Source organism: Neisseria sicca VK64 (assembly GCF_000260655.1).
Classification (GTDB): domain Bacteria; phylum Pseudomonadota; class Gammaproteobacteria; order Burkholderiales; family Neisseriaceae; genus Neisseria; species Neisseria sicca_B.
On sequence record NZ_AJMT01000186.1, the window covers coordinates 1 to 53,810 of the forward strand.

Sequence of the window (53,810 nt, forward strand, 5' to 3'; positions counted from 1 at the left end):
AAGCAACGCAGGTAAATCCAGCGCGATCAATACCCTGACCAACCATGTCCGGCTCGCTTACGTTTCCAAAACGCCGGGACGAACACAACACATCAATTTTTTCGAATTGAGCAACGGCAGCTTTATGGTCGATTTGCCGGGTTACGGCTATGCACAAGTTCCCGAAGCCATCCGCACGCATTGGGTCAAACTCTTGGGCGACTACCTCCAACAACGGCGTCAGCTCATCGGCTTGGTGTTGATTATGGATGCACGCCACCCATTGAAAGAGCTGGATTTGCGGATGCTGGACTTTTTCCACATCACCGGCCGTCCTGTGCATATTTTGTTGTCGAAAGCCGACAAGCTGTCGAAAAACGAGCAAATCAAAACTTTAGGCGCAGTCAAAAAATCGCTCAAGCCCTATATGACCCGTCAACGCATCAGCGTACAACTGTTTTCCAGCCTTAAAAAGCAAGGCATAGAAGAAGTTAACCAAGTCGTCGGAGAATGGTTTGCTACGCATCAAGAAGAAATGGACAACTTGAATATCGGAAATCCGGAAAATTCCGAGTCATTGTAATCGGTCGTAGTATTATCTGCATTGACGGGACGCAAATCCGTTTATTGTCTTGCAGGGTAAGGGAACAAAATCATCTTGCTGCTGTGTATGTTGTTTTGAAATAGATAAATCCGAAAAGGTCGTCTGAAAATGTTGGATCATGTTTCAGACGACCTTGTTGTTTTTATAGTGGATTAAATTCAAATCAGGACAAGGCGACGAAGCCGCAGACAGTACGGATAGTACGGAACCGATTCACTTGGTGCTTCAGCACCTTAGAGAATCGTTCTCTTTGAGCCAAGGCGAGGCAACGCCGTACTGGTTTAAAGTTAATCCACTATATGTTTTGAGTTTTGAGGATATCTTCCCTGTAAAGGTTAGTAAGGGGGATTGGGCAAGGCGTAGCCATTAGGCACATCAGCATCTCCTCGAGAATGCCAAATTGTAAAAAACGCTTCTGTCTCTTAAAACAGAAGCGTTTTCGCATTTCAGACGACCTGTAATCCGTTTGTCGGAATCGGGCTGCGGCTTGGTTTGGGTTTTATTAGGATGTGGATCAGCCGGGCAGGTACTGCATGGGGTCGACGGCTTTGCCGTTCATGCGGACTTCGAAATGCAGTTTGACGCCGTCTGTGTCGCTATTGCCCATGGTGGCAATCGGCTGGCCTGCTGCGACTTTTTGGTCTTTTTGAACCAGAATGGTGTCGTTGTGTGCGTAGGCGGTGATGGAGAAGTCGCTGTGGCTGATGAGAATCAGTTTGCCGTAGCCGCGCACTTCTTCGCCGACGTAGAGGACGGTTCCGGCTGCTGCGGATTTGACGCTTTGTCCAAGTGTGCCGCCGATGTCGATGCCTTTGTTGGTCGCGTTGTCGTAGCTGCGGATGATGGAATTTTTGCCGTTGTCGACCGGCCATTGCAGGGTTAGGCGGTTGACGGGGGCGACGGTTCTGGCGCTGCTGATGTCGGTACTGCCGGAACGGGGGCGGTTGGCGGCGTTTTTACGGACGCGCAAGACTTGTCCGACTTCGATTTGTGAGGCGTTGTTCAGATTGTTCCATGATGCCAAGGTGTTGACGTTTTGTCCGTAGCGTTTGGCGATTTGGCTGAGGGTGTCGCCCGGTTTGACGCGGTAGTAGCCGTCGGGTACGGGGCCGGTGGATGGGCCGCCGGCACACGCGGCAAGCGTGAATGCCAAGCCTAATGCGGACAAACGGAGAATTGCGGTTTTGAAAGATAGGGTATGGTTTGTTTTCATAGAGAACCAAAAGAATAAATCAGTAGGATTATGGGCAGGCGTGAAGGTTCAACCTGTTTGGGGATTTTTTCGGGATGTTCGGCTGCCTGACGGGATATCTTTTTGATTCGTCGGGCAGTTTGAAAAGCAATACGACGGATGCTGACGGTAGCCCGGGGTCGTCTGAAACGGTCGGGCTGCAACGGCTGTTTCGGTTTTCGGTATAATCCTGCATTTTACACTCGGCGCGATGCCTGTTGAACTTTATCCGTGAATACTTCTTCTCATAAATCTTCTTTGCCTTATCTGGCTGCTTGCGGCAGCTTGATTTTTTTGATTGTCCTTTCTTTATCGTGGGAGCTGTGGATTGCGCCTTTGCGCAGCGGCGGTTCGTGGCTGGCGCTGAAGGCTTTGCCTTTGTGCCTGCCGTTGTCGGGTATTTTGAAGGGTAAAGTTTATACTTACCAGTATAGTTCTATGTTGATTTTGATTTATTTTGCCGAGGCGGTGATGCGTTTGTTTAATGCGGGTGCTGCCGAGGTGGTGTGTGCCGCTTTATCGTTGACGGCGTGTTTGGTGTTTTTTGTTGCATGCCTGGCTTTTGTGAAGCAGCAGAGAAAGGCGGGAAAATAATGTTTATGCGTTTTTCAGACGACCTTAAGAGTGAATGGGACAGACGTTTGTTGCCTTTGTGGTGCTGTTTCTTGTGGATATGCGCCGCGCCGTTTTTGTCCTTCTACCGCGTGGGTCCGTTGTCAAGTTTTTATCTGGAAGCGGCTTCGCTGCTGGGTGCGTTGATGCTGGTGTTGGTGACGGCGTATAAGGGTTTGTTGAGCGTGCGCCTGCCTAAGGCGGCCGTCGGTTTGCTGGTTTTGGCGGTATTTTGGTGGCTTCAGGCGCGGATGATGGATTTGATTTACGTCGGCATGAACGATATGGTGATGTGGACGTTTATCATTCTGGCGTTGGCGGTATGGGCTTGCCGTGGTTGGGTGGCGGCTTACGGGCAGGAACGCATTGTGACGGTGTTTGCGTGGTCGCTGCTGTTTGGTACGTTGCTGCAGGCTGCGATTGCGTTTATACAGTTTAAGGGCTGGTACGATCTTGGTTTCCTGCGCAGCATGATTGTGTATAGCGGAAAAGAGGTCAGCGGTCAGCTTGGGCAGCGCAACCACCTCGGGCATTATTTGATGTGGGGTGTTTTGGCGGCGGCTTATTTGTGGTCAACCCGCAAAATGCCGGGCTGGCTGGGATTTTTGTTGGTTTTCCTGATGACGGCTGTCTTGGGCTTGGTCAACTCGCGCACGATTCTGGGCTATGTGGCCGGCGTGGCGTTGATTTTGCCCGTGTGGCGTTGGCGTGCGGGACGGGATTCTGCGAGGCTGGTGCGGATATTTTTCCTGACGGTCGCGCTGGTGGCGGTATTTCAATTTGCGATGGGTTCGATTTTGGAGCTGCTGGGCAACGGTCAATATGAAACGGCGGTTGAACGCGCCGGAAACAGCGGTTTTGAAGGCTCGATGCGTCAGATTGAATGGCGTAAGGCCTGGACTGCCTTTTTGTCCGCACCTTGGTTCGGACACGGTTGGAACAGCTTTGCCCAACAGACTTTCTGGATTAATGCGGAGCAGCAGTATTTCCCGAATAATATCTTAGGCGTGTTGTTTACCCATTCGCACAATATTGTTTTACAACTGCTCTCCGAAGTCGGGCTGGTCGGTACGGTATTGGTTGCCCTGACGATGCTTGCGGGGCTGTGGCGGATGCTGGTGCGTCCTTACCATCCGGCTTCGCTGCTGCTGCTGTCTATGGTTGCCGTCAGTATGTGCCACAGTATGTTGGAGTACCCATTGTGGTATATCTATTTCCTGACGCCGTTTGTGTTGATGTTCGCACTCGCGCCGGCACGTTATGAAGACGTTTCAGACGACCTCGCTTGGATGCGCGGTCGCAATTGGGCGGGCGGGCTTGCTACGTTGCTGATTATCGGCGGGCTGCTGCATATGGGCTGGACGTATACCGATTTGGTCGATTACAGCCGGATTCCGAAAAATGAAAGTACGGAGATGGCGGGGCGGAAGATTAACGGTTTGCGCCATATTTCCGAAACCAGCCCGATGCTGGCTTATTATGCCGACCTCAGCCTGACCCGCCGTGCCGAGCCGACCGATATGCAGGTCAAACCTTGGGCGGAGAAGGCGGCGATTGATTCCTTGTCTTACCGCCCGTATTCCAACGCTTATCAGGTGGCGCTGTACCTCTACCGGCAAGGCAAGAAGGAAGAGGGTGCGAAATGGATGCAGGCGATGCAGTATTATTATCCGTACATGATGTCGTTTTACGCGGGCAAGCTGCGCAGCCATCCCGTGTTCCAACCGCTTTTGCCCAAGCTGCTGGCGGACTGCAAAGATTTCGTCAACGCGCCTAAGCACGAAAAAGCGAAGTCTTGCGATGTCGTGCCATAAGCAATAGGCTGATGTAAAAAGGTCGTCTGAAACCCGATTTCAAGGTTTCAGACGACCTTTTGTTATTTATTATAGTGGATTAAATTTAAATCAGGACAAGGCGACGAAGCCGCAGACAGTACAGATAGTACGGCAAGGCGAGGCAACGCCGTACTGGTTTAAAGTTAATCCACTATATTCACACATATTCGCTTTTATCGTTTTCTTTCCAAGCCTGATGCGAGCAGAGCCAAAGCAACACAATCCCGCACGCCGTCGAAGCCAGCATCATGCCCGCCATCACCAACGCAGAACCATTGTGCAGCCGCGTCGCCAACAGCCCCACGCTTGCGCCGATGATGGATTGGAACGCGCCCAATACCCCATTTGCGCTGGCGCTTTCCTGCTTGAAATAAGCCATAAAGCAAGCTTGTGTGTTTGCGCCGACCAAGCCTTGCGTGCCTACCGAAAACATTACGCATGGCACCAAAGCCCACATCGGTGGCAGCCCCATCGATACGACCAACAGCACCATCGTCAGGTTTGCCACAAACTGCACGATAATGCCCCATTTCAAAATACTTTGCGGGTGCGCCCCCGTTTTCAGCCGCCATGCCGTGATGCGGTTGAACGAAGCCATCGTAAGGACGTTCAGCGCAAAGGCCCAAGAATATTGGTGCGGCGTCACATGGTACAGTTTTTGGTAAACAAAAGACGATTCCGTCAAAAATGCAAACATCGACGCAAAGCTGAATGCCTGAAAAAACAGATAGCCCATCGCCGCCCGCGTTTTCAGCACTCTGGCAAACCTGCCCGCCACCAGTCCGAAAATGTCCATCCTGATTTTACCCGTCTGCTTCGGACGCGGCAGGAAAGTAAACACCAAGATGAACAAAACAAACGAATACGCTGCTAAAAAGCCGAAAATAAAACGCCAGCCGCCCAAATCCTGCAACATCGAGCCGAACATAGGCGCAATCAGCGGTACGACCATCAGGATAATGCCGATTAAGGCAAACATCTGCGCCGCCTGCCTGCCCGAATAATAATCGCGCACCATCGCTCCGACGATGACCACCGTCATCCCCGCCCCGAACGCCTGTACGGCGCGCAGGTTCAACAGCCCGTCCACCGACTGCACCATCGTCAGCGCGACAACGGCCGCAAAATAAATGCTCAAACCGAACAAAGCCACAGGTCTGCGTCCCTTGATGTCCGAAACCGCACCACCGGCAATCTGACCGAACGCCACGCCGAACATAAACAAAACCAAACTCTGCTCAATGCGGTGGATATCCGTACTCAACGACTGCGCCATTTCTGGAATGGCGGGCAGGTAGGCATCAACCGAAAACGGCATCAGGGCAACCAACATCGCCATCAAAACCGCCATTTGCTTTTCGCCCAGTGGGGCGGGTGTGGATTGGGACATAAGGGACTTTCTGTGTGTTTGAATTTCTGCGGCGGCTTGGTTCGGAAAGACTTGGCTATCGGATAACGAGGGTAGGGCCAAGCCTCCCAATACTGCCTTCGGAACGGAATCCGACATATAGTGGATTAACTAAATCAGGACAAGGCGACGAAGCCGCAGACAGTACAGATAGTACGGAACCGATTCACTTGGTGCTTCAGCACCTTAGAGAATCGTTCTCTTTGAGCTAAGGCGAGGCAACGCCGTACTGGTTTAAATTTAATCCACTATAAAAGGTCGTCTGAAACCCGCGATACAGGCTTTCAGACGACCTTTCTTATTGCTTAAGAACGTTGAAACAGATTATTTGGCTGCTTCAGGTTGGCTGGCTGCTTGGCTGGCGGCTGCCGCTTTATCGCCTTCTTTGGCGAAGTATTTGGCGTGGATTTTGTCGTATTCGCCACTGTCGCGTACTTTTTTCAGCGCTTCGTTCAGCATTTTGACGGTCGCTTCGTCGCCTTTGCGTGCGGCTATGCCGTAGTTTTCAATCGTGAAATCAGGCAGGGTGATGAAGTCCATGCTTTTGGTCGGGTTGTTTTTCACATAGTTGGCGATGACCGCACTGTCACTGACCACGGCATCCACGCCGCCGTTTTCCAGCTCTTTGATGACCAAGGGAACGCTCTCGAAGCGGGCGATTTTAGGATTGTCGTTGCCCAAGAGTTTGGAAACGGAGAAGTCGCCGGTTTGTCCGGTAACGACGCCGACTTTCGCCATGTTTTTGAGGTCGTCTGAAGAGGCGACTTTTTTACCTTTGGGAACGAGGACGACTTGGGTAATTTCAAAATAAGGGTCGGTGAAATCCATGGACTGCTTGCGCTCGTCGGTAATGGTTACGCCGGAGATGACGATATCCGTATCACCGTTTTTGAGTGCGGGGAAGAGGCTGTCCCAAGGCTGGTGTTTGAATTCGACTTTGAATCCGCCGGCTTTTGCCATCGCGTTCATCAAATCGACGTCGAAACCTTCAACGTTGCCGGCGGAATCCAATGATTCGAAAGGGGCGAATTCGGCGTTGGCGGCGACGCGGTACACTTTGTCGGCTTTAGGGGCTGACGAGGAAGCGTCTTTGCTTTGGCCGCCGCAGGCGGAGAGTGCCAGCGCGGAGCAGGCGAGGGCGGCTGCAATCCATTTTTTCATGTTCATGGGGAGGTTCCTTCTTTACGGATATTAATAAATAAACGGATAGTTTAACACGGTTTGGGGAAGTCGCTACGCGTTAGTGGTCTTTTTCGCGGAAAAAAGCGTAGGTTACGTCATGGAAGAGGTCGGTATGCGGGCTGTCTTCGTAGTTCAATTCGGCGAGCGCGTCTTCAAAGGCAAGCTGGATGGACTCGACGGCTTCGTTTGCCATGTCGGACGGCAGCGAACGGATCAGGCCTTTGAGGGCGGTGGCGAGGACGTGGTTCTGCATACGCAAAACATCGTTGGCTTCTTCCAAATATTCGAGGCGTTGTTCGATGCTGCTCATGATGTGTTCCTGGGAATCTGTTAAAATACCGCATTATAGCAAATCACGGCATTCGCTATGCGCGTGAAATGAAATGACACAACGGAAGAACGAAAGCTAAAAATGGATACGAATCGTCCCGATACGCCACAACAAACGGATGAAAGCCTGGATTGGGAAAGCCGCTTGGAAAAGCTGCGGCAAACCCGCCAATTGAATGCACCTTACACACACGCGCCTTTGGTGCGCGAATCTCAAGAGCCCGCCTTCGAGCAGAGGCCCAAAGCCAAGTCGGTCAAGCTCGACGATGCCAACCGCGATGCCGTGTTGACGGAATATCTACGCAAATGGCAGGAGGAACACAACGCCATGCTGGAGGAAGAAGCCGCTGAAACGGCGGAGACCGATGCGATGGTGATTTTGCAGGAAAACTGGCTGAACGCGCAGTCTTCGCTGCAAATGAGCGCGTCCGACAGGCAAATCGAGTCCACGCGCACGGTTTGGCTGAATCCGAAACGTAAAACAGTCGAATTTGACGCGCCTGCAAAAGCAGAGGCAACGTCGTCTGAAAACGAAAATCCGCAGGCGCAAGAGCAGGTTTCAGACGACCCCAAAGAAGAAACGCCGCCGATTACCGTCCATATCAACGTATTAAACCCGCAGGTCATCAACCGCAGGGAAGTGTTCTGCATTTCCGAGCAAGACCTGAGCGAGCGTTTAATCAAACGCCTGCGCCCGCACGTCGCCGATGCCGTCAACGGCATGATACGCACCGCCGTGCAGAAACAAATGGCGCTGTTTACCTACCAGCTCCAACAAACCCTCAGCGAACAGGCGCCCGATTTGGTGGAACAGCTTTTGGATTACAACGTGAAAAAAATCCTGAACGACATCAAATACGAAATGAAATACAGTCAGGGGAACAAAAAAGCGTGATAACGCAGCCGCCGCTTCAGGTATCGGACTGAAAATGCTGATTTTTCCGCCGGTTTTGTATATAATGGCGGCTCACGTTATCGTGATTTAACTCCTTTCAAATAATTTATGCCCGATGAACCGTCGGGCATTTTTTTGGGCGTGGATTTTATGAACAAAAACAAATGGATTTGGATATTGATTGTTGCCGCCGTGGTAGTCGGTTATCAAAAAATGCAGCAGGGGCGGCAAGGTCAGGCGGCGGATGCCGTACCAACCCAAACGCAGCCCCAAACCCAGGCGGAAAAACGCCAATCCGAACAGTCTGAATCCAAAAAGTCGCAACCCAAGCAGCCGAAATCCGACCGCCAAGCAGGGCAGGGCAGCGCGGAACAAATATTGCAGCAAGCCTTTGAAAACCAAAAAAGTGATATTCAGGTGAAAGGCGCAGGCACGGTTCTCAAAACGCTGCCCGATGACAACCAAGGCACGCGCCATCAGCGTTTTATCTTGAAACTGTCCAGCGGGCAAACGCTTTTAGTGGCGCACAACATCGATCTCGCCGACAAAATCAAAGGCTTGAAAAAAGGCGATAAAGTCGGCTTCTACGGCGAATACGAATGGTCGGAACAGGGCGGCGTCCTCCATTGGACGCACCACGACCCCGCAGGCCGCCATGCCGACGGCTGGCTGGAACACGACGGGCGGGTCTATCAATAAAGCTTGGAACGATTGCAAAAGGTCGTCTGAAAAACGTTTTCAGACGACCTTTTGCCATTCGCCGCCAAACTTGAAAGACGGCGCAAATAAGCGCAAAATGTTAACAAGTTAACCTATGGCTTCTCTTATTTATAGTGGATTAACTAAATCAGGACAAGGCGACGAAGCCGCAGACAGTACAGATAGTACGGAACCGATTCACTTGGTGCTTCAGCACCTTAGAGAATCGTTCTCTTTGAGCTAAGGCGAGGTAACGCCGTCCTGGTTTAAAGTTAATCCACTATAAGACATCAAACAAACCTGCTGAACAAGATTGGAAAACAAATGAGTAAAAAACTCCACCCACAGACGCTCGCCATACGCGGCGGCAAAGAGCAAACCGAATACCGCGAACACAATCAGGCATTGTTCCTCACCAGCAGCTTCATGTGGGACAACGCCCAACACGCCGCCGATTTGTTTTCCAAAAAAATCAAAGGGTTCACTTATACCCGTACTGCCAATCCGACCACAGCCGCCTTTGAAAAACGCATCGCCGCCTTAGAAGGCGCAGAACGCGCGGTCGCCACTTCGACCGGTATGTCCGCGATTCAGGCGGCGTTTTTCACCTTCCTGCAGGCGGGCGATCATGTGATTTCCAGCCGCAGCCTGTTCGGCACGACCGTCGGCTTTATCAACAACATCGTCACCAAATTCGGCATCGAAGTGAGCCATGTGTCGCCGACCGATGTGGACGAATGGAAAGCCGCCGTCAAAGCCAACACCAAACTGCTGTTTTTGGAAACCCCGTCCAACCCCTTGGGCGAAGTGGCCGACTTGGAAGCCTTGGCAGAATTGGCGCACAGCATCGGCGCGCTTTTGGTGGTGGACAACAGTCTGCTGTCGCCCGTCGGCTCGCAGCCTTTGAAACACGGCGCCGATATTTCCGTTTCCTCCGCAACCAAAGCCATCGACGGACACGGACGCGTGATGGGCGGCGTGTTGGCGGGTTCGGAAGAATTGATGACGCAGGTCGCCGTTTACTGCAACTCTTGCGGGCTGGCAATGTCGCCGTTTAATGCATGGCAATTGTTGAGCGGCGTGGAAACACTGTCGCTGCGTATGGAAAAACAGTTCGACAACGCCCTGAAAATCGCCCAATGGCTGCAAGCGCAGCCGCAGGTTCAAGCCGTTTACTACACCGGATTGCCCGATCATCCGCAGGCGGAGCTTATCCGCAAACAGCAAAACGGCGGCGGCATCGTCATCGGCTTTGAAGTCGCCGACACTGACGCCGCGTGGAAAATCGTCGACAGCGTCGAACTCTTCTCCCGTACCGCCAACCTCGGCGACGTGCGCTCGACCATTACCCACCCGTGGACAACCACACACGGCAGGATGCAGCCCGAAGAAAAACTCGCCGCCAATATCCGCCCCGGACTGGTGCGCCTGTCCGTCGGTTTGGAATACGTCGATGATTTGATTGACGATTTGAAACAGGCGTTGGCGCGTTAAGCCAAACGCCCGACAGACGGCATTTGCTGAACCATTACATTTCAGACGACCTCTTGGCGTTTCAAAGGTCGTCTGAAAACATTAAAATACACACAACATCAAATAAGGAAATCAATTATGAGTGAAGCGGAATTTTCCGATTGGGCGATGAAAATCTGTCTGACCGGACTGGTTATTTTCTTGGGCTTTATCGTCTGGAACTTGGGCAAAGAATCCAAGGCGGGCAAATTCGGCATCGCGATTTTGTTCCTGGTATTGGGCTTGGGCGTATTCGGCTTTATTTTCAAAGAAGTGCTGATTAAATTCATTGCCCTGCCTTGAGGCGGCAAACAAAGAAGAATAAGGGAAAGGTCGTCTGAAAACCCCGGATACGGGCTTTTTCAGACGACCTTTGCATTTTGACAGCAAAGTTTAAGATAGGAACTTGGTACATGATTGAAGTATTACTGCCCGGAATTTGGTATGGCAAAGTCAATCAGATGAGTTTGGATGAACTAAAGAGCAGCTTGCTTTCGGTTCAGGAAGAACGCGAACGTATATTGCTCATTGTCGAAATCATGAAAAAAGGAGACTTTTCCGTCAAAAACCTTTTAGTCGACCTGATGAACCAAACAAAAGATAAAACGGTATTAAATTTGTGTATTAGGCTGTTTTGTTCGGTGTGTACACACGATGATTTGCAAAACATTGGGAATTTGCGTTTTTTGGATTCCGCATCGTCATTTGGTGCCTTTACCTTCGTTGTCGGCGCAACGGCAACAATGTCATACCAAGTCATTCCATATCTTTTAGCGTTGTGGGGGCAATGGGATGGCTTTGACAGTAATTTAGAAATAGCGATAAAAGATGCGTTGGATATTTTCCTCAACTATCATTCAACATTATCGGAAAACGCAACCTTGGATGATGTAGGAAATTTATATCTGGATAAGATAAAAACCATAGATTCAGATTGTTATTACTATAAGGCCTCTCCCGCCTTCCCCGGTTTATTGACGCAAGAAATTATGACTGCTCTATATGTTGCCGCACAAAAGAGGGAAAAATATAATCTCTATGTCCAATCTTCTCTTTTATCTATCTTTACGGGCGAAAAAATTCCGGTTGATACTGATGCGGTCATCTCGAGAAATGAGCTTGATTTGATGATTGGCTATATTGATCGGTTAGCCGAAAAAAACTGGATAGAGGGTATGAAGTATTTTTATGGACACCCCGTTGAAAATTTATAAAACGGAAGGAATGTTACTATCCATAAATGCATGGCAGCTTCAATGGCAAACCGCCATGCTGCCGTTATTCCTTATTTGAATTCCTGCTATATTTATCAACTCTGTCAGACAAAAAGGTCGTCTGAAAACCTTGAATCTGGGTTTTCAGACGACCTTTTGTCCTGATGGGGCTGTCTTTATTTGTTGGCGTTCAGATAAAGATTGATCAGGCGGGTGGTGGAGCTGTCGTGTTTTTGTACGCCGGTTTCGCCGGTCAGCTCGGCGAGGATGGTTTTGGCGAGCTGTTTGCCGAGTTCGACACCCCATTGGTCGAAGCTGTTGATGCCCCAGATGATGCCTTGGACGAAGGTTTTGTGTTCGTACATGGCAATCAGGCTGCCCATGTTGCGGGGGTTGATTTTGTCCATGAGGATGAGGTTGGTCGGGCGGTTGCCGGAGAAGGTTTTGTGCGGAACCAGCTCTTCGATGCGCTCTGCTTCCATGCCTTGGGCTTTGAGTTCGGCGCGGACTTCGTCGGGGGTTTTGCCGCGCATGAAGGCTTCGGCTTGGGCGAAGACGTTGGCGAGCAGGATTTCGTGGTGGCCGCGCAGGTTGCTGCGTTTTTCAAGCGAGGCGATGAGGTCGATCGGGGTGATGTGGGTGCCTTGGTGCAGCAGTTGGAAGAAGGCGTGCTGACCGTTGATGCCGGTTTCACCCCAAATAATCGGGGAGGTTTCGTAGCCGACTGCTTTGCCGTCGAGGGTAACTTGTTTGCCGTTGCTCTCCATGTCGAGCTGCTGGATGAATTTGGGCAGGCGGTGGAGGTGTTGGTCGTAGGGGGCGATGACGTGGCTGCCGCCGCCGTAGTAGTTGATGTACCAGATGCCGATGAGGGCAAGGATGACGGGCATGTTGCGCTCGAGCGGGGTGTTGATGAAGTGTTGGTCCATCAGGTGCGCGCCGTTGAGCATTTCGATGAAGTTTTCTTCGCCCAAATAGAGCATGATGGGCAGGCCGATGGCTGACCATAGGCTGTATCGTCCGCCGACCCAGTCCCAAAATTCGAACATGTTGGCGGTGTCGATGCCGAACTCGGCAACGGCTTTTTGGTTGGTGGAGACGGCGACGAAGTGTTTGGCGACGGCGGCTTCGTCGCCTGCATGGTCAAGGAACCATTTGCGCGCGGTCAGGGCGTTGGTGAGGGTTTCTTGGGTGGTGAAGGTTTTGGAGGCGATGATGAAGAGGGTGGTCTCGGGGTGGACTTTGGACAATACGTCGCGCAGTTGGGAGCCGTCCACGTTGGAGACGAAGTGCATGTTGAGGCGGGGGTGTCCGAAGGGTTTGAGCGCGGTACACATCATCAGCGGGCCGAGGTCGGAGCCGCCGATGCCGATGTTGACGATGTCGGTGATGACTTGGTTGGTATAGCCTAACCAGCTGCCGCTGCGGACTTCGTGTGCAAATTCGCCCATGCGTTGGAGGACGTGGTTGACTTTGGGCATGACGTCTTCGCCGTCAACGACGATGGGGGAGTTGGTGCGGTTGCGCAGGGCGACGTGGAGGACGGCGCGGTTTTCGGTGGTGTTGATTTTTTCGCCACGGAACATCTGCTGCATGCGTTCGGGTACGCCGGCTTCACGGGCAAGCTCGAACAACAGTGCCATGGTTTCGTCGTTGATGCGGTTTTTGGAGTAATCCAGCGTCAGTCCGCCGACTTGCAGCCAGTAGCGTTCGGCACGCTGCGGGTCTTGATCGAACATTTCGCGCATGTGTTGTTCTTTGGTTTCGTCAAAATGTATCCATAATTTTGACCAAGCCGGTAAGTCGTGAAGGTGTTTCATCGGATGCTCCTGAGGTTGGACGGTTTTGTGGGAAAACGGCCGCGAGGTCGTCTGAAACGGGAACGGGTGGGTTTCCGTTTTTAGGGTTGGGTGTGAATGCGGGGTCTGCCGTTATTTGGGTTAGGTGTCAACATTGAGGGAAAACGGCGGCACTGATTTTTTGGCCGGTATTTTCAGACGACCTTGGGATATGTCGGGTCGTCTGAAAATGTATAGTGGCTTAATTTTAAACCAGTACGGCGTTGCCTCGCCTTGTCGTACTATCTGTACTGTCTGCGGCTTCGTCGCCTTGTCCTGATTTAAATTTAATCCACTATATTGTTTAGTCTTTATCGTAATCGACGTGTTTGTTGTGTATGCTTTTTTTGCTTTTTTGCAATTGCAGGCTGGCGGCATCGCCCAGGCGCAGGGCGAGTCCGATGGCGAGGATGTCGATGACGGCGAGTTGCAGCAGGCGGGAAACCATGGGGGTGTAGAGTTCGGCGTTTTCCTGTGTGGCGATGCTCAAAACGCAGTCGGCAAGTTGCGCCAGCGGGGAGTCGTTGCGGGTCAGGGCGATGACGGATGCGCCGTTTTCTTTGGCGATGCTGACGGCGTCTAAAAGCTCGATGGACGAGCCGGTGTTGGAAATGGCGACGACGACGTCTTGGTCGGACAGGACGGAGGCTGCCATCAGTTGGGTGTGGGTATCGACGTAGGCGACGGTGGAAATGCCGAAGCGGAAGAATTTGTGTTGCGCATCTTGGGCGACGATGCCGGAGTTGCCGACGCCGTAGAATTCGACACGGCGCGCGTGCATCAGGGTGGCGATGGCGTTTTCCAGTTCGGACTCTTTCAGGAAGCGGCGTTCGCCCAAAATGGAGGCGGCGGCGTTGCCCAATACTTTTTCGACAACGATGCTCATGTCGTCGTCGGCGTTGAGCTCTTCATGGACGTAGGGCATACCTTCGTGGCCTATGCTGGCGGACAGGGCGAGTTTGAACTCGGGCAGTCCTTTGTAGCCCAGGCTGCGGCAAAAACGGATGACGGTCGGCTGGCTGACGGATGCGCGCTCGGCGATTTCGGCGACGGCGGCATGGACAAACCATTTGGGTTCCGCCAAGGCGCATTCGGCGACTTTGCGTTCTGCGCCCGACAGGTTTGACAGTGATTCGCTGATTTTGCTTAACATAAATATGCCCTTCGGTGTGTGCCGCCCCTTGTCGGGGCGGCTTGTGTGATTAAACGTTTTTCAAGTGGTTGTCGAGTGCCGCCGCTGCGCCGGTGATGCCCGGAAATTCGCTTAAGACGACATAGACGGGAATCGCGGCGAGATAGGCTTCGAAACGGCCTTTGTTTTCAAAGCGGCTGCGGAAAGGTGAGGTTTTAAAATATTCCAAAACGCGGGGGATGATGCCGCCGCACAAATACACGCCGCCGCGCGCGCCCAGCGTCAGGGCGAGGTTGGAGGCAACCGTGCCGAGCATGGCACAGAAGATGTCCAAAGTCTGACGGCAGAGCGGGGATGTGCCGCTTAAGGCTTTTTCGGTGATTTCGGACGGTTTGAGGCGGTAGTTTTTCAGTTTGTCGCGTTTGGCGAGTGCTTCGTAAATCAGGCTCAAACCTGCGCCGCTGAGGAAGCGTTCGGCGGAAACATGGCCGTATTTGTTTTTCGCATACTGCCAAATCAAAACTTCCATGTCGTCAAACGGCGGAAAGCTGGAATGGCCGCCTTCGCCGGCAAGCGCGACCCAGCCTGCGGGGCTGTGCACCAGTCCGCTCACGCCCAAACCGGTTCCCGGCCCGATGACGGCTTTGGGGGCGAATTCGATGGGTTTATGCCCGCCTACCTGCATCAGGTCTTTGCTTGAAGTCTGCGTTACCGCCAATGCCTGCGCGGTAAAGTCGTTCAAGAGGATGAGGGTGTCCAGCTCCAATGCCTGACGGGTGGTTTCGATGGAAAACGCCCAATGGTGGTTGGTCATTTGCACCCAGTCGCCCAAAATCGGGTTGGCGATGGCGAAGGCGGCGTGCCGGACTTCGGCTCCGCCTGCCTGTTCCAAATAGGCTTTGGCGGCATCGACGATGGTGTCGTAGTCTTTGCACGGCAAGACTTGGGCTTTTTCAATCTGCTGCGGGGCGGTTTCGAGCGCGAAGCGGGCGTTGGTGCCGCCGATATCGGCAACCAGGCGCGGATAGTTTTTGCCGACGGGTTGTTGAATATCAGTTTGAGTAGAAGACATGGCAGTTCACTCCTTGATGGTTCAATACCAGGCTGGTCGGATATTCCAAATCGGCGCGCGCGGCGGCTTTGTCGAACACGGCTTTTTTCTCCACGCCCTGAATCGCCAAAAAGACGTTTTCCGTTTTGGCGATGGCGCCCAAGGTCATGCTGACGCGCTCGTGCGGCGCGGTAACGGGCGTGGTGTGGATGAGGGTCGGGTCGTCTGATTCGTTGATGGCTGCCTTCAGTTGCGGCGCTTGCGGGAAGAGGGAGGCGGTATGTCCGTCGCTGCCCATGCCCAAAATCAGTACGTCAGGTTGTTTGTAATGTTTCAGCGCGTAGGCAACGACGCTGTCGGGTTGTAATTCAGTTTCAGTTTTGCCCGCTTCGACAACGGGAATCCAGGTTGCTGCGGCGGCTTTGTTTTGCAGCAGGTATTCGTGCGCCAAGGCGGTATTGCTGTCGGCGTGGGTCGTCGGCACGATGCGCTCGTCAACCAAAGTGATGCCGACTTTTTGCCAGTCCAAATCTTTTTGCGACAGGGCTTGGAAGAAGGGAATCGGCGAGCGGCCGCCGGAAACCGCCAACACTGCGCTGCCTTTGTTATCCAGCGCGTTTTGCAGCGCGGCGGCGACTGCGTCTGCTAAAGCCTCTGAAGCGGCTGCTGCGTTTTCGTATTCATGCCAAACGAACATAAAAGTGTCCTTTCTCTATTTTCAGACGACCTTTTGTTAAGAAGGGGGCAGGAGGTCGTCTGAAAGGCAGTGTTTGTGAGCGGGAAAGTAAGTGAGAGCCTGTATTGTCGATGGCAGCGCGAATGTCGGCGGAAACGCCTAATCCGCCGCCTTATGGTTTCAGACGACCTTTTTGAACCGTGAACGCTTCAAACAAAGGTCGTCTGAAAAGGCTTTACTGGTCTTCGTGCCACTTGTGTCCGTCGCGCGCCAACAGTTCGCGGGCGGCTTCCGGACCCCATGAATGCGCGTCGTAGCCATGCGGCGGGGTGGTGTTGCTTGCCCAGTTTTCCAAAATCGGCATCACATATTCCCAAGCGGCTTCGAGTTCGTCGCGGCGGTTGAAGAGGGCGAGCTTGCCGTTGATGACGTCCAGCAGCAGGCGTTCGTAAGCTTCAGCGCGGCGGCCTTCGAGGACTTTTTCCAAGTCGGCTGCCAGCGGCACGATTTCGACTTTGTTGCCTGCACCCGGTGCTTTCATCTGCGTATAGAGGCGTACGGATTCGGTCGGCTGCAATTCGATAACCAAACGGTTTGGCGCGGCTTGGCTGTTTTCAAAAATATGGTTTTGCAGCGGACGGAAGTTCAATACGATTTCCGCCACTTTGCCCGCCATGCGTTTGCCAGTACGCAGGTAGAAAGGAACGCCTTTCCAACGGTCGTTTTCGATTTCGGCTTTGATGGCGACGTAGGTTTCGGTGAAGCTGTCTTGCGGAACGTTGATTTCTTGAAGATAGCCGTTCATGCCTTTGGCGGCGGTGTATTGTCCGCGCACGACGTTTTCGTTGACGGATTCGATGGTCAGCGGTTTCAATGATTTGATGACTTTGACTTTTTCATCGCGCACTGCGTCGGCATCCAAGCTGGCGGGTGCTTCCATCGCAGTCATGCACAGCATTTGCATCAGGTGGTTTTGCACCATGTCGCGCAGCGCGCCGGTAATGTCGTAGAACTCGCCGCGCTCTTCCACACCGAGCTGTTCGGCGATGGTCAGTTGTACGCTTTCGATGTATTTGTTGTTCCACAACGGCTCGAACATCACGTTGGCAAAACGCAGCGCCAGCAGGTTTTGCAGGCTTTCTTTGCCTAAGTAGTGGTCGATGCGGTAGATTTGGCTTTCTTTGAAGTAGCGGGCGACATCGGTATTGATTTGTTGGGAAGAGGCGAGGTCGGTACCCAGCGGTTTTTCCAAAACGACGCGCGCGTTGTCGGCGTTCAGTCCGACTTTGGCAAGGTTTTCACAGGCTTGCGCGAAGAATTTCGGCGCGGTGGAAAGATAGATGATGACGTTGTCGGTCTCTTTGCGGGCTTTGACTTTTTCGCCCAAAGCGGCAAAATCGGCTTCTTGGGTAACGTCGACTTTCAAATATTCGATGCGTTTGACGAACGATGCCCAGGCGTCGTCTGAAAAGTTTTGTTTGACATGGATTTTGGAGTTGGTTTCCACTTTTGCCAAAAAGCCCGCCGTATCCAAATCGCTGCGGCTGACACCTAAAATACGACCCTGAGGATTGAGCAACCCTGCAACGTGCGCCTGATACAGACAAGGCAGCAGCTTACGCATTGCCAAATCGCCGGTCGCGCCGAACAACACCAAATCAAAATTTGTTTGTGTACTCATCGTTTTATCTCTCGTTGAGGAAGGCCTTGTGCCGGCGCCGCCGGATGCCGTGAAAGACGGGCGGTTTCGGCAGAAAAGCAATGGAAACCAATCGCCTGCATCAAAATTTCAAAACAGGCGGGCTAATGAGTAGTAATACTACACATGGCTACACATTTTGTCTATTCTCATTTTTACAAATTATTTGACTTAGTTTAAAAGTTTGATGAGTTTGGTCTGGTAGATTTTCACAAATGACGCATATCACGATTTAAATCAAATTTCTTACATTTAGCAGATTATTTTGTAACTAAATTACAGGTTTTGTATTATAATAGCCTGCATAGATAGAGTGAGGCTTTCAGACGACCCCTTGCATGGTTTGAAAGGTCGTCTGAAACGCTGAACGCCCCACACCCAATACAAAAAATCAGAAACGCGCAAACAAAAATCCCATACCACCCCTTCCGACAGGAGACCGAACATGAATCCCACTCCTATCCACCCCAAGCTCGCCGAAATCACCGAGCGAATCATCGAGCGCAGCCGTCCGACCCGCGAAAAATATCTGGCGAAAATCCGCAGCGCCAAACAAATGGGACGGCTGGAGCGCAACCAGCTCGGTTGCAGCAACCTGGCGCACGGCTACGCCTCCATGCCCAAAAGCATCAAAATCGAAATGCTTCAGGACACCGTTCCCAACTTAGGCATCATCACCGCCTACAACGACATGGTTTCCGCACACCAGCCGTTTAAAGACTTCCCCGACCAAATTAAAGACGAAGCACAGAAAAACGGCGCGACCGCCCAAGTCGCCGGCGGTACTCCCGCCATGTGCGACGGCATCACGCAGGGCTACGCCGGTATGGAATTGTCGCTGTTCTCCCGCGACGTCATCGCCATGAGTACCGCCATCGGCCTGTCGCACCAAATGTTCGACGGCAGCCTGTTTATGGGGGTGTGCGACAAAATTGTGCCGGGTTTGATGATTGGCGCGCTTTCGTTCGGTCATATTCCGGGCATCTTCGTCCCCGCAGGCCCTATGTCCAGCGGTATTGGCAATAAAGAAAAAGCCCGCACTCGCCAGCTTTTCGCCGAAGGCAAAGTTGGGCGTGATGCCTTGCTCGAAAGCGAAATGGGCTCCTACCACAGCCCCGGCACCTGCACCTTCTACGGCACGGCAAACTCCAACCAAATGATGATGGAAATGATGGGCGTACACCTGCCCGCCGCCGCTTTCGTTCATCCCTATACCGATTTGCGCGAAGCCCTGACCCGCTACGCCGCCGGACACCTCGCACGCGGCATCAAAAACGGCACCATCAAACCCTTGGGCGAAATGTTGACCGAAAAATCCTTCATCAACGCCCTGATCGGTTTGATGGCGACCGGCGGCTCGACCAACCACACCATGCACCTCGTTGCCATGGCACGTGCCGCCGGCGTGATTTTGAACTGGGACGACTTTGACGAAATTTCCTCCATCATCCCGCTGCTCATCCGCGTGTACCCCAACGGCAAAGCCGACGTGAACCACTTTACCGCAGCAGGCGGCCTGCCTTTCGTCATCCGCGAATTGCTGGACGCAGGTTTGTTGCACGACGATGTCGATACCGTCGTCGGACACGGTATGCGCCACTACACCAAAGAACCTTTCCTCATCGACGGCAAACTCGAATGGCGCGAAGCCCCCGAAACCAGCGGCAACGACGACATCCTGCGCAAAGCCGACAACCCGTTCTCCCCGGACGGCGGTCTGCGCCTAATGAAAGGCAATATCGGACGCGGCGTGATTAAAGTGTCCGCCGTGCGCGAAGGCTGCCGCATCATCGAAGCGCCCGCCATCGTGTTCAACGACCAACGCGAAGTGTTGGCGGCGTTTGAGCGCGGCGAGTTGGAACGCGATTTCGTCTGCGTCGTCCGCTACCAAGGCCCGCGCGCCAACGGTATGCCCGAGTTGCACAAACTGACCCCGCCTTTGGGCATCCTGCAAGACCGCGGCTTCAAAGTGGCGCTGCTGACCGACGGCCGTATGTCCGGCGCGTCCGGCAAAGTGCCCGCGTCCATCCACATGACGCCCGAAGCCCTGATGGGCGGCAACATTGCCAAAATCCGTACTGGCGACCTGATCCGCTTCGACTCCGTTACCGGCGAACTCAACGTCCTGATTAACGAAGCCGAATGGAACGCCCGCGAAGTCGAACACATCGACTTGAGCGCCAACCAACAAGGCTGTGGCCGCGAACTCTTCGCCAACTTCCGCAGCATGACCAGCAGCGCAGAAACCGGTGCCATGAGCTTCGGCGGTGAATTTGCCTGATGTACGTTTCAGACGACCTTTTCAAACGGAAGGTCGTCTGAAAAATTATTGAAGCCGTTTAAAACAGACGTAGGTCGGATTCTCGAATCCGACGTTATCAGGGGCATTTGTCGGATACGGGTATCCGACCTACAGCCCCAAAGGTCGTCTGAAAACTCAAACCCCCATCCCGTTTGACCTCAACAAAAACGACAACCCCATTCCACCTGGAGAATCGAAATGTCCAAACTGACCCCACGCGAAATCCTGACCGCCGGCGCAGTCGTGCCTGTGATGGCGATTGACGACTTAAGCACCGCCGTCGATTTGTCCCACGCCCTTGTCGAAGGCGGCATCCCCACCCTCGAAATCACCCTGCGCACCCCCGTCGGCCTCGACGCCATCCGCCTGATTGCCAAAGAAGTGCCCAACGCCATCGTCGGCGCGGGTACGGTTACCAACCCCGAGCAGCTTAAAGCCGTCGAAGACGCAGGCGCGGTTTTCGCCATCAGCCCGGGCCTGCACGAATCCCTTGCCAAAGCCAGCCACAACAGCGGCATCCCCCTGATTCCGGGCGTTGCCACTCCGGGCGAAGTCCAACTGGCTTTGGAACACGGCATCGATACCCTCAAACTCTTCCCCGCTGAAGTCGTCGGCGGCAAAGCCATGCTCAAAGCACTCTACGGCCCTTATGCCGACGTGCGTTTCTGCCCGACCGGCGGCATCAGCCTCGCCACCGCGCCCGATTACTTGGCACTGCCCAACGTCTTGTGCGTCGGCGGCTCATGGCTGACCCCGAAAGAAGCCGTTAAAAACAAAGACTGGGACACCATCACCCGCCTTGCCAAAGAAGCGGCGGCATTGAAACCCAAAGCCTGATTTTCTAAAAGGTAAGCCATACCTTAGCGGTCATGATGTCCGCCTGCTAAGGTGGTTCAAGTAAGGCAAAGGTCGTCTGAAAATCCGATTTTGGATTTTCAGACGACCTTTTGTCATGTATCCAAATGAAAAATGCCATACCGCGATTTTGTTATGTAATCCGCCGTGATTTCCCACCGCATTGGATGAGGGCAAAGCAACGCCGTATGACTTAAAACCGATCTGCCACATTCCCTACCTTAATCTGCCATACTAAAGAGGTCGTCTGAAAATCCTTGTTTCGGTTTTTCAGACGACCTCTTAGGTTCAAGATGATCCTGTTTCAAATTTCAAAACTGTCCGCTTGGTCAGCCTTGCGTATCATGCCTGCTGCGACGGTGTGGTTGGTGGCTTCGTCTATCAGGATGAACGCGCCGAGGGCATGGTTTTCTTCGTAGGGCGCGGCGGCGATCGGCTGCTGGGTTTTGAGGCTGACGCTACCGATGTCGTTGAGTTTGAGCGTGTCGGCGGATTCGACGCGGCTGAGGGTGTTCACGTCCCAAACGTAGGAAATCGCGCTGATTTTGACGGGGGTGGTTTGGGTGGTGTGTTTCAGCAGGTATTTGCGGCGCAGGTTGAGTGGGATGTCGTCGAACCAGCACAGCGCGGCTTGGAACTGCTGTTCGGGCGCGACGGGGCTGTCGGCGGCGGCGATGCTGTTGCCGCGCGAGATGTCGAGGTCGGTGTCGAGCGCGACGGTCAGCACTTCGCCCGCTTCGGCGGATTCGGTTTTGCCGTTTGGATTGTAAATTTCGGCGATTTTGGCGGTATGTCCGCTAGGCAGGACTTTGATTTCGTCGCCGGTTTTCAGACGACCTGCCTCCAGCCTGCCTTGATAGCCGCGGAAGTCGTCGCTGCTGCTGCCGTCTTGCCGTGCGACGCGCTGCACGGGGAAATGGGCGGCTTGGTCGGCGGCGTTTTGGCGGTTGACGGGCAGGCTTTCGAGCAGGGGTAACAGCGGCAAACCTTGATACCACGGGGTTTGGCTGCTGGCGTTGACGATGTTGTCGCCTTTTAACGCGCTGATGGGCAGGAAGTGGATTTGGGCTTGGAGGCCGATTTGTTCCGCCAGCTTGCGGTAGGCTGCGGTGATGGCTTGATATTTGGTTTCGTCGAAGTCGAGCAGGTCGAGTTTGTTGACGGCGACGATGATGTTGGGGCAGCCCAAGAGTTTCAGAATCGCGCTGTGGCGTTTGGTCTGCGGCAGAAGGACGGGTTCGCTGCCGGAAAAATCGACGCGCGTTGCGTCTATTAGGACGATGGCGGCGTCGGCGGTCGATGCACCCGTCACCATGTTGCGGGTGTATTGTTCGTGTCCGGGCGTGTCGGCGATGATGAATTTGCGCTTGGGCGTGGCGAAATAGCGGTAGGCAACATCGATGGTGATGCCTTGTTCGCGTTCGGCGGCAAGGCCGTCGGTGAGGCTGGCGAAGTCGGGCGTTTCGCCGTTTTCGGCGGCGCGGTTGAGTTTGTCGAGCTGGTCGGTCAGCAGGGTTTTGCTGTCGTAGAGCAGGCGGCCGATGAGGGTGGATTTGCCGTCGTCGACGCTGCCGGCGGTGATGAAGCGCAAAAGCGGGGCGGTGGTTGCGGTCATGGTTCTTTCCTTAATTCTCGGATTGCACGTTACTTTAATGAGGTCGTCTGAAAATGGGAAAGAATGCTTGGTTTTAAAAAAAGATGATTTCGTTATATTCGGGCAGTTTCTTTCGGACGGGGTCGGCTTCCCGCGTTTGCCAGAAAACCCGCTTAAAGGTAAAATCCCGTATTCCAACATGGGTACTGCATCATGACTAAATTTATTTTCGTAACCGGCGGCGTCGTATCTTCACTCGGAAAAGGTATCGCCGCCGCTTCTATTGCCACCATCCTCGAATCGCGCGGTTTGAACGTGACCATGCTCAAGCTCGACCCTTATATCAACGTCGATCCCGGCACGATGAGCCCGTTCCAGCACGGCGAAGTGTTCGTCACCGACGACGGCGCGGAAACCGACCTCGACTTGGGACACTACGAACGTTTCATCAACGCCACCATGACCCGCCGCAACAGCTTCAGCACGGGGCAGGTGTACGAAAACGTCATCGCCAAAGAACGCCGCGGCGACTACCTCGGCGGCACGGTTCAAGTCATCCCGCACATTACCGACGAAATCAAACGCCGCATCCACGAAGGCGCGGCAGGTTACGATGTGGCCATCGTCGAAATCGGCGGTACGGTCGGCGACATTGAATCGCTGCCGTTTTTGGAAGCCATCCGTCAGATGCGCAGCCAGTTGGGACGCAACAACACCTTGTTCGCCCACCTGAGCTACGTTCCCTACATTGCTGCCGCCGGCGAAATCAAAACCAAGCCGACCCAGCATACCGTTAAAGAAATGTTGAGCATCGGTTTGCAGCCCGACATCCTGATTTGCCGCATGGACAGGAAAATGCCCGCGGACGAACGCCGCAAAATCGCCTTGTTCTGCAACGTGGAAGAGCGCGCAATTGTTGGCAGCTACGACGTGGACAGCATCTACGAATGCCCCGAAATGCTGCACGACCAAGGCATCGACAACATCATTACCGAGCAATTGCAGCTTAACGTACAACAGGCGGATTTGACCGCGTGGAAAAAAATCGTCCATGCCATCAAAAACCCGAAACACACCGTCAAAATCGCCATGGTCGGCAAATACGTCGATTTGACCGAATCCTACAAATCGCTGATCGAAGCCTTGAAACACGCGGGCATCCACACCGAAACCGATGTGCAGATTACCTTCGTTGACAGCGAAAACATCGAGAAAAACAACGGCGACGTTTCCATGCTCAAAGACATGGACGCCATCCTCGTTCCCGGTGGCTTCGGTTCGCGCGGCGTGGAAGGTAAAATTGCCGCCGTGCGCTACGCCCGTGAAAACAACGTGCCATACTTGGGCATCTGCCTTGGTATGCAGATTGCGCTGATTGAATACGCCCGCGACGTCGCAGGCTTGAAAGGCGCGAATTCCACCGAGTTCGACCTCAAATGCGCCGCGCCCGTCGTCGCCCTGATTGACGAATGGCAAACCGCCGACGGCAGCGTCGAAACACGCGACGAATCCGCCGATTTGGGCGGCACCATGCGTTTGGGTGCGCAAGAGGTTGAATTGAAAGCAGGCAGCCTCGCCGCCAAAATCTACGGCAGCGAACACATCCGCGAGCGCCACCGTCACCGCTACGAAGTCAACAACAACTACGTTCCTACGCTGGAACAAGCAGGCTTGGTCATCGGCGGCGTATCCGCCGGACGTGAACGCTTGGTCGAAACCATTGAACTGCCGAACCATCCTTGGTTCTTCGCCTGCCAGTTCCACCCCGAGTTCACGTCCAACCCGCGCAGAGGCCATCCTTTGTTTACCGCGTTTGTCAAAGCCGCATTGAACAATAAAAAAGGCTGATGCCCGGCAAAAGGTCGTCTGAAAATAGAAAAAGCACCTCGATTGAGGTGCTTTTTTGTGTTGGTATGGCGATGTTTTGAGAAACTGGGCATCAGCCGCCTTTTCAGACGACCCGCAAGGAATGTTCAATCCTGTACGTCCTCAGGTTTCCAACCGGGTTCCGGTTTCCAGTCGGGCGAGAGCGGTGCGCCTGCGGGCTGTTTGTAGCGGTTGTACATAAACAGATATTGGGTCGGGAAGCGGCGTATCCAGTATTCGGTGTTTTCATTGATAATCTGCGCGTCGTGCTGTTTGTCGCCGTTCAGTTCGCCGCGCATAGGCTCGATGTGCAGCACAAATCCTTTGCCCTTCGGCAAACGCTCGCCGCAGAAAAACAGCGCCTTCACGCCCTTGACTTGCGCCAGTTTGCCCACCAGCGTCATGGTGTAGGCGTATTTCCCGAAAAACGGCACCCAGACGCCGTCGCCGCCTTCTTCGGGAGAGGGGGCGTGGTCGGGCAAGACAATCGTGGCTTCACCGGAACGCAAAGCCTTAATGACTTGTTTGACCCCTTGAATATTGGTGGGGGCGGTTTTCCCTTTGCCGCGAACGCGCCCCGCCTGCATGACGGAATCCAAGGCTTTGATTTTGGGTGGTTTGTACATGGCAGTCAGCGGGAACGGAAGCTGTTGGCTGATATAGCGTCCGGCGAGGTCGTAGCTGCCGATGTGCGGGGTAATAAACAACAGTCCTTCTCCGGTGTCCAAAGCCGATTGGACATGTTCCCAACCATGCACTTCTTTAAACAGCGTTTCAATGCTTTCAGGTCGTCTGAAAAAGGCTACGGGCAATTCCAGCCCGCCTTTCGCCGTTTCACGGAAAACGGCTTTGACCGACGAAGGCTCGGGATTCAATCCGGCAAGCCGCATATTGTCGAACACACGCTGCCGGTCGCTTTTGAGCAGATAATAGCCCAAGCCGCCCGCCGCATTCCCCAGCGCGTGTAGAAGCGGCAAAGGCAGCGCCGCAAAGCATTTAAACAAAAAAGTGAGCAGGATTTGCATAATAGATTGATGAGATGGAACGGGGGGATTGTAAATGAAAACGGCAGGTCTGGATATTGAGTTTCATCTGGATGTAACGGATTGCCACAATGTTTAAAATATCGGATGCGTTCATTCGGTTCGCCAAACGGCATAACGTAAAAAGGTCGTCTGAAAACGGTTTCCATTTTTTGAAACGGTATTTTCAGACGACCTTTGCGTTTGGCTAAACGGATAGCGTGTTACGCCAGACCGTTTTGTTGCGCGTCTTGCAGGCGGGCTTCGAAGTTGCTTAGATTGACGCCTGCTTGTTGTGCCGCAGCGACGACTTCGGCGACGCTTGCACCGTTTTGCACCTGATGATAGCCCCAGAGCAGGGAGCAGCGGGTGCCGGTGCGGCAGTAGGCGAGAACGGGTTGGGAAACGCTTTTGAGCAGGTTTTGGAAGGCGGCGACATCGGCGGCGTTGATGGCGGGCGCGACGACGGGCTGATGATGGTGCTCGCGGATGCCCGCGGCTTCAAGCCAGCTTTCGATTTGTTTGAACGTAACTTGGTTTTCTTCTTCGCCGTCGGGACGGTTGCAGATGACGGTTTGGATGCCGAGTTTGGCGGCTTCTTGTACGTCTGCTTCGGTCAGTTGCGGGGCGATGTAGAGGTTGTCGGCAAGTTTTTGGATAGACATGGGTTTTCCTTTTCTACGTTTGATGATGGATTGATTTTAGTCTTCTTGAGGGGCCAACAGGGCTTGTTCCAATCGTTTTTTATTGGCTTCAGGCTGTTTTTGTATGTATTGGCGGACAATGCTGTCAATCGCTGTATCTTGTTCCATATTGGATCGGGTTGACCAAATGGCAGAGGCAAGTGTGAGGTCTACATGGTTGGGGCGTTGGGCGGCAGCCGTTTGGGCTTTGATGATGTAGTCGACGATACGCTCGACTGCTTTCGGGTTGCCGGTGGCAAAATAAGTTACCCAATGAAAATCCAGTGATGCAGGGGAAATGATGGGTTCTTGAAGCGGATGGAAGCTTTTGTTTTTTTTGAGGTTGTTTTTAAGCTCGGTATCTAATGTCAGGCTGTTAAGGCAGGTTTTGGCTTGATTCGTTCCGGTCAGGGTAAGGGTGTAGGCGGCAAAGGTTAGGGCGTCGCCTTGGTAGGTTCGGATGTTGTCACACCAAATGGTGCTGCCTTGGGGGTATTTTTGTAGCGCTTGCGTCCCCCATGCAAGGGTGGTTTCGCGCATGAGATCGGCTTTGACAAGCTGGTCCATCAAAGAAGCAGCGCGTTCGGCAGAGGGATTTTTGTAGAAGACGGCGATATCCTTTCCTAGTTTATCTGCCGAATCTGATTTGGGGGCGGCTGCGGCGTGCAAACTGAGTAACAGGGCGGTCATGCTGACAAGAATTTTTTTCATGGTTGTTTCTTTCAGAGTTGATGTTTCAGACGACCTCGATCCGGCACTTGAGGTCGTCTGAAAATCAGGTTCGGTCATTATAAAGCCAGTTTTCAAATAATTCGCGGTCGGTAATGTAGAGGACGGCGGTGTCGGCTTCGGTGGCTTGGACGGTGATGTCGGCGACGTACAGGATGCCGGTGCGGAAGTAGTGGAGGCGGGCGGTGGCGCCGATGGGGAGTTGCGCCCACTGTGCGGCAAGGTCGGTACAGGCGTAGCCGTCGACGGCGATGATTTTGTCCTGCGGGCAGAGGGCGGCGTTTTCTGCGCTGCCGCCGTTGAAGACGTGGGTCAGGGTGGCGTGGTCGCTGTTTTGTTTGAACCTTGCGCCGAAGTCGGACGCGGGAGCGGGCGTTTCGGTTGGCGGTTCGGACAGGAATGCGCCGCCGTGGCTGCGCGGCTGTGCCTGCCATTGCAGTCCGATGCCTATGGTGGCGAGGAGTTCGGCAAGGGGCAGGTCGGCGGTGGAGTAGAGGGTCGTCTGAAAAAAGTCTTCGAGGTCTAGGCCGGTAAACGCTTGGCAACGGGCTTGCCACTGTTTTTCGGGGATGCCTTGCTGGGTGTCCAGCCAATCGCGGTAGTGTTGCTGCATGACGCTGTCGAGGGTGTGTCGTCCGCTGCTTTTGCTGCGGATGGCGAGGTCGAGGCAGAGGGCGGCGAGTGCGCCTTTTTGGTAGTAGCTGACGATGGCGTTGGGGCTGTTTTCGTCTTGTTTGTAGAATTTGTTCCAAGCGGTGAAGCTGGATTCGGCAAGGCTTTGTTTCAGACGACCTTTGGTTTGCTGCACGCGGGTGATGCTTTGGGCGAGCAGGCGCAGGTAGGCTTCGGGGGCGATGGTGCGGCTTCGGGCGAGGAAGAGGTCATCGTAGTATGAGGTGATGCCTTCAAATGCCCAGAGCTGCTCGGTGTAGTTTTCACGGTCGAGGTCGTAGGGGGCGAAGGCGGCGGGTTTGATGGATTTGACGTTCCAGGCGTGGAAGTATTCGTGTGAGAACAGTCCGAGCAGTTGGGTGTAGGCGTCGTTGGCGTCGGTCATGCCGTGCGGCGGCAGGCTGTGGCGGTCGGCGAGCAGGGCGGTGCTGCTGATGTGTTCAAGCCCGCCGTAGATGTTGTCGCCGACGTGGAGCAGGAAGAGGTAATGCGTGAACGGGGCAGGGGAGGGGAACATGGCCAGTTCGGTTTCGCAGATTGTGCGGATGTCTGACACGAGGCGGTCGCGGTCGAAATCGGGGTAGTGGCCGCTCAAGGCGATACGGTGAGGGATGCCGCCGGCTTCGAAATCGAGAAATTCAATGTTGCCCAGTTCGACAGGGTGGTCGATTAAGTCGTGGTAGGAGGTCGTCTGAAAGCTGTGGATGCTGGTTTGGGGCAGGGTGGTGGCAATCCGCCATGTTTTCGGCAGGATGGGGAATTCGATTTGGTGCGCGCTGTTTTCTTGCCCGTTTACCTGTAAAAACAGACACGCGCCGTCAAAGAACCCGCGTTCGGCAGTCAGAAACGAGCCGCGGACGGACAGGTCGTAGGCGTAAACGGTGTAGTAAATTTCCCACTCGCCGGACTGCGGGGCAGTGCGCCACCGGTTTTTTTTGACTTGGGTCAGATGGGCATATTCTCCGTTGCAAAAAGCGCGGATGGTGGTGATGTGGCGGGAAAAATCGCGTATCAGATAGCTGCCGGGAACCCAGTTCGGCAGGTTGATTTCTGTTTCCAAATCATGTTCTTGTCGGAAGGTTAGGCGGATGTGCCACTCGTGGGCGAGCGGGTTGGGGGTGATTTTGTAATTAATCATGACTATTAATGCATTTGTTAAATTTTATGAATAAAAAGGTCGAATTATGCGGTTTGATTTATATCGATAAAGTCCCCTTCAAAAGGGAGGCTTGAAAAAATAAAGTGGCGTTGTAGGGGAGGTTGTTAAATAATAATATGATTATAAAGTAAAAAATATAAAAAATCGATAAAGCCGCTAGATGGAGTGAAATGTAATTCCGCTTGGCTAGGCTTGTCTTATATGTTAAATTTAGAAAAATTTAAACCTAGCCCTTATTGCGTTTGTTCAAAACGCATACGGCAAAGTGAGATAAAAAATTTTTATTCCCATAATTCATGGAGACTCTCATGGACACACAAACTTATAACTACAAAGTGGTGCGCCAGTTCGCCATCATGACCGTAGTTTGGGGTATTGTGGGCATGTTGGTCGGTGTCATCGTTGCCGCCCAATTGTTCGCCCCGGCCCTTGATTTATCAGATGTCGGCCCTTGGTTCCACTTCGGCCGCCTGCGTCCGTTGCACACCAATGCGGTGATTTTTGCATTCGGCGGTTGCGGTCTGATGGGTACATCATACTACGTTGTTCAACGTACCTGTAATGCACGCCTGTTCGGCGGTTGGCTGCCGGCATTTACCTTCTGGGGTTGGCAGGCAGTTATCGTTGCGGCAATCGTCAGCCTGCCTTTGGGTTATACCCAAGCTAAAGAGTATGCCGAATTGGAATGGCCTATCGACATCCTGATCGCTTTGGTTTGGATTGCTTACGCCATCGTATTCTTCGGTACGATTGCCAAACGTAAAATCAAACATATCTACGTTGCCAACTGGTTCTACGGCGGTTTCATTTTGGCCGTTGCTCTGTTGCACATCGTCAATAACCTGAGCATTCCTGCGGGCTTCATGAAATCCTATCCGGTTTATGCGGGTGCAATCGATGCTATGGTTCAATGGTGGTATGGCCACAATGCCGTAGGTTTCTTCCTGACCGCAGGTTTCTTGGGCATGATGTACTACTTCGTGCCGAAACAGGCAGGTCGTCCTGTTTACTCTTACCGCCTGTCCGTCGTCCACTTCTGGGCTTTGATTTTCACCTACATGTGGGCAGGTTCCCACCACTTGCACTATACCGCGCTGCCTGACTGGACTCAGTCCTTGGGTATGGTGTTGTCCCTGATTCTGTTCGCACCTTCTTGGGGCGGTATGATTAACGGTATCATGACCTTGTCCGGCGCATGGGACAAACTGCGTACCGACCCTATCTTGAAATTCTTGATCGTTTCTCTGTCCTTCTACGGTATGTCCACCTTCGAAGGTCCGATGATGTCCATCAAATCCGTCAACGCTTTGAGCCACTACACTGACTGGACCGTTGCACACGTTCATGCCGGCGCATTGGGCTGGGTGGGCTTCGTGACCATTGGTTCCGTGTACTACATGATTCCCCGCCTGTTCGGTAAAAATGAAATGTACAGCACCAAATTGGTGGAAGCGCATTTCTGGATTGCGACCATCGGCGTGGTTCTGTATATCGCCTCCATGTGGATTGCAGGGGTATTGCAAGGTATGATGTGGGGTTCTCTGAATGCGGACGGTACTTTGACCTACTCGTTTGTAGAGTCAGTTAAACGCACCATGCCTTTCTACATGATTCGTTTCACCGGCGGCCTGCTGTACCTGAGCGGTATGTGTATCATGGCATACAACGTTTACCGTACGGCCATCAGTGGCAAAGCGGTTGATGCCGAGATTCCCGCGGTGTCTCAAACCCAGCACCACTAAAAACATAAGAAAAGGCTACCAAAATGAAATTACAACAATTAGCTGAAGAAAAAGTCGGCGTCCTGATTGTATTTACCCTGCTTGTAGTCAGCGTAGGCCTGTTGATTGAAGCCGTGCCGCTGTTCTTTACTAAAGCTGTTACCAAGCCTATTGAAGGTGTGAAACCTTATAACGCTTTGCAAGTGGCTGGTCGCGATATCTATATCCGAGAGGGTTGTTACAACTGTCACTCTCAAATGATCCGTCCGTTCCGTGCGGAAACCGAACGTTACGGCCACTACTCCGTTGCCGGCGAGTCTGTTTATGACCATCCGTTCCAATGGGGTTCCAAACGTACCGGTCCGGACTTGGCACGTGTCGGCGGCCGCTATTCCGACGAATGGCACCGCATCCACCTGCTGAATCCGCGCGACGTTGTGCCAGAGTCCAATATGCCCGCTTTCCCATGGCTTGCCCGCAACAAAGTCGATGCCGAAGCAACCGTGGCGCATATGAAAGCCCTGCGTAAAGTCGGTACGCCTTACAGCGACGAAGAAATTGCCAAAGCGCCTGAAGCCTTGGAAAACAAATCGGAGCTGGATGCGGTGATTGCATACCTGCAAGGCTTAGGCTTGGCATTGAAAAACGTAAGGTAACATCATGGACGTAAACTGGGCCCGCTCGCTCTTTACTGTTTGGGTTTTTATCAGCTTTATCTTAGTGCTTTATATCGTTTTCAACCGACGCAATAAAAAGAACTACGATGATGCCGCCAACAGTATTTTCGAAAATGATGAGGATAAAGAGTCGTCTGAAAAAGACGGGCGATAACAGTTTAGTCCGTGATCACGGAGCAAAATAATGAACACAGCACCCCAATTTACCAGCAATTTCTGGAATATATACATTGCAGTCATCGTCGTGCTCAGCTTTATCGGCTTGGCATGGCTGCTGCTTTCCCAAAACGTTGTGAAGCGTCCTAAAAAGGGCGAAGAAGTCAAAACGACAGGTCATCAATGGGACGGTATCGAAGAATACAACAACCCGTTGCCACGCTGGTGGTTTTGGCTGTATGTCTTTGTCTGGCTGTTCGGTATCGGTTATCTGGTCATGTACCCGGGTTTGGGCGATTATGAAGGCCAGTGGAAATGGAGCAGCCACGGACAATATGATCAGGAAATGGCTAAAGCAGATCAGAAGTACGGCAAAGTTTATGCCAAGTTTGCCAATATGCCGATTGAGCAAGTGGCAAAAAATCCTGAAGCACGCGCCATCGGTCAAAACCTCTTCAATACCTACTGTATCCAATGTCACGGTTCTGATGCCAAAGGTTCCAAAGGCTTCCCGAATTTGACCGACAACGATTGGTTGTGGGGCGGCGAACCTGAGAAAATCCATGAGACCATTGAAAAAGGCCGTACGGCGACGATGGCAGCATGGGGTCCTGCGTTGGGTGAAGAGCGGGTAAAAGATGTGGCAAACTATGTCATGTCCTTATCCAAATCCAAAGACCAATACGATGAAGAACGTGCCGCACGCGGTAAAGTATTGTTCAGCGGTCCACCGGCAAACTGCTTTACCTGTCACGGCGACAAAGGTCAAGGTATCCAAGGACTGGGTCCGAACCTGACCGACAACGTATGGTTGTGGGGCGGTACTCAAAAATCGATTATCGAAACCATCACCAACGGCCGACACAGTCAAATGCCGGCTTGGGGTCGTTTCTTGGATAAAGACAAACTCCACATCATGACTGCGTATGTATGGGGTCTGTCCAATAAAGACGGCAAAGCACCCGTGAAAAAAGCCGAACCTGCTCCCGCACCGGCACCTGCTTCTGCTGCCGCATCATCCGCTGACGCTTCATCTGCGTCCGCACCTGTACAAGCTGAAAAAGCAGCTTCAGCAGCTGATGCAAAAGCGACCGCTCCTGCCGAAGCCAAGCCGGCAGAAAAAGCAGATGCTTCTTCTGCCAAAGTGGACGGTAAAGCCGTTTTTGAAGCCAACTGTAAAATGTGTCACGGTGGTACCATCCCCGGTGCTCCAGGCATAGGTAAGAAAGACGAGTGGGCTCCGCGTATCAAACAAGGTAAAGATACCCTGCACAAACACGCGCTCGAAGGCTTTAACTCCATGCCTGCCAAAGGTGGTAACACAAGCCTGAGTGATGACGAAGTCAAAGCAGCGGTTGACTATATGGCCAACCAATCCGGCGCTAAATTCTAAACCGTAGAAATTAAAACGCACCTTTTCATAAGGTGCGTTTTTTTATGGGGTCGTCTGAAGTTGCTTTCAGACGACCTGAAGTTCATCCCGTACTTTCATTAGCGCGAAACCAAGTAGGTTCAAACCGCGCCATTGCAATGGATTTTGGGCGCGTGGATCATCTTGGGCAAGTCCGATTCCCCAGATTGCGTCAACCGGGCTGGCTTCTACTAAGATACGGTTGCCGGTGCCAAGCAAAAAGCGTTTCAAATCGGGGTGTTGGATGAATTTGGCACGGTTGCCTTCGCAAACGATATTGAAGCGGCGGGCATTCCAAATATCGTTTTTAAAACCGATGACTTGTCTTCCCAAATCCTTAGCCTGTTTGGGGTGGGCAGAAGCGATGATTTGGCGGCGGATATCGTCTGCGCCGAACAGCCTCGCCTTTTCTGCCATCATATAGTGTTCGGCAGTCGCATAGCGGATGCCGTCGATTTCAAAGGGCGCAGGATACCATTGGCTGAAGACGGCTTTATCTATCTCATTTTTATAGTGGATTAACTTTAAACCAGTACGGCGTTGCCTCGCCTTGCCGTACTATTTGTACTGTCTGCAGCTTCGTCGCCTTGTCCTGATTTAAATTTAATCCACTATATGTTTTGGCGTGTGTCCCCAGAAGTATAGATATTTCAGTTTTTCTTTGCGCTGGTAGGCGGTCTTCAGGTCGGCAAGAGTGTAGGGGGCAGTCATGGTGTTTCTTTCTTATTGTGTATTGGATTCAAACGGATAGGGTGTTACCGGATTTAAGATTTATGATGCGCGCAGGTGTGGCAGATTGACTGTGAATCAGGGCAAGACGAAGCCTCAGACGGTATGAATGGGAAATACCGTGCCGATCTGTAGTTAATCCACTGTATCTCGGAAGATATATAGTGGATTAAATTTAGATCAGGACAAGGCGACGAAGCTGCAGACAGTACAGATAGTATGGCAAGGCGAGGCAACGCCGTACTGGTTTAAAGTTAATCCACTATAGATGGGAATATATTCGCTATCATACTGTTGACGGTAGAAAAAAGGTCGTCTGAAATAAGTTTTCAGACGACCTCTGTTATTTAAGGCTTATTTCCAAACCAAGAGCGCGTGGTTGCGTTTGCCGCGTCGTACGATGGTGTATTTGCCGAAGCGTTTGTGCGCGTCGGTCAGCAGATAGGCATCGTCGGGGCGTTCGGCGGCGTGGTTCGGGTTGTTCGATTCGGCGGCTTGGCCGTTGAGCAATACCGCTTTGCTGTTCACAAAACCGCGCGCTTCTTTGTTGGACGAGGCTAAGCCGGTTTTGACCAAGGCTTCGACGACGTTGAGGTCGTCTGAAACTTCAAATGCGGGCAGGCCGTCGAGGGCGAGCTGTTCGAAGTCGCTTTCGGTCAGGCTGCTTTGGTCTTCGGCAAACAGGCTTTCGGAAATGCGCTGCGCGGCTTGCAGGGCGGCTTCGCCGTGAATCAGGCGGGTCATTTCTTCGGCGAGGATGCGTTGCGCTTCGGGCTTGGTGCCGCTGGCTTTGTCTTTCGCTTCGATGGCGTCGATTTCTTCGATAGACAGGAAGGTGAAGTATTTCAGGAATTTATACACATCGGCATCGGCAACTTTCAGCCAGAACTGGTAGAACTGATACGGTGAGGTTTTCTTCGCGTTCAGCCATACCGCGCCGCCTTCGGTTTTGCCAAATTTGGTGCCGTCGGATTTGGTGACCAGCGGCAGGGTCAGACCGAATACTTGTTTTTGGTTCAGGCGGCGGGTCAGGTCGATACCGGCGGTGATGTTGCCCCATTGGTCGGAGCCGCCGATTTCCAAAACCGCGCCATGACGTTTGTTCAATTCGGCAAAGTCGTAGCCTTGCAGCAGGGAATAGGCGAACTCGGTGAAGGAAATGCCTACGTCGTCGCGCTCGATACGCTGTTTGACGGATTCCTTGTTCAGCATGGCGTTGACGGAGAAATGCTTGCCGATGTCGCGCAGGAAGTCGAGGCAGTTCATGCTGCCGAACCAGTCGGCGTTGTTCGCCATAATGGCGGCGTTTTCGCCTTCAAAGCTCAAAAACGGTTTCAGTTGGTTGCGGATGCTTTCTACCCAGCCGGCAACGGTTTCGGCGGAATTCAAGCTGCGCTCCACCGCTTTGAAGCTGGGGTCGCCGATCATACCGGTCGCGCCGCCCACCAAAGCAATCGGCGTATGCCCCGCCTGTTGGAAACGGCGCAATGCCAACACGGGCAACAAGTGGCCGATATGCAGGCTGTCGGCGGTCGGGTCGAAACCGCAGTAGAGGGCGATTTTTTGTTCGTTCAACAAAGCGTCTAAGGCTTCGATGTCGGTAGTTTGCGCGATTAAGCCGCGCGATTGTAGGTCTTGGATAACAGACTTCATATTTAACCTTTTAATTTATCTAAAAAATCTCTTTGATTTTGATTCAGATGTTCAAGTATTTTTTCTGGAGTTTGATTATCACAGAAAGATTTACATAGAGCTATTTTTCTTCCATCTGAGCCCCAAAGGTAATCATCCTTGTCAGGATTATTTTGTGAGGTGCACTCTGAAAGATATTCGAGAATAATTTTATTTCTATGTGCAACTTGATTTCGAACGTTTATCTGTTTTTTTCCAATGATTTTATATTTGTCTTTCCGTAGTAAATTATTTGCAGTTTCTATAATTAGGGCAGGAGATAAAAAATCTTCTATTGCCCAGTTTTGAGATTGTCCACTAAAGTTCCTAGGATTATCATCTAAAATGGTGTAGTCATGTCTGGGAATAAGAATGCTTTGGATTTTCAGAGAGGTTAATTTTTTAGGATTGATTTTTGATTTAGATTCTCTTCCCTCTTTATCATTATCAAAAATACATAAAATTTTTGGTTTTTCTGGAAAGGGGTTATCTTTGGCGAAATCATTATAATATTGCAAGTATCCTGCAATTTTGGTTGCTCCTCCAGCGCAAATAATGTTTGGAATTTCAATATCTACGGCTTCCATCAGTTTTTCTAAGTATTTTTTGTCTTCCTCTCCTTCTACTAAGACATTAAATGGCAAAAGCTCCCATCCGTCATTATTGTTAATTCCTAAATGTTCTTTAATTGCTTTGATCTTTTCGGATGTAGAGGTAAAAGCAATATTTTGAGTGTTTATTTCATAAAATATTTTACCAGGTCGTCTTTCATACTCCTTAGGTTCAGAATTTCCTATAAATAAATTAACCGTATCAATATTTCTTAAGTTAATAAAATGTTGTGAGTGTGTAGTGAGTATAATTGTTTGCTTATCTTCTTTACACATTGATTGCAAAGTTTCAAATACTTTTCTTTGTAATTTTGGTTGTAAAAATGCTTCTGGTTCATCAATTGCCCAAATAATTTTTTTATTTTTAATATTTTTTGAAATATATTTCATTAACGAAAGAAAAACTGCTCTTTGAGCTCCACTACCTTTAGATTCAATTTCATGATTATTGCCGTCTTGTAGAGTGATGGATGTCATTGTGCGAATTACATCTCTCAATCTATCAAATTCTGCAAAGTTTATTAGAATTTTAGCCTCTTTCAAAATTCCATCAAAATCAGTAAGTTCTTTAAAGCAATGGTTTATGTCATTCTCAATGTCGGTGATGGCTTGTCTAGATAGATCTATAAACTCTTCCAATTTTTTTAAAGGACGACTTTGTTTTGTACGTTTTTTATCCAAAGCTAGTAAGCCGTCTTTTTCTAGAATAGCTCCAATGAGGCTTGGTAAATGTATGTTATGAGATTCTATAAATATAAATTTAAATTCTGATAAAAATTCAAAGGCTTTGTTATCATTAATATCTTTGGAATCTAATTTGTATGAAGAGTTACCTTTTGCATCAAAACGTACTAAAAGTTTTATAATTTTACCGTGATTTTCAAATTCCCCAATTAATTCTGTCTTGGTTCTTCCTCCTCGCGAACCATAATATATGTGATGTGGAATATCAGTTTCAGCATGGTATAAATTTTTATCATGAATATGATTAAAATATACGTTTAAAGCTCTTAAAAAATTAGTTTTACCAATATTATTTTCACCACTAATTACAATAGGTAGATTATCAATAAATTTAACATTAACGTTAATAAGAGATCGGAAATTTTTAATTTGAAATTTTCTTAAGATCATATTTATTTTCTTTGCTATTGCAGTATTGGGAACAGATTCCCTGTTCCCAAATATTTTCAGACAATCTTACACGTTAAACAAGAAGTGCATCACATCGCCGTCTTGCACGACATATTCCTTGCCTTCCACGCGCATTTTGCCGGCTTCTTTGGCTTTGGCTTCGCCGCCGAGTGAGACAAAATCGTCGTAGGAAATGACTTGGGCGCGGATGAAGCCGCGTTCGAAGTCAGTGTGGATGACGCCTGCGGCTTGCGGGGCGGTGTCGCCTTTGTGGATGGTCCAGGCGCGGACTTCTTTGACGCCGGCGGTGAAGTAGGTTTGCAGGCCCAAGAGGTCGTAGCCCGCGCGGATCAGGCGGTTCAAGCCGGGTTCTTCCAAGCCCATTTCAGCGAGGAATTCGGCTTTTTCGTCGTCTTCCAACTCGGCGATTTCGCTCTCCATCGCGGCGCAAACGGCAACGACGGGGGCGTTTTCTTTTCCAGCCAATTCTTTCAGGCGGTCGAGGTGCGGATTGTTTTCAAAACCGTCTTCGGCAACGTTGCCGACGTACATGGCGGGTTTGGCGGTCAGCAGGAACAGCGGTTTGAGCATGGCGAGTTCTTCAGCGTCTAAGCCGAAAGAGCGGACAGGTTTGCCTTCGTCCAGATGCGGCAGCAGTTTTTTGCACAGTTCGACCAGTTTTTGCGCGTCTTTATCGCCTGAGCGGGCGCGTTTTTCTTCGCGGACGATGGCTTTTTCGACGCTGGCGAGGTCGGCAAGCGCCAATTCGGTGCCGATGGTTTCGATGTCGGCAATCGGATCGACTTTGCCGGAAACGTGGACGATATTGTCGTCGTCAAAGCAGCGCACGACGTTGACGATGGCGTCGGTTTCGCGGATGTTGGCGAGGAACTGGTTGCCCAAGCCTTCGCCTTTGCTCGCGCCTGCGACCAAACCGGCAATGTCGACGAATTCGACGATGGCGGGCTGCATTTTTTGCGGATTGACGATTTTCGCCAGCTCCGCCATGCGCGGGTCGGGCACTTCGACGATGCCGACGTTGGGTTCGATGGTGCAGAAGGGATAGTTCGCTGCTTCGATGCCCGATTGGGTCAGCGCGTTAAAGAGGGTGGATTTGCCGACATTGGGCAGGCCGACGATGCCGCATTTCAAGCTCATGTTTTTTCCTGAAAAGATAAAAGTTTAACGGCGGATTATAGCATATCGGGAATGACTCAAAAACTGCAAAGGTCGTCTGAAAACCGTGGTTTCCATGCGATGGGAACAGTTTGGCGTTTTCAGACGACCTCGATGATGAAGGGAAGAGGTGGTATGGGCTTTGCCCGCGAGAAATATATCGGTCTATTTTGTTTGGGGCGAGTAGCAAAATATCTTGATTTTCGTGGGCAAAGCCCACGCTACGGTAGTGGCGGGTATTTTATTCAAACTCGCAATAGAAGGTCGTCTGAAAACGGTCATAACGGGTTTACTTAGCCGCAATCCGTGTTTTCAGACGACCTTGGTAATGAGTAGAAAAGTAGCGTGGGCTTTGCCCGCGAGAAATTATAGTGGATTAACTTTAAACCAGGGCGGCGTTACCTCGCCTTGCCGTACTATCTGTACTGTCTGCGGCTTCGTCGCCTTGTCCTGGTTTAAAGTTAATCCACTATATGTTGGTCAATTCTGTTTTTGGATGATGGGCAAAATATCCTGATTTTCGTGGGCGAAGCCCACGCTACGGTTGAGGTGCGCGTTTTATGCAAATTCATAATAAAAGGTCGTCTGAAAATGCGGATAGCGATTTTTTCTAAAACCGCTATTTCGTTTTCAGACGACCTTTTGTGTATATGGATTTTTAATCAAACAGCAAAATCAGCAGCAACACAATCGCAATCACGCCCAGCCACATGCTTTGCCGCTGCTGCACTTTAACCAAATGGATATAGGCATCGCGCATTTCCTGCTGGCGGTTTTCATCAACCAGCGCATTGATTTTGCGCGGCAGGGAAGGGATGATTTGCGCCCAGTCGGGGGCTTCGTTTTTGAGGTTGCGCAAAAAGGCTTTAGGACCGACTTGTTCGTTCATCCATTTCACCAAAAACGGTTTGGCGGTTTTCCACAAGTCCAAATCGGGATCAAGCTGTCGTCCCAAGCCTTCGATGTTGAGCAACGTTTTTTGCAGCAACACAAGCTGCGGCTGGATTTCGACATTGAAGCGGCGGCTGACTTCAAACAGGCGCATCAATACGAGGCCGAACGAGATTTGCGAAATCGGTTTGTTGAACACCGGTTCGCACACGGCGCGGACGGCGGCTTCCAATTCTTCCGCGCGCGTGTCGGCGGGCACCCAGCCCGATTCGATGTGGGCGGTGGCGACGCGGTGGTAATCGCGGTTGAAAAAGGCGAGGAAGTTGATGGCGAGATAGCGTTTGTCGTAGTCGGTCAGCGTGCCGACGATGCCGAAATCGAGGGCAATGTAGCGGTTGTCGGCGGCGACCAAAATGTTGCCGGGGTGCATATCGGCATGGAAAAAGCCGTCGCGGAAGACTTGTGTGAAGAAGATTTCCACGCCGTAATCGGCAAGTTTGTGCAAATCGATGCCGTCGGCTTTGAGTTTGGCGATTTCCGATACGGGCGTGCCGTCCATCCATTCGATGGTCAGTACGTCGCTGGAGCAGTAGTCGTAAAACACCTTGGGCACAATCAGCATATCGCTGTTTTGAAAGTTGCGGCCGAGCTGGCTGGCATTGGCGGCTTCGCGCATTAAATCCAACTCGTCATGCAGATATTTGTCGAATTCCGCCACCACTTCGCGCGGTTTCAAACGCTTGCCGTCGGCAAACAGACGCTCGACCCAAGCCGCGCCGAAACGCATCAGCGACAAATCTTGTTCGATAACGGGCAAAAGGTTGGGGCGCAAGACTTTGACCGCCACTTGTTCGCCCGAATGCAGGCGGGCTTTGTGTACTTGGGCGATGGACGCGCTGGCGACGGGTTCGGTTTCAAATTCCGCATACAGCGTTTCGATGGATTGCCCCAGCGATTTTTCGATTTGCGAGCGTGAAAGCTGCGCATCAAACGGCGGGACTTTGTCTTGCAGCTTTGCCAGTTCGACCGCGTAATCATGCGGAATCAAATCGGGGCGTGTGGACAGAACCTGCCCGAATTTGATGAAAATCGGCCCCAGGTTTTCTAGGGCAAGGCGCAGGCGGACGGCAGGCGGTTCGTTTTCCAATTCAGACGACTGCGGCAGCATTTTCAACAGCGTCCGCGTCCAGCCCGGACGGACAAGCGCGGCAAACAGCTCGGCGAGGCGGTAGAGGTAAAGCGTGCGGAGGATGGTTTTGATGCGTTTGAGCCGTTTCATGATTAAGCGCGGAAAATGCTGAAAGTCGAAATTATATAGTAAATAGGCCGTGCCCACACGGAATGGGATGGGGCTAAGACAAGGATGTGAGCGGGAATTGGCTTTGCGGGCGAGCGGATGGCGTTATAGTGGATTAACTTTAAACCAGTACGGCGTTGCCTCGCCTCGCCTTGCCGTACTATCTGTACTGTCTGCGGCTTCGTCGCCTTGTCCTGATTTAAATTTAATCCACTATAGATTCATAGAATCGAAAAGGTCGTCTGAAAACGTTGGGCAAAGCTGCTTGTCCGTTTTCAGACGACCTTTGTTTACGGCTATATATTATTCGCTCAAGAGCGCAATATCCGCTACCGCGTTCATCTGCTCTGCCAAGCGGTTCAGCAGGTTCAGGCGGTTTTGTTTTACGGCGGAGTCTTCCGCCATCACCATCACGCCGTCAAAGAAGGCATCGACTTGCGGTTTGACGGAAGCCAGTTCGGACAAGGCGGTCTGGAAATTGCCTTCGGCAACGGCGGCGGCGATTTTCGGCTGCAAGCCTTGTGCGGCGGCGTACAGGGCTTTTTCTTCGTCCTGTTGCAGCAGGCTTTCATCGACTTCGCCCAGCGCGGCATCGGCTTTTTTCAGCAGGTTTTGCACACGTTTGTTGGCGGCGGCGAGCGCGGCGGCTTCGGGCAGTTGTTTGAATGCGGCGACGGCTTGCAGTTTGGCGGTCAAATCGTCCAAACGACGCGGCTGTTTGGCAAGTACGGCGGCAACAATGTCTTGCGGATAGTCGTTTTGCAGCAACACGGCAAGGCGCGCCTGCATGAAGTCGGCGGTTTCAGACGGCGTTTTCTCGTTGAGCAAACCTTTGGGGAAGCTGTCGAAGGTCGTCTGAATCAGCTCGTTTACGTCCAAACCATACTGCATCAGCATCCGCAAAATACCCAAGGCGGCGCGGCGCAGGGCGTAGGGGTCTTTGTCGCCGGTCGGAATCAGGCCAATGCCCCAAATGCCGACCAGGGTTTCCAGCTTGTCGGCCAGTGCAACGGCAGTGGCGACTTTGCCGTTCGGCAGGTTGTCGCCGGCAAAACGCGGCTGATAGTGCTGCTCGACGGCTTCGGCGATTTCTTCGGTTTCGCCGTCCAAGCGGGCGTAGTATTTGCCCATCGTGCCTTGCAGTTCGGGGAACTCGCCGACCATTTCGGTAACCAAGTCGGCTTTTGCCAGACGTGCGGCGCGTTCGGCTGCGGCAGCATCCGCGCCTAAAGCCTTGGCGATGTGGGCGGCGATGCTTTGCAGGCGTTCGATACGCTCGGCTTGCGAGCCGATTTTGTTGTGATACACCACGTTCGCCAGCTTGGGCAGGCGGCTTTCCAAAGTCGCTTTTTGGTCTTGCTTGTAGAAGAACTCGGCATCAGACAGGCGCGCGCGCAAAACGCGTTCGTTACCTTGGATGATGTGCGACGGATCGTCGGTTTGCAGGTTGGAGACCAACAGGAAGCGGTTCATCAGCTTGCCGTTTTGGTCGAGCAGCGGGAAGTATTTTTGGTTTTGCTGCATGGTCAGAATCAGGCATTCTTGCGGCACGGCGAGGAAATGTTCTTCAAAATCGGCTTCCAAAACAACGGGGTATTCGACCAGCGCGGTAACTTCGTCCAGCAGGGCTTCATCGGCGGCCACGGTGGCTTTCAGACGACCTGCCTGCTCGTTCAAGGCCGTTTGAATGGCGGCTTTGCGCTCGGCAAACGAAGCGACGACTTTGCCTTGCTCGCGCATTTGGGTGGCGTAGCTGTCGGCGTTTTCAATGGTGATTTCGCCGCTGGACAGGAAGCGGTGTCCCAAGGTTTGATTGCCGCTTTGCAAGCCCAAAACGCTGACGTTCACAATGTAGCCACCGTGCAGCACAATCAGCCCGTGAACGGGGCGCACAAAGGTAAACGTGCTGTTGCCCCAGCGCATCACTTTGGGAATCGGCAGTTTCTTAACGGCTTGATTGATAATGTCTTCCAAAAGTTCGCCCAACGGCTTGCCGGTTTGGACGTATTCGTAGGCGTACACATCCTGCTTGCCGTCGTGGACGATGGTCAAGTCTTCGATTTTCGCACCCGCACCGCGTGCAAAACCTTCCAAAGCCTTGGTCGGCGCACCGTCTTTCATGGCATTCGCCACGGCAGGGCCTTTTTTCACGATTTTCTGGTCGGCTTGAACGGCTTTCACGTTTTTGACTTGAACGGCCAAACGGCGCGGCGAGGCGTAGGCGGTAAATTCGGCTGCACCGTCAATCAGTTGCGCTTTTTCCAAGCCTTCGGCAACAGAAGCGGCGAAGTGGTTGCCTAAATTATTCAGGGCTTTTGGGGGAAGTTCTTCGGTAAGGAGTTCGATTAAAAGGGTTTGGGTTGTCATGTGAGACTTTCTGCTCTTTACATTTGTCGGTTTTAATTTCGTTGAAGCGGATACTTTCAGACGACCTCTGGCTGGAAACCCTGTCTTGGTTGGATTTGTCTGAAAGTTTGGTGATAAAGCCATCGGATTCACGCGCCGGTATGGTGTGCATTGCCGATGTCTGTTTGATTTGGTGCAGATTATGCCACAATTGCGCCTTTTCTGCGGCGTGATTATTAGAGAAGTTGGCAATAGAAGCGGATAGAGGGTGATGAAGATAGGGAATAAAGTGGTTGGATAAAGATAACTTCCTTGTTTCGCTTTGATCTCAAACCAATCTGCCGCTACATAGGGCTATCGTTTTATGTGCTTTCGTATCACTTGAATAGGTCGAAAGAAAAGGTCGTCTGAAACTGTTCATCAGTTTTCAGACGACCTTTTTAAAGAAGACGGTAATTCGGATTATTGACGTTTCGCGCCGTAACCACCAATGAGGTGTTCGCTACCGTCTTGGTTTTTCAGACCGTAAGTACCGCCGATTTCAGCAGCTTTTGCACCGTAGAATTTACCGCTCAAATTACCTTTCAGACCTGCTGCGGCTGCTTCAACCGAGCCAAGGAAGAGGTTGCCGTTTTCCCATTTTGCTGTCCCCTTCATGTCGTAGTCGGCACCTTTTACGGTTACACGACGGCCGTTGTCGTCAAGAGAGTGGAATTGGGAATTGGTAGTTTCAAAGCGTACGCCTTTCAAACCGAAATCAGCAATGGCTTTAACATCCGCTGTCAGCTGACGGCTTTGGTTACCTTTCACAACATAGGCAGTAGTCAAGCCGTTGTAAGTTGCCGTACCTTTCTCCGGCAGGTCGGTGAACTTGGTCTCATCGCCTAAGCTTTGATAGCCGAATGCGACATCGTTTTTGGGATCAAAATAGTATGCAAAGGTTTGATAAGCCCAACCGGCTGCAGCGGGGTCGTGCATGACGATTTGTGTGCCATCAGTAAATTGGATGATGTATACACCGTCGAAGCGTTTGTCAAACACGAGATGTTTACCATCCCCGGCAACCAAGTTACCTTTTCTAAAGTATGCCAATTTGTCTGCCAAGCTTTTGGCTTCGGCAGCTATAGCAGGACGCGCATCACGAAGACGACCATATAAATCGTTCAATTCGTCAAGTTTTGCCTGAGCTTTTGCGATAGCATCAGCATCGCCTTTCTCTTTAGCTTGTTTTAAAGTCTCTTTGGCTGTTTCGATTTGAGTGTACAGTTCGGTAATCTTCTCATCGATTGAGGCACGACCATTAATAAAGTTTTTACTGTCGCCACTTATCTTGCCGTTTTGTGGGCCTCCATCACTTTTTGTATTACCGCCTGAAAATACTTTCATAATCAGAGAATATGGTGTGGTCCAATTGACTTGAGCGGCATTTTGGTTGGCAATTACTACGCCGTCCAATTTTACTTCGTCATTGTTTTTGAAATCCAATGAACTAATTAAACCGTTTTGATTGTTTTCTTTGCTGTCAGTAAGGTAGAAATCACCTGTATATTCTTTTCCGTCTGCTGTTCTGGTAAGACGTAACTGGGCATTTGGATTGCCTTGTTGTGCAGTGGCAGAGGAAATAAAGCTGGTGTGCAGTGGTGTAGCGCCATTTACTGCTTCAAGCGGTGCTTCATCAATCAAGTCCGCGAGATTGTCAGCGCGGTTATGACTAGGGGTAGCTGCTGCTACGGTATTGCCATTATTGTTGTTGGTAGCGCTGGGGGTGGCATTGCTTGGGCTGCTGTTTTTAGCAGGGCTGCCGTTGCCACTTGTGCTGGTTGATCCGGTGGAAAGAGTGGATGCGCCACCGCTGCCACCGCCGCCTCCACAGGCAGACAGGATTGCCGCGCTGATGGCGGTTAAGATGATGGTTTTGATTTTAGTGTTGATTGCAGACATATTGTCCCCTTTTTTGTTGATTGGAATGGTGCTTTTTTATCAAATGGCATAAAGTATTATCATAGATATAATTATGACAAAAATAAACTGTTTTTTACATTTGTTGGGATAATTGTCCATCGATATGCAGTTTGTGTTTGATTTGTACGACATAAAGGTCGTCTGAAAATGCTTGAAGTTGCCAGTTGCGGTTGTCTGCTTTAATCGGGCTTCGTTTTCAGATGACCTGCCATTACAATCACGTTTTATTTTAGAGAAGAATTTATGCGTCATTTTTTGTCTGTAATTTTGTGTTCATGTTTCCTCGCTGCGTGCTCCACTCCTATGGCTCCTCAAGATATTTCTACCGCTTCCGCCCGTTGGGCGACTTTGGTAAAGCAAGATGCTAATTTGTACCGTATTGACGATAAGCTTTACCGCAGTGAGCAGCCGGTTGCGGAAGATGGGGAGCTGATTGAGCAACTCGGTATCCGTAGTGTGATTAATTTGCGATTTTTTGATCGGAACGACAACGAAACACATTTAAAAGGCGGCAATTTGATGCTGCTGAACCGTCCTTTGTTGACGTGGAAAATTAAGCCTAAAGATATCGCGCAAACTCTTTTCTTAATTGAAAAGCAACAGAAATACGGTCCTGTATTGGTTCATTGCTATCATGGGGCTGACCGTACAGGTTTGATTTCCGGAATGTACCGTATTATTTATCAGGGTTGGTCGGTGGAAGAGGCCAGGTTAGAAATGCAACATGGTCCTTATGGTTACCATAGTATCTGGAAAAATATTGAGAATTTGTTTACCGAAGAAAAGGTACAGGAAGTACGCGAACATTTGGAACGTCTGCGAAAAGAGGGATGATGTTGAATGTAAGGTGAGGCCTGGATTAGGCGTCTTGGAATGATAACGATGTTGGTTTTAACTTATCTTTATCATTTTCTTGCGCTTACGGTATTATGTTTGGCGTACACTTTGCCGGTCTCTTCAAACTAAGAACGATTCTTATGTATCACGGTGAACGCTTTAATGCGTATACTCATTTGATTGGCGCCATGCTGGCTGTTGCGGCATTGGTGCTGATGATTATTAAGGCGGATGATTCATATCGGCTTGCCAGTGCGATTACTTATGGTGTTTGCCTGTCTTTGCTGTATCTGGGCTCAACGTTGTATCACAGTATTCCTCAACCTAAAATTAAGGCTGTCTTGCAAAAAGTGGATCATTGCATGATTTATCTGTTGATTGCAGGCAGCTATACCCCGTTTACCTTGATTCCTCTTAAGGGAGAATGGGGTTGGTCGCTTTTCGGTGTGTCGTGGGGTTTGGCATTTTTAGGGATTATTCAAGAGCTTACGATAGGGAGGAAGAGTGAAAAACGGCTGTTGTCTATGATTATTTATGTGGTGATGGGATGGTTGATTTTGGTTGCTTTATTTCCATTGGTTCAATCGCTTTCATCTGCCGGGCTGTTTTGGCTTGCGTTGGGTGGTATATTGTATAGCGTCGGTATCTATTGGTTTGTGAATGATAAAAAGATTAAACATGGTCATGGTATTTGGCATTTGTTTGTTCTTGGTGGAAGCTTGGCTCAATTTGTCTGCATCTATTTTTATGTACTTTAAGAGGCTGACGGTTTGTATAGTGGATTAAATTTAAATCAGGGCAAGGCGACGAAGCCGCAGACAGTACAGATAGTACGGAACCGATTCACTTGGTGCTTCAGCACCTTAGAGAATCGTTCTCTTTGAGCTAAGGCGAGGCAACGCCGTACTGGTTTAAAGTTAATCCACTATAGAAGTTGTATCAAGGTTTTTGTTGTAGGGCGGTAACCGAAATTTTATCTGTAATTGAATTTACGGCCGAATGATAGAAAATGATGTAAAAAATCCCCACTGAAAAGTGGGGATTTTGTTTTGCAATTCTTTTGCTTAACCTTTACGGGCAGGCAATTTTTCTTTAATACGGGCAGCTTTACCGGTCAGGCCGCGCAGGTAGTACAGTTTGGCGCGACGGACGTCACCGCGGCGTTTTACTTCGATTTTTTCTACGGTAGGGGAGTAGAGTTGGAAGGTACGCTCAACGCCTTCGCCGCTGGAAATTTTGCGGACGATGAAGTTGCTGTTCAAGCCGCGGTTACGACGGGCGATAACAACGCCTTCGTAAGCTTGCAGACGGCTGCGTGAACCCTCTACTACGCGTACGGAAACGACTACGGTGTCGCCCGGTGCGAATTCGGGGATGTCTTTGTTCAGGCGAGCGATTTCTTCTTGCTCTAATTGTTGAATCAGGTTCATTGTTTTTCCTAAATTATGATTGGATTTCCTGTTGCTCTTGCAAGATTTCTTTTAAGAGGCGGGATTCCTTTGGGATTAAACTGCGCTTTTCCAGCAGGTCTGGTCTGCGCTCCAGGGTGCGCCGCAGCGATTGTTTCAACCGCCATTCGGCTATCAAGCCATGATTGCCCGAACGCAATACGTCAGGGACGGTCATGCCTTGGAATTCTAAAGGTTTGGTGTAATGGGGGCAGTCTAATAGGTCGTCTGAAAACGAATCCTGTTCGGCTGACTGTATATCACCCAATATGCCGGGTATCAGTCTGAGTACGGCATCCATCAGCATCATGGCGGGTAGCTCTCCGCCGGAAACGACAAAGTCGCCTATGCTGATTTCTTCATCTACGCTGCTTTGCAGCAGGCGTTCGTCAATTCCTTCGTATCGTCCGCAAAGCAGTATGAGATGCGGAGATTTTGCAAGTTCTACGGCTTTTTTGTGGGTCAGCGGTTGACCTTGCGGACTAAGGTAGATGACTTTTGCAGGCGCTGAAGATGTTTGTTTGGCTTCTTCTATCGCTGTTTGCAGCGGCGGCGCCATCATAATCATTCCCGGACCTCCGCCAAAGGGGCGGTCGTCAATATAGCCGAGTTTGTTGTCGGCGAATTTGCGGGGATTGATGGCTTGGAATTGCCAAAGGTTTTGTTTTTTTGCGCGACCGGTTACGCCGTATTCGGTAATGCTGTCGAACATTTCGGGGAAGATGGTGATGGCTTGTATCAACATCAGTAGTCTAAGCCCCAGTCGGCGGTAATGGTTTTGCCTTCAGTATCGACGGTTTCGATGTAGTTGGATACGAACGGGATCAGGATTTGGCCATGTTCCCCATTAATCATCAAAACATCGTTGGCGCCGGTTTCCATCAGGTTTGTGACTTTGCCAAGCACGATATTGTCTTTGTTGACAACGGTCATGCCGACTAAATCTGCCCAATAATATTCGTCTTCCTCGGTGGGGGCGAATTCTTCTCGGGGGATTTCGATGGTATAGCCGCGCAGGGCAAAAGCTTGATCGCGATCGTCTATGCCTTCGAATTTGACCTGAAGCTCTCCGCTGACGATTTTGCCGGCTTCGAGTGTTACGTTCAGGGTTTTACCGTCTTTGCTTAACTGCCACTCAGGGTAGTCCAGGAGGCTGTCGGCGTATTCTGTATTGGCGGCTATTTTAAGCCAGCCTTTGATGCCGAATACGCCTTTGATGTAGCCCATGGCTACCCGTTGCTGAGTGTCGGTCATAGCAAGATTAGCCGGTGATTAAGCAGCAGCTTTTTGTTCTTTGATCAGTTTTGCAACTGCGTCGCTGACTTGTGCGCCTTGGGCGATCCAGTGGTTCAGGCGGTCGGCTTGGAGGCGTACGCGCTCTTGTTTTTCATTGGCGACAGGGTTGTAGAAGCCAACGCGCTCGATGAAGCGGCCGTCGCGGCGGTTGTGGGAGTCGGCAACGACTACGTGGAAGAAGGGACGGTGTTTAGAACCACCGCGAGCCAAACGGATAACTACCATTTTGAGTCCTTTTGAGAAAATCGGATAGATAAGAAACTGCTAATTTTAGGATATTTTGCGTTGTTCATGCAAGTTTTTATTTGTTTTTGTTGCTGTTTTGCGGAGTGGTCAGGTTGAGGCGTGCTTGGCACAAAGTGTTGTCTTCTTCTGAAGGGGTGATGGTAAAGCCTGATTTTTCAGCAAGTTTAAGCATAGGGGTGTTGGATTTGAGTATTTGGGCACTCATGACGCGGTAGCCTTGTTGTGTTGCCGATTGGATAATCAGCTTCATCATTTCTGCTGCTAACCCTTTGCCGCGCACGTTTTCAGCAAGCGTGATGCCGAATTCGCATTCGTTGCGGTTGATGCGGCTGAAGCGGCTGATGGCGACGATGAGGTCGTCTGAATTGCGTGCCGTCCATGCGGCTTCGCTGTGGTAGTCGAGTTTGCTGAAGCGTGCGAGGGTGGGGATGGGCAATTCGTTGGTATGGGTCATGAAGCGGGTGTAGCGCGCTTGCGGAGAGAGGCTGCGGACGAATTGTTGCTTGGCTTCCGCGTCTTCGGGAGTGAACGGGTGGATGGTTACGGTTTCGCCGTTTTTGAGGGTAAGCGTGGCAGGATGCTCGGTCGGGTAGGGGGCGAGCACGTTTTGGATGGGGGCTTCGCTTTCGGTTTTTGCGCCTAAAAGTTCGGCGGCGGCTTCGCCGGTGTTGCGGAGGAACTCGGCGGCAGTCGGATTTTTGCTGCGCAGGTATTCCGCTGCGGTCTGTACTTTGGCGGCGGCTTGTTCGAGCTTGAGGGTGGCTATATTGGTTGGTTTATTTTTGGGGGAAGGACGTTCGTCAGCATGCAAGACAAAGTCGCTGCTGTATTGGTCGCCGTTGAGGTTGAGCAGGATTTCGCCGATGTATTGCTGCCGTTGGCTGAGTGTGTTTAGGGTGTGCAGGAGCTGGTTTAGGGTGTGTGTATTGTCGAGTTGGGCGAAACGGGCGATGTGTTCGCTGTCCAGCGTAGAGAACGGCGGGAGCGCGGCGGCGGTTCTGCCTTGATGGCATACGGTCAGGATGTCGCCATAGGCGGTATGGCGTTGGAAACGGAATTGCACGGCGTTATGCACGGTGTGCTGATAAGCCGGTAGACACAGGGCTTCGGCAAGCAGGGGCAGGTCTTTTGATACGAGGGCTTTAGTAATGTTTCTTGCCTGCGGGGTTTTCAGACGACCTTTTTTAGGCGTGGCGATGCGTAACTGCTCTTTTTGCAGTTGGTCGGCAATGTTGCGGAACGATACGGCTTGCAGGGCTTGTTCGGGACGGTCGAAATGCAGGAGGTCGTCTGAAAAGCGGCTGCTGACAAGCAGGGGTTTGGCAGTGTGTTTCGCCAGCATACTCAGGGTGCGGGTCAGATTTTTTTCGTCAGGACTGTCGGTCGGGGCAACGATGGCGAGCAGGGCTTCGGTATGGGTATTTTGAAGGTGTTGGCTGGCGATGCTGTGGTAATGGGCGGGCGTGGGTGTGCTGCCGATGTAGCCTTGTCGGATGTGCGGCTGCTTGGTGGGGAATTGGAGTTTTAGGTTTTGGGGGGCACAGGTTTCCAGCCACTCGGCAGGGGTGTCGGACAGGATGTCGATGCTGTTCAGAGGGGGGAGGTCGGACAAACGCGCGTGCAGGGCGGCTTCGAGTTCGCTGCTGCTGAATGTGGCGAGGAAGTTGCAATGGCACGCGAGGCAGCGTAACACGGCTTTTTCGGTGTCGTCCGAACGGTGGGTAACGTGGAGGATGAGCGGGGTGTGGCGGGTGAAATGGCGGATGGCGCTGAACAGGTTGCGCTGGTTTTCGGCTGGGTTGTGTTCGATAACGGCAACTTTGGTGTGGCGGTTGTGGCCGAAACGGTTGAGCCAGTCGGCAGAGGTGGTGGGGCTGAGCGGATAGTTGAGGCTGATGTGGCGTGAAATGCCCTGTCCCATTTTTTGCAGCATGAGGTTGATTTCGCTGCTGACGGAGGCGTGTCCGGTCAGAAGGGCGGTGTAACCTGCTGGATGGTCGGGTTGGGAACTGATGTTGAGGCTTTGCGATGGAAGCTGCACGCCGGCGGGGCTGCACACGCTGATGTTGAGTTCGTTGCCGTGGTGTTTTTTGATGGCGGCTTCGGCGGTGTGCCATTCGTCGTCGGACAGGCTTTCCCAGTCTTGGATGAGGATGATGTGGCCGAACTGTTTTTTGCGGCAGGATTTGAACAGGGCGTCGTAGCTGTCGGGTGGTGTTACGGCGATGACGAGGTCGGCACTGCCGGGGATTTTGTTGAGATTGGTGTAGGAGGCGAGTCCCGCAACCGTGCGGTGGCGGAGGTTGACGGGTGTGATTTGACCTTGAAACGGTGCGCTCAGGAGGTTGCTCAGGATGCGTTCGCCCAAGCTGTATGGGCGTTCGCTCGCGCCCACGAGAATGATGTGGTTGGGCATGAAGAAGTAGCCGGACATGGATTGGGCGGACATGGTGCCTCCTTTTCGGTGTGTGGACGCTGCGTTTCAGACGACCTTTCGGGGGGGAAGGGGTGTGTGATGAGTGAACGGGATTGGGCGTTCGTTGTTGGTTTTGTTATCAATGGATAGTCTGTTTCGTTGCTCTTTATGGCGGAACATACGGACTTTAAATGATTTAATTATTCACTTGCATTATATATGGCAAATGGCATAAAAGGTCGTCTGAAAGGCGGGAACGTAAGGGTTTGTTCTTTTCAGACGACCTTTTGTAGGCTTGGGGTGTGGCAATTTGTTTATAGTGGATTAACTTTAAACCAGTACGGCGTTGCCTCGCCTTAGCTCAAAGAGAACGATTCTCTAAGGTGCTGAAGCACCAAGTGAATCGGTTCCGTACTATCTGTACTGTCTGCGGCTTCGTCGCCTTGTCCTGATTTAAATTTAATCCACTATACAAACCCCGATGGGCAACATTCATGGTCAAGAGTTTTTAGGATGCGGCTTTTCCGTTTTGCCGTTCACTTTCTTTTTGGGCAGGATAAAGTGCATTTTCAAACCATTCGGCTTGATGTTTTCAGCCATGATTTTGCCGTTGTGCTGCTCCATGATGTGTTGGGTCAGGGCAAGGCCTAAGCCGGTACCGGGTTTGCTGGCGCTGGAGTCGGCACGGTAAAAGGCGGTGAAAATGTGCGGCAGTTGCATTTCGTCCACGCCGGGACCGTTGTCGGTAACGTCCACAATCCAATGCTTGCTGTCTTGTCCGATATTGACGCGGATGGTGCTGCCTTCGGGGCTGTAATTGATGGCGTTGCGGATAACGTTGTCAAACGCGCGGTACAAATAGCCTTCGTTGGCGCAGACCGTGGCATTTTCGGGGATTCTGGGTTCGACCGAGAGGGTAACGGTTTGTTTGTTCTGCTGGGCGATGCTTTGGTTGTCTTCCACGATGTTTTTCAGGAAGGGGACGAGCTTCAGGCTTTCTTTTTCCAGCGGGATGTTGGACGTTTCCAAACGGGAAAGCGTCAGCAATTCGCCAACCAAGGTATCCATGCGGGTCAATTCGCCTTCCAGTCTTTTCAGATATTGTTCTTGCTTTTGCGGCTGCGCCTGAATCAGTCCGACGATTGCCTGCATACGCGCCAAGGGCGAGCGCATTTCGTGGGAGACGTGGTGCAGCAGGTGGCGTTCTTTGGCAACGAGTTTTTCCAGTTTTTCCGCCATTTTGTCGAACTGGATGGCAAGGTGGGACAATTCGTCGTCACGGTCGTCCACTTGCTGCGAAATACGGGTTTCAAGTTCGCCGTTTGCCACCCTGTCCATACCGCTGCCCAAGATTTTGATGGGCTTGGTAATGTTGCTGGCGAGGATGTACGCCATCAGCAGGCCGACGACGATGATGAAGGAGAGGATGATGAATTCGTGCCAAATCGGGGCGAGCGGCAGGCCCGGGATAAAGAGCGGGCTGGGCAGGCGTTGCGCCTGATGGCTGTCCCAACCTTTGATAAAGAAGAGGTATTCTTCGCCGAAACGGTCGTATTCGATGTGCGCCAAATCGGAATTGGGATTATTGATGGCAAACACGCGGGCGCGTTCGATGGTGTGGTTGTCGATGTTGCGGTCGAGGATGTCTTTTTTCTCGTCGCCCAAAATGACGTAAACGGAATTGGAGACGGGGCTGTCTTCCCATTCAGCCAAAATTTCGCGCGCACCGCTGTCCCCGCGCGCCCTAAAGGCGGAGAGGATGCTGTTCATCAAAGTGGTTTCGATGGTGCGGCGTTGGTTGAATTGGTTTTCGGCGAGGGTATTTTGCACCAGCCAAAAAGAAAAACTCGCCACAAAGATTGCGCAGACGATGACTGCGCAAAATGTGGCGAAGATGCGTTGAAACAGTTTCATTGATCTGTTTTATCTTTAGTTTTTAACAAACAGGTAGCCCAAGCCCCGTACGGTCTGAATCAGCGAGGCATCGCCCAGTTTGTGGCGGATGCTGGAGATGTGGACGTCGATGCTGCGGTCGAATTTTGCCAGTTTGCGGTCAAGCGCTTCGATGGACAAAGTTTCTTTGCTGACAACTTGTCCGGCATGGCGCATCAGGACTTCGAGCAGGTTGAACTCGGTACTGGTCAGCTCAAGCGGAGTGTCTTTGATGGTCGCCTGACGTTTGGCAGGGTACAGGACGACGTCGCTGACGGAAATGCTGTTTGGCGCGTTGTTCGGCTCGCCGCTTTGTTGCGCACGGCGCAGGATGGCGTTGATGCGTGCCAACAGTTCGCGCGGGGTGCAAGGTTTCGGAACATAGTCGTCCGCACCCATTTCCAATCCGATGATGCGGTCGATGTCGTCGCCTTTGGCGGTCAGCATGATGATGGGAACGGTGCTTTGGGAGCGGACGTTTTTCAATACGTCCAAGCCGTTCATTTTCGGCATCATGGAGTCTAATACGACGACATCGTACTGACCGGTCAGGATTTCGTGTACACCGGCTTCGCCGTCCGGAACGCTGTGGACGTTCAATCCTTCGGCGGTAAGGTATTCGGTGAGCAATTCAGTCAGCAAAGCGTCGTCATCTACGAGTAATACGCGACTCATGGGATTTCCTTTTCGTGATTGTATGCGCTGCGCAAACCCGAAATAAACGGGTGCGGCGGATAGTGATGGCTAATCTTAACACGCATTTTGAGTTTTTTGATAGCTTGTTTTCCTATGCTTTTGCGCTTTTTTGCATTGCAGGGACGCTGTCTTTACATTTTCAGACGACCCCTGTACCAAATCCCCAAAATATACGCCGGATACGCGCCAAACGGACGGCAAAATAATGCCGGTAAAGGCTGTGTTCGAGAAAGAACGGGGGATTCTATAGTGGATTAACTTTAAACCAGTACGGCGTTGCCTCGCCTTGCCGTACTATCTGTACTGTCTGCGGCTTCGTCGCCTTGTCCTGATTTAAAGTTAATCCACTATAAAACAGGTCGTCTGAAAACGTATTCA

The 53,810-nt window shown here is 51.6% G+C and carries 47 protein-coding genes and 2 pseudogenes; 20 read left to right on the forward strand and 29 right to left on the reverse strand.

Going from position 1 to position 53,810, the window contains the following annotated elements; all coding sequences use genetic code 11:
- A partial coding sequence (yihA, locus tag HMPREF1051_RS10740) for a ribosome biogenesis GTP-binding protein YihA/YsxC (RefSeq protein ID WP_003768607.1) occupies nt 1-562 on the forward strand: 562 nt, incomplete at its 5' end.
- Nucleotides 563-1,097: 535 nt separating this feature from the next.
- On the opposite strand, the gene HMPREF1051_RS10750 is transcribed toward yihA, so the two are convergent.
- The gene (locus tag HMPREF1051_RS10750; protein WP_003768567.1) at nt 1,098-1,796 is read right to left on the reverse strand and encodes a murein hydrolase activator EnvC family protein; all 699 of its coding nucleotides are present in this window, start codon (nt 1,794-1,796) and stop codon (nt 1,098-1,100) included.
- Nucleotides 1,797-2,045: 249 nt separating this feature from the next.
- Between HMPREF1051_RS10750 and HMPREF1051_RS10755 the strand changes: the two genes are divergently transcribed.
- Together HMPREF1051_RS10755 and HMPREF1051_RS10760 are read left to right on the forward strand one after the other, a co-directional pair.
- Nucleotides 2,046-2,408, forward strand: coding sequence for a DUF2069 domain-containing protein (locus HMPREF1051_RS10755; protein WP_003768527.1), 363 nt, complete (start codon nt 2,046-2,048; stop codon nt 2,406-2,408).
- Nucleotides 2,408-4,240 carry a PglL family O-oligosaccharyltransferase gene (locus tag HMPREF1051_RS10760; protein WP_003768597.1) on the forward strand — a complete coding sequence of 611 codons (1,833 nt, stop codon included), beginning with the start codon at nt 2,408-2,410 and terminating at the stop codon, nt 4,238-4,240. Before HMPREF1051_RS10755 ends, HMPREF1051_RS10760 begins: the two co-directional genes overlap by 1 nt.
- Nucleotides 4,241-4,418: 178 nt before the next feature.
- On the opposite strand, the gene HMPREF1051_RS10765 is transcribed toward HMPREF1051_RS10760, so the two are convergent.
- From HMPREF1051_RS10765 to HMPREF1051_RS10775, 3 genes are all read right to left on the reverse strand, one after another.
- Entirely contained in the window at nt 4,419-5,651 is a 1,233-nt protein-coding gene (locus HMPREF1051_RS10765) for a multidrug effflux MFS transporter (RefSeq protein ID WP_036493044.1), read from the reverse strand.
- 342 nt (nt 5,652-5,993) lie between these two features.
- Nucleotides 5,994-6,836 carry a basic amino acid ABC transporter substrate-binding protein gene (locus HMPREF1051_RS10770; protein WP_003768540.1) on the reverse strand — a complete coding sequence of 281 codons (843 nt, stop codon included), beginning with the start codon at nt 6,834-6,836 and terminating at the stop codon, nt 5,994-5,996.
- A gap of 73 nt (nt 6,837-6,909) precedes the next feature.
- Nucleotides 6,910-7,161 carry an NGO1151 family protein gene (locus HMPREF1051_RS10775; RefSeq protein WP_003768589.1) on the reverse strand — a complete coding sequence of 84 codons (252 nt, stop codon included), beginning with the start codon at nt 7,159-7,161 and terminating at the stop codon, nt 6,910-6,912.
- A 102-nt stretch (nt 7,162-7,263) separates the two neighbouring features.
- Between HMPREF1051_RS10775 and HMPREF1051_RS10780 the strand changes: the two genes are divergently transcribed.
- The 5 genes from HMPREF1051_RS10780 to imm47 all read left to right on the forward strand — a co-directional run bounded on the left by HMPREF1051_RS10780 (nt 7,264) and on the right by imm47 (nt 11,501).
- Complete coding sequence (locus HMPREF1051_RS10780; RefSeq protein ID WP_003768530.1) at nt 7,264-8,076, forward strand: hypothetical protein; 813 nt, start codon at nt 7,264-7,266, stop codon at nt 8,074-8,076.
- Nucleotides 8,077-8,184: 108 nt separating this feature from the next.
- The gene (locus HMPREF1051_RS10785) at nt 8,185-8,775 is read left to right on the forward strand and encodes a DUF3465 domain-containing protein (protein ID WP_003768539.1); all 591 of its coding nucleotides are present in this window, start codon (nt 8,185-8,187) and stop codon (nt 8,773-8,775) included.
- A gap of 324 nt (nt 8,776-9,099) precedes the next feature.
- A complete protein-coding gene (gene metZ, locus HMPREF1051_RS10790) occupies nt 9,100-10,269 on the forward strand; it encodes an O-succinylhomoserine sulfhydrylase (RefSeq protein WP_003768533.1) in 1,170 nt (389 codons plus the stop codon).
- Between the two features lie 117 nt (nt 10,270-10,386).
- Nucleotides 10,387-10,590 carry a DUF2788 domain-containing protein gene (locus HMPREF1051_RS10795; RefSeq protein WP_003768561.1) on the forward strand — a complete coding sequence of 68 codons (204 nt, stop codon included), beginning with the start codon at nt 10,387-10,389 and terminating at the stop codon, nt 10,588-10,590.
- A 110-nt stretch (nt 10,591-10,700) separates the two neighbouring features.
- On the forward strand, nt 10,701-11,501 hold the full coding sequence (gene imm47, locus HMPREF1051_RS10800; protein ID WP_003768526.1) for an Imm47 family immunity protein: 801 nt from the start codon (nt 10,701-10,703) through the stop codon (nt 11,499-11,501).
- Between the two features lie 176 nt (nt 11,502-11,677).
- On the opposite strand, the gene pgi is transcribed toward imm47, so the two are convergent.
- The gene (pgi, locus tag HMPREF1051_RS10805) at nt 11,678-13,321 is read right to left on the reverse strand and encodes a glucose-6-phosphate isomerase (protein ID WP_003768546.1); all 1,644 of its coding nucleotides are present in this window, start codon (nt 13,319-13,321) and stop codon (nt 11,678-11,680) included.
- 133 nt (nt 13,322-13,454) lie between these two features.
- Here pgi and HMPREF1051_RS15600 point away from each other — a divergent pair, with 133 nt between their 5' ends.
- Nucleotides 13,455-13,619: a hypothetical protein gene (locus HMPREF1051_RS15600; protein ID WP_003768615.1), complete on the forward strand. Its 165-nt coding sequence runs from the start codon at nt 13,455-13,457 to the stop codon at nt 13,617-13,619.
- A gap of 24 nt (nt 13,620-13,643) precedes the next feature.
- Here HMPREF1051_RS15600 and hexR read toward each other — a convergent pair whose 3' ends face one another.
- The 4 genes from hexR to zwf all read right to left on the reverse strand — a co-directional run bounded on the left by hexR (nt 13,644) and on the right by zwf (nt 17,879).
- Nucleotides 13,644-14,492: a DNA-binding transcriptional regulator HexR gene (gene hexR / locus HMPREF1051_RS10810; protein WP_003768591.1), complete on the reverse strand. Its 849-nt coding sequence runs from the start codon at nt 14,490-14,492 to the stop codon at nt 13,644-13,646.
- 49 nt (nt 14,493-14,541) lie between these two features.
- A complete protein-coding gene (locus HMPREF1051_RS10815) occupies nt 14,542-15,543 on the reverse strand; it encodes a glucokinase (protein WP_003741556.1) in 1,002 nt (333 codons plus the stop codon).
- On the reverse strand, nt 15,524-16,219 hold the full coding sequence (gene pgl, locus HMPREF1051_RS10820; protein WP_003768580.1) for a 6-phosphogluconolactonase: 696 nt from the start codon (nt 16,217-16,219) through the stop codon (nt 15,524-15,526). The genes HMPREF1051_RS10815 and pgl overlap by 20 nt, the downstream gene beginning before the upstream one ends.
- Before the next feature lie 214 nt (nt 16,220-16,433).
- Nucleotides 16,434-17,879, reverse strand: a complete 1,446-nt coding sequence (zwf, locus tag HMPREF1051_RS10825) for a glucose-6-phosphate dehydrogenase (RefSeq protein WP_003757970.1) — start codon at nt 17,877-17,879, stop codon at nt 16,434-16,436.
- A 463-nt stretch (nt 17,880-18,342) separates the two neighbouring features.
- Here zwf and edd point away from each other — a divergent pair, with 463 nt between their 5' ends.
- The gene (gene edd / locus HMPREF1051_RS10830; protein WP_003757974.1) at nt 18,343-20,178 is read left to right on the forward strand and encodes a phosphogluconate dehydratase; all 1,836 of its coding nucleotides are present in this window, start codon (nt 18,343-18,345) and stop codon (nt 20,176-20,178) included.
- Between the two features lie 219 nt (nt 20,179-20,397).
- Entirely contained in the window at nt 20,398-21,036 is a 639-nt protein-coding gene (locus HMPREF1051_RS10835) for a bifunctional 4-hydroxy-2-oxoglutarate aldolase/2-dehydro-3-deoxy-phosphogluconate aldolase (protein WP_003757978.1), read from the forward strand.
- Nucleotides 21,037-21,358: 322 nt separating this feature from the next.
- On the opposite strand, the gene HMPREF1051_RS10840 is transcribed toward HMPREF1051_RS10835, so the two are convergent.
- Nucleotides 21,359-22,669 carry a sulfate adenylyltransferase subunit 1 gene (locus tag HMPREF1051_RS10840; protein ID WP_003768558.1) on the reverse strand — a complete coding sequence of 437 codons (1,311 nt, stop codon included), beginning with the start codon at nt 22,667-22,669 and terminating at the stop codon, nt 21,359-21,361.
- A gap of 192 nt (nt 22,670-22,861) precedes the next feature.
- Here HMPREF1051_RS10840 and HMPREF1051_RS10845 point away from each other — a divergent pair, with 192 nt between their 5' ends.
- Nucleotides 22,862-24,496 carry a CTP synthase gene (locus HMPREF1051_RS10845; RefSeq protein WP_003768576.1) on the forward strand — a complete coding sequence of 545 codons (1,635 nt, stop codon included), beginning with the start codon at nt 22,862-22,864 and terminating at the stop codon, nt 24,494-24,496.
- Between the two features lie 125 nt (nt 24,497-24,621).
- On the opposite strand, the gene HMPREF1051_RS10850 is transcribed toward HMPREF1051_RS10845, so the two are convergent.
- The 4 genes from HMPREF1051_RS10850 to HMPREF1051_RS10865 form a co-directional block, all read right to left on the reverse strand.
- The gene (locus tag HMPREF1051_RS10850) at nt 24,622-25,539 is read right to left on the reverse strand and encodes a lysophospholipid acyltransferase family protein (RefSeq protein WP_003768571.1); all 918 of its coding nucleotides are present in this window, start codon (nt 25,537-25,539) and stop codon (nt 24,622-24,624) included.
- 221 nt (nt 25,540-25,760) lie between these two features.
- Entirely contained in the window at nt 25,761-26,201 is a 441-nt protein-coding gene (locus HMPREF1051_RS10855; protein ID WP_003768593.1) for a TIGR01244 family sulfur transferase, read from the reverse strand.
- Nucleotides 26,202-26,237: 36 nt separating this feature from the next.
- Complete coding sequence (locus tag HMPREF1051_RS10860; RefSeq protein ID WP_036493049.1) at nt 26,238-26,930, reverse strand: hypothetical protein; 693 nt, start codon at nt 26,928-26,930, stop codon at nt 26,238-26,240.
- Nucleotides 26,931-26,994: 64 nt separating this feature from the next.
- Nucleotides 26,995-28,758, reverse strand: a complete 1,764-nt coding sequence (locus HMPREF1051_RS10865) for a M61 family metallopeptidase (protein ID WP_003768602.1) — start codon at nt 28,756-28,758, stop codon at nt 26,995-26,997.
- A gap of 329 nt (nt 28,759-29,087) precedes the next feature.
- Here HMPREF1051_RS10865 and ccoN point away from each other — a divergent pair, with 329 nt between their 5' ends.
- Genes ccoN through ccoP form a run of 4 tightly spaced genes read left to right on the forward strand, consistent with a single transcriptional unit; the run spans nt 29,088 to nt 32,726 of the window.
- Nucleotides 29,088-30,521 carry a cytochrome-c oxidase, cbb3-type subunit I gene (gene ccoN / locus HMPREF1051_RS10870; RefSeq protein WP_003768548.1) on the forward strand — a complete coding sequence of 478 codons (1,434 nt, stop codon included), beginning with the start codon at nt 29,088-29,090 and terminating at the stop codon, nt 30,519-30,521.
- A 23-nt stretch (nt 30,522-30,544) separates the two neighbouring features.
- Nucleotides 30,545-31,156: a cytochrome-c oxidase, cbb3-type subunit II gene (ccoO, locus tag HMPREF1051_RS10875; RefSeq protein ID WP_003757996.1), complete on the forward strand. Its 612-nt coding sequence runs from the start codon at nt 30,545-30,547 to the stop codon at nt 31,154-31,156.
- 4 nt (nt 31,157-31,160) lie between these two features.
- Nucleotides 31,161-31,331, forward strand: coding sequence for a cbb3-type cytochrome oxidase subunit 3 (locus HMPREF1051_RS10880; protein ID WP_003757997.1), 171 nt, complete (start codon nt 31,161-31,163; stop codon nt 31,329-31,331).
- A gap of 30 nt (nt 31,332-31,361) precedes the next feature.
- Complete coding sequence (ccoP, locus tag HMPREF1051_RS10885; RefSeq protein WP_003768578.1) at nt 31,362-32,726, forward strand: cytochrome-c oxidase, cbb3-type subunit III; 1,365 nt, start codon at nt 31,362-31,364, stop codon at nt 32,724-32,726.
- Between the two features lie 66 nt (nt 32,727-32,792).
- Here ccoP and HMPREF1051_RS10890 read toward each other — a convergent pair whose 3' ends face one another.
- Nucleotides 32,793-33,263, reverse strand: a complete 471-nt coding sequence (locus tag HMPREF1051_RS10890) for an NADAR family protein (RefSeq protein WP_036493056.1) — start codon at nt 33,261-33,263, stop codon at nt 32,793-32,795.
- A gap of 355 nt (nt 33,264-33,618) precedes the next feature.
- Here HMPREF1051_RS10890 and HMPREF1051_RS14605 point away from each other — a divergent pair.
- Nucleotides 33,619-33,738 (forward strand): annotated as a pseudogene (locus HMPREF1051_RS14605) (IS5/IS1182 family transposase); the annotation flags it as partial.
- Between the two features lie 89 nt (nt 33,739-33,827).
- Here HMPREF1051_RS14605 and tyrS read toward each other — a convergent pair.
- From tyrS to ychF, 3 genes are all read right to left on the reverse strand, one after another.
- Complete coding sequence (tyrS, locus tag HMPREF1051_RS10895; RefSeq protein ID WP_003758002.1) at nt 33,828-35,126, reverse strand: tyrosine--tRNA ligase; 1,299 nt, start codon at nt 35,124-35,126, stop codon at nt 33,828-33,830.
- Between the two features lie 2 nt (nt 35,127-35,128).
- Entirely contained in the window at nt 35,129-36,889 is a 1,761-nt protein-coding gene (locus HMPREF1051_RS10900) for an ATP-dependent nuclease (protein WP_003768588.1), read from the reverse strand.
- A 66-nt stretch (nt 36,890-36,955) separates the two neighbouring features.
- On the reverse strand, nt 36,956-38,047 hold the full coding sequence (ychF, locus tag HMPREF1051_RS10905; protein ID WP_003768552.1) for a redox-regulated ATPase YchF: 1,092 nt from the start codon (nt 38,045-38,047) through the stop codon (nt 36,956-36,958).
- A gap of 51 nt (nt 38,048-38,098) precedes the next feature.
- Between ychF and HMPREF1051_RS14930 the strand changes: the two genes are divergently transcribed.
- A complete protein-coding gene (locus HMPREF1051_RS14930; protein WP_003768598.1) occupies nt 38,099-38,362 on the forward strand; it encodes a hypothetical protein in 264 nt (87 codons plus the stop codon).
- Nucleotides 38,363-38,723: 361 nt separating this feature from the next.
- Here HMPREF1051_RS14930 and ubiB read toward each other — a convergent pair whose 3' ends face one another.
- The 3 genes from ubiB to HMPREF1051_RS10920 form a co-directional block, all read right to left on the reverse strand.
- The gene (gene ubiB, locus HMPREF1051_RS10910; protein WP_036493059.1) at nt 38,724-40,235 is read right to left on the reverse strand and encodes a ubiquinone biosynthesis regulatory protein kinase UbiB; all 1,512 of its coding nucleotides are present in this window, start codon (nt 40,233-40,235) and stop codon (nt 38,724-38,726) included.
- 321 nt (nt 40,236-40,556) lie between these two features.
- Nucleotides 40,557-42,620 (reverse strand): glycine--tRNA ligase subunit beta, encoded by a 2,064-nt coding sequence (gene glyS / locus HMPREF1051_RS10915; protein ID WP_003768542.1) that lies wholly within the window; start codon nt 42,618-42,620, stop codon nt 40,557-40,559.
- 441 nt (nt 42,621-43,061) lie between these two features.
- A complete protein-coding gene (locus HMPREF1051_RS10920; protein ID WP_036493062.1) occupies nt 43,062-44,540 on the reverse strand; it encodes a transferrin-binding protein-like solute binding protein in 1,479 nt (492 codons plus the stop codon).
- A 264-nt stretch (nt 44,541-44,804) separates the two neighbouring features.
- Here HMPREF1051_RS10920 and HMPREF1051_RS10925 point away from each other — a divergent pair, with 264 nt between their 5' ends.
- Together HMPREF1051_RS10925 and trhA are read left to right on the forward strand one after the other, a co-directional pair.
- Entirely contained in the window at nt 44,805-45,395 is a 591-nt protein-coding gene (locus tag HMPREF1051_RS10925) for a tyrosine-protein phosphatase (RefSeq protein WP_036493065.1), read from the forward strand.
- Nucleotides 45,396-45,538: 143 nt separating this feature from the next.
- A complete protein-coding gene (gene trhA / locus HMPREF1051_RS10930; RefSeq protein WP_003768595.1) occupies nt 45,539-46,156 on the forward strand; it encodes a PAQR family membrane homeostasis protein TrhA in 618 nt (205 codons plus the stop codon).
- A 306-nt stretch (nt 46,157-46,462) separates the two neighbouring features.
- Here the strand turns inward: trhA and rplS are convergent, their stop codons facing one another.
- The 8 genes and pseudogenes from rplS to HMPREF1051_RS14615 all read right to left on the reverse strand — a co-directional run.
- Nucleotides 46,463-46,828, reverse strand: coding sequence for a 50S ribosomal protein L19 (gene rplS, locus HMPREF1051_RS10935; RefSeq protein ID WP_003740828.1), 366 nt, complete (start codon nt 46,826-46,828; stop codon nt 46,463-46,465).
- A 13-nt stretch (nt 46,829-46,841) separates the two neighbouring features.
- On the reverse strand, nt 46,842-47,591 hold the full coding sequence (gene trmD, locus HMPREF1051_RS10940) for a tRNA (guanosine(37)-N1)-methyltransferase TrmD (protein WP_003768529.1): 750 nt from the start codon (nt 47,589-47,591) through the stop codon (nt 46,842-46,844).
- On the reverse strand, nt 47,591-48,100 hold the full coding sequence (gene rimM, locus HMPREF1051_RS10945) for a ribosome maturation factor RimM (protein WP_036493067.1): 510 nt from the start codon (nt 48,098-48,100) through the stop codon (nt 47,591-47,593). Before rimM ends, trmD begins: the two co-directional genes overlap by 1 nt.
- An 18-nt stretch (nt 48,101-48,118) precedes the next feature.
- A complete protein-coding gene (gene rpsP, locus HMPREF1051_RS10950; protein WP_003740833.1) occupies nt 48,119-48,367 on the reverse strand; it encodes a 30S ribosomal protein S16 in 249 nt (82 codons plus the stop codon).
- 76 nt (nt 48,368-48,443) lie between these two features.
- Nucleotides 48,444-50,837: a bifunctional acetate--CoA ligase family protein/GNAT family N-acetyltransferase gene (locus tag HMPREF1051_RS10955; protein ID WP_003768604.1), complete on the reverse strand. Its 2,394-nt coding sequence runs from the start codon at nt 50,835-50,837 to the stop codon at nt 48,444-48,446.
- A 465-nt stretch (nt 50,838-51,302) separates the two neighbouring features.
- Nucleotides 51,303-52,718: a HAMP domain-containing sensor histidine kinase gene (locus HMPREF1051_RS10960; RefSeq protein WP_003758036.1), complete on the reverse strand. Its 1,416-nt coding sequence runs from the start codon at nt 52,716-52,718 to the stop codon at nt 51,303-51,305.
- 15 nt (nt 52,719-52,733) lie between these two features.
- Nucleotides 52,734-53,411, reverse strand: coding sequence for a two-component system response regulator MisR (misR, locus tag HMPREF1051_RS10965; RefSeq protein ID WP_003740839.1), 678 nt, complete (start codon nt 53,409-53,411; stop codon nt 52,734-52,736).
- 268 nt (nt 53,412-53,679) lie between these two features.
- A pseudogene (locus HMPREF1051_RS14615) lies at nt 53,680-53,810 on the reverse strand (IS5/IS1182 family transposase); the annotation flags it as partial.

What these genes read in the sequence shown, in the direction of transcription:
- misR (WP_003740839.1), bottom strand. Translation starts at nt 53,411, where the DNA reads ATGAGTCGCGTATTACTCGTAGATGACGACGCTTTGCTGACTGAATTG.
- rimM (WP_036493067.1), bottom strand. Translation starts at nt 48,100, where the DNA reads ATGACCGACACTCAGCAACGGGTAGCCATGGGCTACATCAAAGGCGTA.
- HMPREF1051_RS10920 (WP_036493062.1), bottom strand. Translation starts at nt 44,540, where the DNA reads ATGTCTGCAATCAACACTAAAATCAAAACCATCATCTTAACCGCCATC.
- HMPREF1051_RS14930 (WP_003768598.1), top strand. Translation starts at nt 38,099, where the DNA reads ATGACTCAAAAACTGCAAAGGTCGTCTGAAAACCGTGGTTTCCATGCG.
- ubiB (WP_036493059.1), bottom strand. Translation starts at nt 40,235, where the DNA reads ATGAAACGGCTCAAACGCATCAAAACCATCCTCCGCACGCTTTACCTC.
- HMPREF1051_RS10900 (WP_003768588.1), bottom strand. Translation starts at nt 36,889, where the DNA reads ATGATCTTAAGAAAATTTCAAATTAAAAATTTCCGATCTCTTATTAAC.
- HMPREF1051_RS10770 (WP_003768540.1), bottom strand. Translation starts at nt 6,836, where the DNA reads ATGAACATGAAAAAATGGATTGCAGCCGCCCTCGCCTGCTCCGCGCTG.
- tyrS (WP_003758002.1), bottom strand. Translation starts at nt 35,126, where the DNA reads ATGAAGTCTGTTATCCAAGACCTACAATCGCGCGGCTTAATCGCGCAA.
- ccoP (WP_003768578.1), top strand. Translation starts at nt 31,362, where the DNA reads ATGAACACAGCACCCCAATTTACCAGCAATTTCTGGAATATATACATT.
- HMPREF1051_RS10750 (WP_003768567.1), bottom strand. Translation starts at nt 1,796, where the DNA reads ATGAAAACAAACCATACCCTATCTTTCAAAACCGCAATTCTCCGTTTG.
- HMPREF1051_RS10785 (WP_003768539.1), top strand. Translation starts at nt 8,185, where the DNA reads ATGCCCGATGAACCGTCGGGCATTTTTTTGGGCGTGGATTTTATGAAC.
- ccoO (WP_003757996.1), top strand. Translation starts at nt 30,545, where the DNA reads ATGAAATTACAACAATTAGCTGAAGAAAAAGTCGGCGTCCTGATTGTA.
- HMPREF1051_RS10775 (WP_003768589.1), bottom strand. Translation starts at nt 7,161, where the DNA reads ATGAGCAGCATCGAACAACGCCTCGAATATTTGGAAGAAGCCAACGAT.
- trhA (WP_003768595.1), top strand. Translation starts at nt 45,539, where the DNA reads ATGTATCACGGTGAACGCTTTAATGCGTATACTCATTTGATTGGCGCC.
- HMPREF1051_RS10860 (WP_036493049.1), bottom strand. Translation starts at nt 26,930, where the DNA reads ATGAAAAAAATTCTTGTCAGCATGACCGCCCTGTTACTCAGTTTGCAC.
- rpsP (WP_003740833.1), bottom strand. Translation starts at nt 48,367, where the DNA reads ATGGTAGTTATCCGTTTGGCTCGCGGTGGTTCTAAACACCGTCCCTTC.
- HMPREF1051_RS10855 (WP_003768593.1), bottom strand. Translation starts at nt 26,201, where the DNA reads ATGTCTATCCAAAAACTTGCCGACAACCTCTACATCGCCCCGCAACTG.
- edd (WP_003757974.1), top strand. Translation starts at nt 18,343, where the DNA reads ATGAATCCCACTCCTATCCACCCCAAGCTCGCCGAAATCACCGAGCGA.
- HMPREF1051_RS10845 (WP_003768576.1), top strand. Translation starts at nt 22,862, where the DNA reads ATGACTAAATTTATTTTCGTAACCGGCGGCGTCGTATCTTCACTCGGA.
- HMPREF1051_RS10850 (WP_003768571.1), bottom strand. Translation starts at nt 25,539, where the DNA reads ATGCAAATCCTGCTCACTTTTTTGTTTAAATGCTTTGCGGCGCTGCCT.
- pgl (WP_003768580.1), bottom strand. Translation starts at nt 16,219, where the DNA reads ATGTTCGTTTGGCATGAATACGAAAACGCAGCAGCCGCTTCAGAGGCT.
- hexR (WP_003768591.1), bottom strand. Translation starts at nt 14,492, where the DNA reads ATGTTAAGCAAAATCAGCGAATCACTGTCAAACCTGTCGGGCGCAGAA.
- pgi (WP_003768546.1), bottom strand. Translation starts at nt 13,321, where the DNA reads ATGAAACACCTTCACGACTTACCGGCTTGGTCAAAATTATGGATACAT.
- HMPREF1051_RS10880 (WP_003757997.1), top strand. Translation starts at nt 31,161, where the DNA reads ATGGACGTAAACTGGGCCCGCTCGCTCTTTACTGTTTGGGTTTTTATC.
- ychF (WP_003768552.1), bottom strand. Translation starts at nt 38,047, where the DNA reads ATGAGCTTGAAATGCGGCATCGTCGGCCTGCCCAATGTCGGCAAATCC.
- glyS (WP_003768542.1), bottom strand. Translation starts at nt 42,620, where the DNA reads ATGACAACCCAAACCCTTTTAATCGAACTCCTTACCGAAGAACTTCCC.
- rplS (WP_003740828.1), bottom strand. Translation starts at nt 46,828, where the DNA reads ATGAACCTGATTCAACAATTAGAGCAAGAAGAAATCGCTCGCCTGAAC.
- HMPREF1051_RS10760 (WP_003768597.1), top strand. Translation starts at nt 2,408, where the DNA reads ATGTTTATGCGTTTTTCAGACGACCTTAAGAGTGAATGGGACAGACGT.
- HMPREF1051_RS10960 (WP_003758036.1), bottom strand. Translation starts at nt 52,718, where the DNA reads ATGAAACTGTTTCAACGCATCTTCGCCACATTTTGCGCAGTCATCGTC.
- trmD (WP_003768529.1), bottom strand. Translation starts at nt 47,591, where the DNA reads ATGTTGATACAAGCCATCACCATCTTCCCCGAAATGTTCGACAGCATT.
- HMPREF1051_RS10780 (WP_003768530.1), top strand. Translation starts at nt 7,264, where the DNA reads ATGGATACGAATCGTCCCGATACGCCACAACAAACGGATGAAAGCCTG.
- imm47 (WP_003768526.1), top strand. Translation starts at nt 10,701, where the DNA reads ATGATTGAAGTATTACTGCCCGGAATTTGGTATGGCAAAGTCAATCAG.
- HMPREF1051_RS10955 (WP_003768604.1), bottom strand. Translation starts at nt 50,837, where the DNA reads ATGTCCGCCCAATCCATGTCCGGCTACTTCTTCATGCCCAACCACATC.
- HMPREF1051_RS10795 (WP_003768561.1), top strand. Translation starts at nt 10,387, where the DNA reads ATGAGTGAAGCGGAATTTTCCGATTGGGCGATGAAAATCTGTCTGACC.
- HMPREF1051_RS10815 (WP_003741556.1), bottom strand. Translation starts at nt 15,543, where the DNA reads ATGTCTTCTACTCAAACTGATATTCAACAACCCGTCGGCAAAAACTAT.
- HMPREF1051_RS10835 (WP_003757978.1), top strand. Translation starts at nt 20,398, where the DNA reads ATGTCCAAACTGACCCCACGCGAAATCCTGACCGCCGGCGCAGTCGTG.
- HMPREF1051_RS10840 (WP_003768558.1), bottom strand. Translation starts at nt 22,669, where the DNA reads ATGACCGCAACCACCGCCCCGCTTTTGCGCTTCATCACCGCCGGCAGC.
- HMPREF1051_RS10925 (WP_036493065.1), top strand. Translation starts at nt 44,805, where the DNA reads ATGCGTCATTTTTTGTCTGTAATTTTGTGTTCATGTTTCCTCGCTGCG.
- HMPREF1051_RS10765 (WP_036493044.1), bottom strand. Translation starts at nt 5,651, where the DNA reads ATGTCCCAATCCACACCCGCCCCACTGGGCGAAAAGCAAATGGCGGTT.
- HMPREF1051_RS10865 (WP_003768602.1), bottom strand. Translation starts at nt 28,758, where the DNA reads ATGATTAATTACAAAATCACCCCCAACCCGCTCGCCCACGAGTGGCAC.
- metZ (WP_003768533.1), top strand. Translation starts at nt 9,100, where the DNA reads ATGAGTAAAAAACTCCACCCACAGACGCTCGCCATACGCGGCGGCAAA.
- zwf (WP_003757970.1), bottom strand. Translation starts at nt 17,879, where the DNA reads ATGAGTACACAAACAAATTTTGATTTGGTGTTGTTCGGCGCGACCGGC.
- ccoN (WP_003768548.1), top strand. Translation starts at nt 29,088, where the DNA reads ATGGACACACAAACTTATAACTACAAAGTGGTGCGCCAGTTCGCCATC.